Annotated in this window: 55 protein-coding genes (2 of these 55 cut by a window edge); 27 read left to right on the plus strand and 28 right to left on the minus strand. The window is 62.6% G+C overall.

Annotated features, from left to right (window positions below):
• Positions 1-181, minus strand: partial view of a hypothetical protein gene (locus tag AC1DUY_RS13775; RefSeq protein ID WP_231079936.1) — the beginning only. It extends 458 nt beyond the left edge of the window; only the first 181 of its 639 coding nucleotides appear in the window; its start codon is at positions 179-181; the stop codon falls past the left edge of the window.
• Positions 182-329: 148 nt separating this feature from the next.
• Between AC1DUY_RS13775 and AC1DUY_RS13780 the strand changes: the two genes are divergently transcribed.
• A complete protein-coding gene (locus tag AC1DUY_RS13780) occupies positions 330-1,031 on the plus strand; it encodes an SET domain-containing protein (protein ID WP_439059298.1) in 702 nt (233 codons plus the stop codon).
• On the opposite strand, the gene AC1DUY_RS13785 is transcribed toward AC1DUY_RS13780, so the two are convergent.
• A complete protein-coding gene (locus AC1DUY_RS13785) occupies positions 1,028-1,426 on the minus strand; it encodes a hypothetical protein (protein WP_439059296.1) in 399 nt (132 codons plus the stop codon). The genes AC1DUY_RS13780 and AC1DUY_RS13785 overlap by 4 nt on opposite strands.
• A gap of 116 nt (positions 1,427-1,542) precedes the next feature.
• On the opposite strand from AC1DUY_RS13785, the gene AC1DUY_RS13790 reads away from it, so the two are divergent.
• A complete protein-coding gene (locus AC1DUY_RS13790; protein WP_478114919.1) occupies positions 1,543-2,361 on the plus strand; it encodes a helix-turn-helix domain-containing protein in 819 nt (272 codons plus the stop codon).
• Positions 2,362-2,424: 63 nt separating this feature from the next.
• Positions 2,425-3,090, plus strand: coding sequence for a DsbA family oxidoreductase (locus tag AC1DUY_RS13795; protein ID WP_175366536.1), 666 nt, complete (start codon positions 2,425-2,427; stop codon positions 3,088-3,090).
• Between the two features lie 8 nt (positions 3,091-3,098).
• Here the strand turns inward: AC1DUY_RS13795 and AC1DUY_RS13800 are convergent, their stop codons facing one another.
• Complete coding sequence (locus AC1DUY_RS13800; RefSeq protein WP_478114922.1) at positions 3,099-4,043, minus strand: JmjC domain-containing protein; 945 nt, start codon at positions 4,041-4,043, stop codon at positions 3,099-3,101.
• A gap of 18 nt (positions 4,044-4,061) precedes the next feature.
• Complete coding sequence (locus AC1DUY_RS13805; protein ID WP_478115277.1) at positions 4,062-5,273, minus strand: GNAT family N-acetyltransferase; 1,212 nt, start codon at positions 5,271-5,273, stop codon at positions 4,062-4,064.
• Between the two features lie 314 nt (positions 5,274-5,587).
• Between AC1DUY_RS13805 and AC1DUY_RS13810 the strand changes: the two genes are divergently transcribed.
• Both AC1DUY_RS13810 and AC1DUY_RS13815 read left to right on the plus strand, forming a co-directional pair.
• Positions 5,588-5,827, plus strand: a complete 240-nt coding sequence (locus AC1DUY_RS13810; RefSeq protein ID WP_315844197.1) for a hypothetical protein — start codon at positions 5,588-5,590, stop codon at positions 5,825-5,827.
• Positions 5,828-6,000: 173 nt separating this feature from the next.
• Complete coding sequence (locus tag AC1DUY_RS13815) at positions 6,001-7,401, plus strand: caspase family protein (RefSeq protein WP_478114924.1); 1,401 nt, start codon at positions 6,001-6,003, stop codon at positions 7,399-7,401.
• A 7-nt stretch (positions 7,402-7,408) separates the two neighbouring features.
• Here the strand turns inward: AC1DUY_RS13815 and AC1DUY_RS13820 are convergent, their stop codons facing one another.
• Complete coding sequence (locus AC1DUY_RS13820) at positions 7,409-7,648, minus strand: PilZ domain-containing protein (protein WP_478114926.1); 240 nt, start codon at positions 7,646-7,648, stop codon at positions 7,409-7,411.
• Between the two features lie 229 nt (positions 7,649-7,877).
• On the opposite strand from AC1DUY_RS13820, the gene AC1DUY_RS13825 reads away from it, so the two are divergent.
• A complete protein-coding gene (locus tag AC1DUY_RS13825; protein WP_093757295.1) occupies positions 7,878-8,168 on the plus strand; it encodes an HdeA/HdeB family chaperone in 291 nt (96 codons plus the stop codon).
• Between the two features lie 146 nt (positions 8,169-8,314).
• Positions 8,315-8,596: a hypothetical protein gene (locus AC1DUY_RS13830; RefSeq protein WP_315843033.1), complete on the plus strand. Its 282-nt coding sequence runs from the start codon at positions 8,315-8,317 to the stop codon at positions 8,594-8,596.
• A gap of 90 nt (positions 8,597-8,686) precedes the next feature.
• Here AC1DUY_RS13830 and AC1DUY_RS13835 read toward each other — a convergent pair whose 3' ends face one another.
• Entirely contained in the window at positions 8,687-8,896 is a 210-nt protein-coding gene (locus AC1DUY_RS13835) for a DUF6894 family protein (protein WP_089265143.1), read from the minus strand.
• 294 nt (positions 8,897-9,190) lie between these two features.
• Between AC1DUY_RS13835 and AC1DUY_RS13840 the strand changes: the two genes are divergently transcribed.
• Both AC1DUY_RS13840 and AC1DUY_RS13845 read left to right on the plus strand, forming a co-directional pair.
• The gene (locus AC1DUY_RS13840; RefSeq protein ID WP_478114928.1) at positions 9,191-9,376 is read left to right on the plus strand and encodes a hypothetical protein; all 186 of its coding nucleotides are present in this window, start codon (positions 9,191-9,193) and stop codon (positions 9,374-9,376) included.
• Between the two features lie 230 nt (positions 9,377-9,606).
• Positions 9,607-10,044, plus strand: coding sequence for an acyl-CoA thioesterase (locus tag AC1DUY_RS13845; RefSeq protein WP_439066800.1), 438 nt, complete (start codon positions 9,607-9,609; stop codon positions 10,042-10,044).
• Between the two features lie 40 nt (positions 10,045-10,084).
• Here the strand turns inward: AC1DUY_RS13845 and AC1DUY_RS13850 are convergent, their stop codons facing one another.
• The 3 genes from AC1DUY_RS13850 to AC1DUY_RS13860 all read right to left on the minus strand — a co-directional run bounded on the left by AC1DUY_RS13850 (position 10,085) and on the right by AC1DUY_RS13860 (position 11,264).
• Positions 10,085-10,312, minus strand: coding sequence for a hypothetical protein (locus AC1DUY_RS13850; RefSeq protein ID WP_068735728.1), 228 nt, complete (start codon positions 10,310-10,312; stop codon positions 10,085-10,087).
• A 164-nt stretch (positions 10,313-10,476) separates the two neighbouring features.
• On the minus strand, positions 10,477-10,776 hold the full coding sequence (locus AC1DUY_RS13855) for a hypothetical protein (protein ID WP_478114931.1): 300 nt from the start codon (positions 10,774-10,776) through the stop codon (positions 10,477-10,479).
• 74 nt (positions 10,777-10,850) lie between these two features.
• Complete coding sequence (locus AC1DUY_RS13860) at positions 10,851-11,264, minus strand: hypothetical protein (protein WP_478114933.1); 414 nt, start codon at positions 11,262-11,264, stop codon at positions 10,851-10,853.
• 638 nt (positions 11,265-11,902) lie between these two features.
• On the opposite strand from AC1DUY_RS13860, the gene recA reads away from it, so the two are divergent.
• Positions 11,903-13,006, plus strand: a complete 1,104-nt coding sequence (gene recA, locus AC1DUY_RS13865; protein ID WP_093756585.1) for a recombinase RecA — start codon at positions 11,903-11,905, stop codon at positions 13,004-13,006.
• A gap of 188 nt (positions 13,007-13,194) precedes the next feature.
• Here recA and AC1DUY_RS13870 read toward each other — a convergent pair whose 3' ends face one another.
• From AC1DUY_RS13870 to AC1DUY_RS13890, 5 genes are all read right to left on the minus strand, one after another.
• Complete coding sequence (locus AC1DUY_RS13870) at positions 13,195-14,205, minus strand: ABC transporter ATP-binding protein (RefSeq protein WP_478114935.1); 1,011 nt, start codon at positions 14,203-14,205, stop codon at positions 13,195-13,197.
• Positions 14,202-15,209, minus strand: coding sequence for an ABC transporter ATP-binding protein (locus tag AC1DUY_RS13875; RefSeq protein WP_478114937.1), 1,008 nt, complete (start codon positions 15,207-15,209; stop codon positions 14,202-14,204). The genes AC1DUY_RS13870 and AC1DUY_RS13875 overlap by 4 nt, the downstream gene beginning before the upstream one ends.
• 25 nt (positions 15,210-15,234) lie before the next feature.
• Positions 15,235-16,173 (minus strand): ABC transporter permease, encoded by a 939-nt coding sequence (locus AC1DUY_RS13880; protein WP_439059272.1) that lies wholly within the window; start codon positions 16,171-16,173, stop codon positions 15,235-15,237.
• 9 nt (positions 16,174-16,182) lie between these two features.
• Positions 16,183-17,163 carry an ABC transporter permease gene (locus tag AC1DUY_RS13885; RefSeq protein ID WP_439064455.1) on the minus strand — a complete coding sequence of 327 codons (981 nt, stop codon included), beginning with the start codon at positions 17,161-17,163 and terminating at the stop codon, positions 16,183-16,185.
• 181 nt (positions 17,164-17,344) lie between these two features.
• On the minus strand, positions 17,345-18,952 hold the full coding sequence (locus AC1DUY_RS13890; RefSeq protein ID WP_175366523.1) for an ABC transporter substrate-binding protein: 1,608 nt from the start codon (positions 18,950-18,952) through the stop codon (positions 17,345-17,347).
• Between the two features lie 253 nt (positions 18,953-19,205).
• On the opposite strand from AC1DUY_RS13890, the gene AC1DUY_RS13895 reads away from it, so the two are divergent.
• Both AC1DUY_RS13895 and AC1DUY_RS13900 read left to right on the plus strand, forming a co-directional pair.
• Entirely contained in the window at positions 19,206-20,459 is a 1,254-nt protein-coding gene (locus tag AC1DUY_RS13895; protein WP_231079953.1) for an NAD(P)/FAD-dependent oxidoreductase, read from the plus strand.
• A 116-nt stretch (positions 20,460-20,575) separates the two neighbouring features.
• Complete coding sequence (locus tag AC1DUY_RS13900; protein ID WP_089265127.1) at positions 20,576-20,830, plus strand: DUF6489 family protein; 255 nt, start codon at positions 20,576-20,578, stop codon at positions 20,828-20,830.
• An 8-nt stretch (positions 20,831-20,838) separates the two neighbouring features.
• Here AC1DUY_RS13900 and AC1DUY_RS13905 read toward each other — a convergent pair whose 3' ends face one another.
• The 4 genes from AC1DUY_RS13905 to AC1DUY_RS13920 form a co-directional block, all read right to left on the minus strand.
• Complete coding sequence (locus tag AC1DUY_RS13905; RefSeq protein WP_478115280.1) at positions 20,839-21,816, minus strand: alpha/beta fold hydrolase; 978 nt, start codon at positions 21,814-21,816, stop codon at positions 20,839-20,841.
• A gap of 166 nt (positions 21,817-21,982) precedes the next feature.
• Positions 21,983-25,216: a bifunctional cytochrome P450/NADPH--P450 reductase gene (locus AC1DUY_RS13910; protein ID WP_478114941.1), complete on the minus strand. Its 3,234-nt coding sequence runs from the start codon at positions 25,214-25,216 to the stop codon at positions 21,983-21,985.
• A gap of 138 nt (positions 25,217-25,354) precedes the next feature.
• Positions 25,355-26,350 carry an alpha/beta fold hydrolase gene (locus tag AC1DUY_RS13915; protein WP_175366519.1) on the minus strand — a complete coding sequence of 332 codons (996 nt, stop codon included), beginning with the start codon at positions 26,348-26,350 and terminating at the stop codon, positions 25,355-25,357.
• Between the two features lie 9 nt (positions 26,351-26,359).
• The gene (locus tag AC1DUY_RS13920) at positions 26,360-27,901 is read right to left on the minus strand and encodes a WS/DGAT/MGAT family O-acyltransferase (protein WP_478114944.1); all 1,542 of its coding nucleotides are present in this window, start codon (positions 27,899-27,901) and stop codon (positions 26,360-26,362) included.
• Positions 27,902-28,392: 491 nt separating this feature from the next.
• Here AC1DUY_RS13920 and AC1DUY_RS13925 point away from each other — a divergent pair, with 491 nt between their 5' ends.
• Positions 28,393-28,881, plus strand: coding sequence for a phasin family protein (locus AC1DUY_RS13925; protein WP_231079957.1), 489 nt, complete (start codon positions 28,393-28,395; stop codon positions 28,879-28,881).
• A gap of 102 nt (positions 28,882-28,983) precedes the next feature.
• Here AC1DUY_RS13925 and AC1DUY_RS13930 read toward each other — a convergent pair whose 3' ends face one another.
• The 4 genes from AC1DUY_RS13930 to AC1DUY_RS13945 all read right to left on the minus strand — a co-directional run bounded on the left by AC1DUY_RS13930 (position 28,984) and on the right by AC1DUY_RS13945 (position 33,673).
• Positions 28,984-29,409: a DUF4399 domain-containing protein gene (locus tag AC1DUY_RS13930; RefSeq protein WP_089265122.1), complete on the minus strand. Its 426-nt coding sequence runs from the start codon at positions 29,407-29,409 to the stop codon at positions 28,984-28,986.
• A gap of 27 nt (positions 29,410-29,436) precedes the next feature.
• Positions 29,437-30,969: an SUMF1/EgtB/PvdO family nonheme iron enzyme gene (locus AC1DUY_RS13935; protein WP_478114947.1), complete on the minus strand. Its 1,533-nt coding sequence runs from the start codon at positions 30,967-30,969 to the stop codon at positions 29,437-29,439.
• Between the two features lie 213 nt (positions 30,970-31,182).
• Positions 31,183-32,760 carry a fatty acid--CoA ligase gene (locus AC1DUY_RS13940; RefSeq protein ID WP_478114949.1) on the minus strand — a complete coding sequence of 526 codons (1,578 nt, stop codon included), beginning with the start codon at positions 32,758-32,760 and terminating at the stop codon, positions 31,183-31,185.
• Between the two features lie 109 nt (positions 32,761-32,869).
• Positions 32,870-33,673 (minus strand): AraC family transcriptional regulator, encoded by an 804-nt coding sequence (locus AC1DUY_RS13945; protein WP_439083106.1) that lies wholly within the window; start codon positions 33,671-33,673, stop codon positions 32,870-32,872.
• 240 nt (positions 33,674-33,913) lie between these two features.
• On the opposite strand from AC1DUY_RS13945, the gene AC1DUY_RS13950 reads away from it, so the two are divergent.
• Entirely contained in the window at positions 33,914-34,207 is a 294-nt protein-coding gene (locus AC1DUY_RS13950) for a hypothetical protein (RefSeq protein ID WP_478114951.1), read from the plus strand.
• A 66-nt stretch (positions 34,208-34,273) separates the two neighbouring features.
• Here the strand turns inward: AC1DUY_RS13950 and AC1DUY_RS13955 are convergent, their stop codons facing one another.
• Complete coding sequence (locus tag AC1DUY_RS13955; RefSeq protein WP_089265117.1) at positions 34,274-35,146, minus strand: SDR family oxidoreductase; 873 nt, start codon at positions 35,144-35,146, stop codon at positions 34,274-34,276.
• Between the two features lie 112 nt (positions 35,147-35,258).
• On the opposite strand from AC1DUY_RS13955, the gene AC1DUY_RS13960 reads away from it, so the two are divergent.
• The 6 genes from AC1DUY_RS13960 to ppc all read left to right on the plus strand — a co-directional run bounded on the left by AC1DUY_RS13960 (position 35,259) and on the right by ppc (position 43,521).
• The gene (locus AC1DUY_RS13960; RefSeq protein WP_478114953.1) at positions 35,259-36,068 is read left to right on the plus strand and encodes a crotonase/enoyl-CoA hydratase family protein; all 810 of its coding nucleotides are present in this window, start codon (positions 35,259-35,261) and stop codon (positions 36,066-36,068) included.
• 238 nt (positions 36,069-36,306) lie between these two features.
• Complete coding sequence (locus tag AC1DUY_RS13965; protein ID WP_478114955.1) at positions 36,307-37,851, plus strand: acyl-CoA synthetase; 1,545 nt, start codon at positions 36,307-36,309, stop codon at positions 37,849-37,851.
• Positions 37,852-37,873: 22 nt separating this feature from the next.
• Positions 37,874-38,668, plus strand: a complete 795-nt coding sequence (locus tag AC1DUY_RS13970) for a transporter substrate-binding domain-containing protein (RefSeq protein WP_478114957.1) — start codon at positions 37,874-37,876, stop codon at positions 38,666-38,668.
• A 60-nt stretch (positions 38,669-38,728) separates the two neighbouring features.
• Positions 38,729-39,715 carry a tripartite tricarboxylate transporter substrate binding protein gene (locus AC1DUY_RS13975; RefSeq protein WP_478114959.1) on the plus strand — a complete coding sequence of 329 codons (987 nt, stop codon included), beginning with the start codon at positions 38,729-38,731 and terminating at the stop codon, positions 39,713-39,715.
• A gap of 5 nt (positions 39,716-39,720) precedes the next feature.
• Complete coding sequence (locus AC1DUY_RS13980) at positions 39,721-40,644, plus strand: DUF1932 domain-containing protein (protein WP_309948074.1); 924 nt, start codon at positions 39,721-39,723, stop codon at positions 40,642-40,644.
• Positions 40,645-40,743: 99 nt separating this feature from the next.
• Positions 40,744-43,521 carry a phosphoenolpyruvate carboxylase gene (gene ppc / locus AC1DUY_RS13985; protein ID WP_478115282.1) on the plus strand — a complete coding sequence of 926 codons (2,778 nt, stop codon included), beginning with the start codon at positions 40,744-40,746 and terminating at the stop codon, positions 43,519-43,521.
• 154 nt (positions 43,522-43,675) lie between these two features.
• Here the strand turns inward: ppc and AC1DUY_RS13990 are convergent, their stop codons facing one another.
• On the minus strand, positions 43,676-44,776 hold the full coding sequence (locus AC1DUY_RS13990; RefSeq protein ID WP_478114962.1) for an SMP-30/gluconolactonase/LRE family protein: 1,101 nt from the start codon (positions 44,774-44,776) through the stop codon (positions 43,676-43,678).
• 307 nt (positions 44,777-45,083) lie between these two features.
• Here AC1DUY_RS13990 and AC1DUY_RS13995 point away from each other — a divergent pair, with 307 nt between their 5' ends.
• Positions 45,084-46,316 carry a tetratricopeptide repeat protein gene (locus AC1DUY_RS13995; RefSeq protein ID WP_478114964.1) on the plus strand — a complete coding sequence of 411 codons (1,233 nt, stop codon included), beginning with the start codon at positions 45,084-45,086 and terminating at the stop codon, positions 46,314-46,316.
• Positions 46,317-46,375: 59 nt separating this feature from the next.
• On the opposite strand, the gene AC1DUY_RS14000 is transcribed toward AC1DUY_RS13995, so the two are convergent.
• From AC1DUY_RS14000 to AC1DUY_RS14015, 4 genes are all read right to left on the minus strand, one after another.
• Positions 46,376-47,677, minus strand: a complete 1,302-nt coding sequence (locus tag AC1DUY_RS14000; protein WP_309948070.1) for an MFS transporter — start codon at positions 47,675-47,677, stop codon at positions 46,376-46,378.
• A gap of 353 nt (positions 47,678-48,030) precedes the next feature.
• Complete coding sequence (locus tag AC1DUY_RS14005; protein WP_089265108.1) at positions 48,031-48,954, minus strand: SDR family NAD(P)-dependent oxidoreductase; 924 nt, start codon at positions 48,952-48,954, stop codon at positions 48,031-48,033.
• A gap of 148 nt (positions 48,955-49,102) precedes the next feature.
• Complete coding sequence (locus AC1DUY_RS14010; RefSeq protein WP_309948068.1) at positions 49,103-50,242, minus strand: thiolase C-terminal domain-containing protein; 1,140 nt, start codon at positions 50,240-50,242, stop codon at positions 49,103-49,105.
• A 4-nt stretch (positions 50,243-50,246) separates the two neighbouring features.
• Complete coding sequence (locus tag AC1DUY_RS14015) at positions 50,247-50,660, minus strand: Zn-ribbon domain-containing OB-fold protein (protein ID WP_120291263.1); 414 nt, start codon at positions 50,658-50,660, stop codon at positions 50,247-50,249.
• A 214-nt stretch (positions 50,661-50,874) separates the two neighbouring features.
• Between AC1DUY_RS14015 and AC1DUY_RS14020 the strand changes: the two genes are divergently transcribed.
• The 6 genes from AC1DUY_RS14020 to AC1DUY_RS14045 form a co-directional block, all read left to right on the plus strand.
• On the plus strand, positions 50,875-51,207 hold the full coding sequence (locus AC1DUY_RS14020; protein ID WP_068735784.1) for an AtuA-related protein: 333 nt from the start codon (positions 50,875-50,877) through the stop codon (positions 51,205-51,207).
• Between the two features lie 40 nt (positions 51,208-51,247).
• On the plus strand, positions 51,248-52,612 hold the full coding sequence (locus tag AC1DUY_RS14025) for an amidase (RefSeq protein WP_309948063.1): 1,365 nt from the start codon (positions 51,248-51,250) through the stop codon (positions 52,610-52,612).
• Positions 52,613-52,694: 82 nt separating this feature from the next.
• A complete protein-coding gene (locus tag AC1DUY_RS14030; protein WP_478114968.1) occupies positions 52,695-53,384 on the plus strand; it encodes a DUF2848 domain-containing protein in 690 nt (229 codons plus the stop codon).
• A gap of 318 nt (positions 53,385-53,702) precedes the next feature.
• Positions 53,703-54,449 (plus strand): 2OG-Fe(II) oxygenase, encoded by a 747-nt coding sequence (locus tag AC1DUY_RS14035; RefSeq protein WP_478114970.1) that lies wholly within the window; start codon positions 53,703-53,705, stop codon positions 54,447-54,449.
• A gap of 21 nt (positions 54,450-54,470) precedes the next feature.
• Positions 54,471-55,121: a DNA oxidative demethylase AlkB gene (alkB, locus tag AC1DUY_RS14040; RefSeq protein WP_478114972.1), complete on the plus strand. Its 651-nt coding sequence runs from the start codon at positions 54,471-54,473 to the stop codon at positions 55,119-55,121.
• Between the two features lie 81 nt (positions 55,122-55,202).
• On the plus strand, positions 55,203-56,240 hold the 5' portion of the coding sequence (locus AC1DUY_RS14045; RefSeq protein ID WP_478114974.1) for an MFS transporter. It continues 207 nt past the right edge of the window; only the first 1,038 of its 1,245 coding nucleotides appear in the window; the start codon lies at positions 55,203-55,205; its stop codon lies off the right edge, out of view.

Below are 56,240 nucleotides of genomic sequence, written 5' to 3' on the forward strand. Positions count from 1 at the left end.
GGCCGCGGCAAGTCCGTTCCGCGGCGTAGTCATCGCCATCGATTTTGAGGTTGGACGCTTTGCGGCAGTCGTTGTCGGTCGTCGACGTGTAGACGCTGCCGATAGTGTTGGCCGCGGCGAGCGAGGGCGCGCCGAGCAGGATCGTCAGTGTGGCGACAGCGAGGGCGGGCAGGCGGGGCATTTCAGGGCATCCAGCACGGGAAAGGTGCTGCTTTGACGTTCACAAGCTGGGGAAGGTTCAACCGAAGCGGCTGACAGGGCTGGTTGAATCGCGCTAGACAGCTTGGTCAGCCTTCATTTTGTCTCCAGCAGCGTCAGTTCCTCATCCCATGCCCGCCTCGACTTCCGCTAAGCCATATCGCATCGGCCGTTCCAAAACCGGTCTCGGTCTTTTCGCCACCCAGCCGATCAAGAAGGGCGTCAAGATCGTCCAATACTTCGGGCCCCTGCTGGATTCGAAGAACGAGAAGCACGACGCGATCGAGAACAAGTATCTGTTCCAGATCAGCAAGCGCTGGACCGTCGATGGTTCGATCCGCAAGAACATCGCGCGCTATATCAACCACGCCTGCAAGCCGAACGCTGAGTCCGACGTCAATGCGGCGAAGAAGAAGATCATCATCCGCTCGATCAAGAAGATCGAGCCGGGCGAAGAGATCAACTACGATTACGGCACGGAGTATTTCAAGGAATACCTGAAGCCGATCGGCTGCAAGTGCGATTCCTGCGAGAAGAAGCGCAAGAAGAAGCGCGCCGAGGCACGTGCCGAGAAGCTCAAGGCCAAGGAGAAGGCCGAGCGCAAGGCGCTGAAGAAGGAAGAAAAGGCGAAGGCCAAGAGGGCCAAAGATAAGGCCAAGAAGGCCAAGTCTTCGGGCAAAGCGGCTTCGGGCAAAGCCAAAACGACCAAGGCCGCCGCGGAGAAGACCTCCGCAGCGACCAAGGCCAAGTCTGTTAAGGCCAAGTCGGCTAAATCCAGGTCGGCCAAGGCTAGCAAGGCAAAGGCCGGCAAGGTCAGGAGCAAGGCGGCTTAAGCTGCCTGTACCGCTGCGCTCCGGCGCAGCCCGATATATTGCAGCTCCGCAAACACACCGACTGCGATCGCCTGCGCGGCCACGAAGATCTGGCCGAGCAGGTTCGGCGTCACCGCGCCCGAAAACAGCAGGCCGATGCTGCCCAGAGTCCACAGCGCATTGCCGATGATGATCACCAGCACCAGCAGCTTCGGCATGGTCGCGCGGGTGCCGAGCCAGCCGACCAGCGCCGCATAGGCGATCAGAAACAGGCCGGATTCCAGCAGCAGTGCTTCAGGCAGATGCAGTAGGGGCGCCAGCAGGCCCGTGGCAAAGGTCAGCAGCAGCGCCATGGCGCCGCTAACGATGGCGTCGATCTGGATGGCGCGGCGGAGCAGGAGAGAGGGATTGATCATGGTCGTTGTCCTTCGGTTGGTCGTTGTGGATGTCCCGACCATGACGGCGCGGCGGAGCCAAATCGATTACCTGTGAGGTCATGGAAGCTGCGAAATTCGCGTGTTAGCTTTTTGCCATGAACACACAGCTTGCAGCGTCCTCCGCAACATCCCGGCCCGCCGGGATCGGCCATCATTTGCGCGAATGGCGGCAGCGCCGCCGCCTGAGCCAGCTGGATCTGGCCGGCGATGCCGAGATTTCCACGCGTCATCTGAGTTTCCTGGAGACCGGCCGCGCCTCGCCCTCGCGCGAGATGGTGTTGCGGCTGGCCGAGCGGCTCGACGTGCCGCTGCGCGAGCGCAATGTCTTGCTGGTGGCTGCTGGCTTCGCACCGGCCTTTCCGGAGCGGGCGCTGGACGATCCCGCGCTGAATTCAGCGCGACAGGCCATTGACCTCGTGCTGAAGGCCCATGAGCCCAATCCGGCGCTGGCGGTCGATCGGCACTGGAATCTGGTCGCGGCCAACCGAATGGTGATGCCGCTGCTGGAAGGCATCGCGCCGCGCTTGCTCGGGCAGCCCTTCAACGTGCTGCGGCTGAGCTTTCATCCGGAGGCGTTGGCCTCGCGCACTGTCAATCTCGGCGAATGGTGCGCGCATCTGCTGGAACGTCTGCATCGACAATGCGAGGCGACCGCCGATCCGGAGTTATTGAAGCTGTATCAGGAGCTGAAGACCTATCCGATTCCGGCGCGCTCGGCGCCGATTGCGGCCGACAGCGTCGTGGTGCCATTCCGCATGAAGCTCGGCGACGACGTGCTGAGCTTCATGTCGACGACCATGACCTTCGGGACGCCGCTGGATATCACCCTGTCGGAAATCGCCATCGAGACGTTCTTTCCGGCAGATGACGTCACGGCGAACAGGCTCCGGGAGATCGCTTCAAAGGGGAACTGACGGCCTTGTCCGTGATGTCCATGACGCCTATTTGTGGGCGGAACAAATACAGGGAGCCCGCCCATGAGCACCATCAAGCCGCTTCAGATCGATATCGTCTCCGACGTCGTGTGCCCGTGGTGCTATATCGGCAAGCGCCGCATCGAGAATGCGCTGGCGTTGGTCCCCGACGTGCCGGTGCATGTCAATTGGCGGCCGTTCTTCCTTAATCCGTGGATCCCGCGCGAGGGCATCGATCGCTCGACCTATCTGGAGACCAAATTCGGTTCGGTCGAAGCCTACAAAGGCATTGCCGGCCGTGTCGTCGATGCGGCCGAGCAGGAGGGCCTGACCTACCGGCCGGACAGCGTGAAGCGCCAGCCGAACACCATCGATTGCCACCGGCTGATCCATTGGGCCGAAGCCTCCGGCAAGTCGGCCGAGGTCAAGCAGCGTCTGATGGAATTGTATTTCCGCGACGGCGGCGACCTCACCCAAAGCGAGACGCTGGTCCAGGCGGCGGCCGATGTCGGACTCGATGCGGACGATATCCGCAAGCGCCTTGCCACCGACGAGGATGTCGAACTGATTTCCGGCAACGCCAAGGAAGCCGCGGACAAAGGCATCTCCGGCGTGCCGACTTTCGTGTTCGCCGGAAAATATGCGGTGTCCGGTGCGCAGGATGCCGAAAAACTTGCGCGTGCGATCCGTCAGGTCTCGGCGGAAGTGAACGCCGAGGCGGCGGAGTAGGGCGCGCCTTACGCGCCCTTCAAATAATAATTCGCCTTCTTGCCGAGCGCGATGCGGCGCAGCAGTTTGCGCATGGCCAGTGAGCTACGCAGCGGTTTGATCGCCGTGGTCACCGTCCGGTAGAAGGCGAGCTTCAACGTGTCCAGCATCGGCTGCTGTCCCGGCGGCTTCTGCGGGAAGCCAAGGCCGCGCAGCATCGAGTTGAAGAAGTGCAGGTCGTTGACGCGGCGCACTTCCTTGGTCTTCCAGGTGATCGCTATCGAGATCGAGAACGAGCCGGCGGTGCGCACCCAGTGTGGCCACTGATAGGGCACGTAGCAGCCATCGCCATCGAACATGTGAAACTCGACGGCGCGCGGTGCGAAACTGTCGTCGAATTTGAGATTGCGATGCTTGGTCATCGAGCGTTCGATCTCGTCGTCGGAAACGATGGCGCGGTCGCTGTTGTCATAGATCGTGAAAAACTTCTCGCCATGGATCTGGACGAAGAAATTATCCTCGCTGTCGAGATGGAACGGCGTGGTCGAATTCGGCGACGACACGAACAGGAAGCCTTCGAGCTGTTCGAAACCGGCATCGAGCAGGCTGTTGAAGCCGCGGGCGCGCGCCACCGACAGCAACGTGTCTTCGAGCAGTTGGCGATACTCCGGCGAGTTCTCGATCCGCTTCAGCACCATCCACGCACCAGCGGTCTCGATGCGCTTGACCACTTCGACCGGGTCGAGATCCACCGACGGGATCGCGTCGGGGTCCTGGCTGATCGCGACCTTTCCCGAATTGTATTCGATGAGATCGCGCGGCAGTTCGGATGCGAGTTGCGCGATACGCTGCAGCGTCAGCAGCGGATGTCCGGCGAGCTTGTGCTTGATGGCGAACGGCTTCAGCGGAAAATCGTTCTTGAGCGATTGATTGGCGGCCGAGATCACCGGCGCGACGTCAGTTGCAGCGTTCATGGTTGAACCCCTGGATATCTATCGGAGGCGGTTGCGGATGGAGCGGGCGACGTGCCGCAGCGGCTCGCGGATCGAGCGACGCAAGGTGAGCGCGCCGTGGATCAGCGATACCAGCGGATCGTGCTTGCGCAGCGGAATCAGCACGTCGCCGATGGCAAGGCGGCCACGCCAGATCGGATCAATCATGGGATGACCGGCATTGGCCGTGGAGTCGGCGCTTGCAATCACGGGATCGGCGCAGAGATGCCGCGTCACGTCGAGCGTGAGCTGCACACCAGGGGATAGTTTGGCGAAGCGCTCGTCGACGCCGAGCTTGAAGTAGAAGGCGCGGTCGAGATGCCTGAGCAGCACACCGGAGGCGACCGGCGTGTCGCCGGCGCGCAATGTGACGATCTCGCATTGGCCGTGTTCGGCGAGCGCCTTGGTGGCACTACGGATGAAGGTGTTGTCGCCGGCATCCTGCATCAGGGCGGTGCCGCGTTTGCCCTTCCATCCACTCGCTTCCAGCGTCAGGAACGTGTCGATGGTCGCAGCGATTTCCGCCGGCGTGCGTGCGATGTGGAAGGTCACATCGCCATGTTCGGCGAGACGATTGCGCTGGCGGCGCAGTTCTTTCAGCTTCTTCGCACCGAGCGCGTCGCGCAGCAAGTCGTCGGCATCGCGTGTGGCGTCGAGGCAGGCGCGGGCGTGGGATTGCAGGATGCGCGGTGTGAGATCCTGCATGGCGAGTGACTTGCGGATCGCCTGCATTGAGGCGCCATCGAGCGAGACGTTTTCGAGGATCAGCGCATGCGCACCGGCCTTGCGAGCCTGTTCCAGCAGGTGTGTCACAGCATCAGCCGCCATGTCGCGATCGAGCAGTGGCGTGGACAGCGTGCCATAGGGATCGGCGCTGACCAAGGCGGGAAGCGGAAGGCGATAGGCGCGGCGTGCGGTGATCACCGGCAGCAATCCGATCAAGCGCGGCATTCCGGCGTCGGTCATCCAGGCACTGAGCGCGGCGACATCGGTGCGGCCGCGCGCGGATGCATTGACGGCCAGTTCCCAGTCGGCGAGGTAATAGCCGTTCGGCTCGACGGCCTGCTGCGCGAGAGCGCGCCATGGCTCGGGCGCGATTGCCGCGAGCGGCGCAAGCGCATCGGGCGCAGACGCTGGGCGGTTCGCCGCGGTCATCCCGGCGCCCGTCGGTCTGCTGCCATGCATGCCGGCTGAGTTCGCAATGTCGACCACGTCCCCGATCCCCGTCGCAAGGAAGGCGGCGCAGGCCGCTTCTCCATTGCTGTCTGCGGAGACTAGGAGAAACATTCCAAGATCCGGTTTTTCCGGACGCGAAATTTGACGGGAATGTGTAACCGATCGTTCACCAAACGGTCGCTGAAAAGCCTGTGTTTTCAGCGGATATGGGCCAGCCGGGGTGGCGGATGCTGGGGTATTCGCTCGTTTCCAAGGACGGGCGGACCTGCGGTCGATGGTCGCGGCCTCGCCATGTTGGGGCTGGAAAATGGCCTGCACGTCAGGCTATCAAGGCGCCGGAGGGACGCATGATGAGAGCATTGGTATTGGCGATCGCGGCAGTGGCGCTTCTGGCTGCGCCGGCGAACGCACAGATGGGCGGCGGCAAGCGCGGCGGCAGCGACCATGCGCCCGCGCCCGAAAAGCCGAAGATCGACGAGAAGGCCTACAAGGCCGCCTTGGAGCGCGTTCCGACTCCCAAGGAAAAATATGATCCGTGGGGCGGCGTCGCGCCTGCACCCGCGCCCACGACGGCGGCGAAGAAAAAGTAGTCTTCGACTGCATATGTCGCACGCGGTTCCCGTGAACCGTGCTTGCGTTTACAGCGACCAAATTGGGCAGCGGCAGGCCGTCGCATTGTTGGCGTGCGGCCATCCTGATTTCAGTTGAATCAGGCGGGGAATTATCCGTCGCGCGAGCTGGCCCAGGCCGGGGAGACTGTTCGATGGTTCGTCCTGTCATTCGCAGCGCGATCGTTGCAGCCACGGTAATGCTCGGCTCGCAAGCCGCATGGGCGGAGAGTCGTCTGGCGCTGGTGATCGGGCAGTCCTCCTATCGGTCCATCGCGCCGCTCCCCAATCCGGTCAATGACGCCAAGGCCATGGCGCAGATGCTCGGCGATGCCGGCTTCGAGGTGCAGTCGGCCACGGACCTGTCGCAGACCGATCTGCGCGCCAGGATCGCCGGCTTCGCCGCCAATGTGTCCGCCAAGGGGCCCGACACGGTGGCGCTGGTGTTCTATGCCGGCCACGGTTTGCAGATCGACGGCGAGAACTATCTGGTGCCGGTCGATATCGATCCGAAGCGCGAAGCCGATATTCCACTGCAGGCGGTGCGCCTCAATGACATCCTGAACACGCTGACATCCGTGCCGAGCAAGAGCCGCATCATCCTGCTCGATGCCTGCCGCAACAATCCGTTTCCGGCTATCAGCAAGACCACCGGCCGCGGGCTCGCCCAGGTCGACGTGAAATTCGGCACGCCCGGCACGTTGCTGTCCTTCTCGACGTCGCCCGGCGCCGAAGCCGAAGACGGCAAGGACGGCAACAGCCCCTATACGACGGCGCTGCTGAAGGCGGGGCGCGAGCCGGGCCTGCCGATCGAGGATGCGTTCAAGCGCGTGCGACTGTCGGTCAATCAGGCCACCGAAGGTCGTCAGACGCCGTGGGAGAGCTCATCGCTGGTCAATGACTTTCGCTTCTTTGGCACTGATGCCGGCGCCAAGCCCGCCGTGACCAAGAAGACCGTCGATCAATGGCGCAAGGAGCTGCAGGGCAAGCCGGTGCAGGACGCCAACAATCTGATCGTCTCGGATGGGTCGGTGGAAGCCTATGAGGCCTTTGTCGGCCTCTATGCCGAGCCGCCGCTCGGCCCGCAGGCGAAAGAATGGCTCGACCGTCACTACAAGATGGTGGCGTGGAACAACGCCGTCATCACCAACACCGCGCCGTCCTATCGCGACTTCCTGGCGAAATATCCCGACAGCGATCTGACATCGACCGCGCAGAAGCTTGAGGAGCGCACGCGCAACAAGCCGGTGCCGGATGCGGCGGCGAGCGCACCGACCAATGTCGCATTGGCCGGACCGGGCCCGACATGCCCGTGCGGCACGCCGCCCGCAGCAGCGCCTGCATCGAAGAAAGCGGAGAAAACCACCGAGCCCACGAAGAAGCGCGCCGACAAGCCATCGCCACCACCGCGGCGCGGCCGCGAGATCGTGGAGGAAGAGGTCATCATCCGCCGTGCGCCGCCGGTCTATTATGAGCCGGTACCGCGCGTCTATTACGGCGGTGGAGGCTATGGCGGTTACGGCGGCGGCAACTATGGCGGCCGCGGGCGCTACTGACGGGCGTCTACTCGAACGCCACGCCAAGCTGGCGGTCGTTATTCCAGACCGGCCGGCAGCGGCGGATGAAGTGATCCGCCTCGATCACCAGCATGAAATGCGACGGCAGGCCGAGCGGGCTCGCGATATCGACACGCGCGCCGGAGGCCGAGAGGTTGCGGACGGTGCAATCGATACCGCCGCCGCCAAAGGCCAGCGTGCCGCGCTTCAGAACCCGGTGTCGTTGAGCCGCTCGTTTCTCGATCATGGTCGTCGTCCGCATCGTCTGCATGCGCCACGTCTAGCACCGCGATCTTGCCGGCCGATAAAGCCGATCGCAGAAATCCGGACCCGCCTGTTCATCCTTCGTGAAGTTCTGGGGGATCAGAAGATTTCACAAAAATATCAAATAAAGGAAATGGGCTCCATGATACCGTCGGGCTGAGAACGCTCGGCCAGCCATCGGCCGGCGTCATTTTTCGGGGAAGGGGATCATGATGAAATTCGCCTGCGCGTTTCTGACTGCCGCTGCTATGTTCTCTGCCGCGCCGGCCCAGGCTGTCGTGCTCGATCTGTCCACCATGTCCTGCAAGCAATTCGTCGAATCCGGTCCCGACGAGATCAAGATGGTGCTGACCTGGATGGACGGCTGGTACAAGGGCGACTCGGACGATGCGATCATCGACACCGAGGTGTTCGTCGAGAACGCCAAGAAGTTCGGCACCTATTGCGCGGCGCACCCGACCATCAGCATCGTGACGGCCGCGGAGAAAGTGCTGGGCGACTAGGCTCCAGTCCGGGCCAGCGCCCGGGTTTCCCGGTTTCCGAAGGTTTCAACCTGCGTGAGGCACGACGGGGTGCCTTGCGTCAGGCGCTTGGCGTGCCCGAATGGCCAGTGGTATAACCCCTCCGAAATTCACGGAGCTTTGGTGCCATGAAACGATCCAGCAAACTATTCAGCGTCGTCGCAGCGCTCGCGCTTCTGACCGGACCGGCCGCCGCGCAGATGATGAACCTGATGCCGGAGGTGAAGACCAAGTCGGCGGAAGAGAAGGAGCAGGACGCGATCACCGAGAAGGCGTATCGCGAGTCGCTGCGCAAGATTCCCGACACCAAGGCCGCGGCCGATCCATGGGGCAATGTGCGCAGCGATGCGCCGAAGGCGGCTGCGCCCGCGAAACAGCCGCGCACCAAGACCGGCAGCGCTGCGAATTGACCAGGCGATGACCGTCGCATCGGCGGGCTCGTGCCGCCGGGCGCGCAAATTGACTGAAGCCCGCGCGCAGCGCTGACATATGCGCCTGTGTCAGTTGCTCCAGGACAGCGGCACTTCGAACAATCCGCCGCTGTCTTCATTCTCGACGACGATCGCGCCCCTCACGACGCCGAGGCTGCGCACCATCTCCGATGCGAGCTGACGTGCGTGCAGCATCGCTTCCTGATCGTCCTTGAAGCTCGTCCCTTCTTCGTCGAGGAACGTGTTTTCGGCGATAATATGAAAGAAATATCGAGGCACGGGAAACGACCACAGCTGGCGCGCGTGTAAATGGCTTGCAGCACCTGAGGTTGCTGTAAGACAATGATACCGCTAAACTAACTTGTTCCGTGCGTCGATAGAAATGTGCAAAATTTGCGGCGAATAAACGGTTTTTTTGCGCGGCCAGTCGCGTGCAGGGATCCGCTTTCGGAACCGTGATGCATCTCTGGGTTGTCATCGAAGGCGGCCATTGTATCGGGCGCCATGATCGTTGCGGTATGATGGGATGAGATACGGGCGTCATCCGGCCGCGGTTTCACATATGGGGCAATCATGTCGTCGGCCGATATCGTCTTTGCATGTGCTCTGGTCGTGATGATCGGGTGCAGCCTCTATGGCGAGCCGCGGATTGCAGGTGAGCGCGTTGCGATGCAGTGGGGCTTCGACGGCAAGCCGACATGGGATGCGCCGAAACGGATCGCGCTGTGGGGCATGGTCGTCTTCATGCTCTGCGCCTGATCATCTGGACGGCGACGACCTTCGCACCGGAGAAGGTTCACGGCGCCAATCTCGGTCTCATGTTGGCGTCGGTGATCATCGCAGCGTCGCACATTTTCATTGTGCTGAAGGCAATCAGGCGGACCTGAGTTGCGGCATGACGTCTCCCTGCGGCGGCTGGCTTCGCTGCACAAGAGAGGCTAGGGAGCATCAGGGCGGAGAACGAAGCCGCCGTCTTAGGCGAGGGGCATATGTCACGCGACCGGTTCTGGTTCTTCCACCCGTTTCGGGTGCGCTATTCCGAGATCGACGGCCAGGGCGTCGTGTTCAACGCGCACTATCTCACTTACTTCGATACGACCATCACCGAATATTTTCGTGCGCTCGGCTATGACCAGTTTGCCGATGCCAAAGTGAGCGGCGTCGACTTTCACGTCGTCAAATCGGTGATCGAATACAAGGCGCCGATCCTGTTCGATCAGGAGCTGGATGTCGCCGCGCGCGTGGCGCGGATCGGCAATTCCAGTCTGGTGTTCGAGCTCGGCATCTTCGCGCGCGCTGCCGACGATCTGTTTGCGACGGGTGAGATCGTCTGGGTCAATACCGATCAGAAGACCCATCGTCCGGTACCGATCGCGCAGCCGATCCGCGACCTGATCGCCACGCGCGAAACGCATCGCGCGGGATAAGGCACAGGTGCCATGGGCGGTGCGCGGACGCCGGGCGACTCTAGGCTGGCTCGTCCAGATCGTAGAAATGGGCGAGGCCCCGGCAGATCTCCATCAACCTGTCGCGAAAAGGCGTCTGTGCCGGATCCGAGTAACTGACGATAACGCGCCAGCTGTCATCCAGCGAATAGATGATCACGCTCATGTTCTTGGGCCATGGCCCGGCGATTGCGGCGGCTTCTCGAATGATCTTCTGAAGTTCGGCGGCGGTTTTCTTTGGCTTGGGCATCCACGCTCCCTGGCTAGAAGCGTTCTAAAGTGGTGGCAGGGAACTGTCCAGAGTGTGCCGGGCTCGCAGTTTGTGTGACCCGACTTGCCTGTCTTGGGGTGACCCGGGCGTCCGGCCGGTTCAACCGCTGCACTGACCAAAAGAGGCCGCGCCCCGAGGCGGCCTTACCTTGGCAACGTTCCCAGATCGCCCGATGAAGGCCTGCCCAGGGCAACGAATGCTGCGACCGCCAGAAGGCAGATAGGCGCAATCAGACCGAGCAGGTATCCGGCAAGACCGTGCCGAATGTAGATGCCCCAATAGTTCACGAGGCCGGGGTAACTGGGGTCGGTGTTCGTATAGAAGACGACAAATTTTGCGGCGTTGGATATGTGCCCGTGTGACCACACGAGAAATGTAAATGCCAGCACGGTTGCGATCACGCAGAGTGCTGTTACCACGACCATGCGCTGATTTCTGTTCATCGGATATCACTCGCTGACTTCACACCCTGTTGTGCAGGAAAGCTGCAAGAAGGTTCAAAGAAGGGTGATCCGCCTCATGCACCGCTACGGGGTGCTTCGCTGCGCGTCACGAACCAGCGTGGGATCTGCAGCGTGATCCATGATCCGAGCACCGTGAGGATCGCCATGCCCGCGAGCGAGATATAGAGCAGAGGATGTTGCGAGGATACGAGCGACCCGTTGAGGTGCAGGTGCGGGCGGATCATGTCCATGACTAGGCTGACCAGGCTCGCCGCCACGAAGCCGCCGATGACCGAAGCGACAATACTCGCGATCCATCCAAGCGGGCCGCGCTTCTTTGTCCAGGCCTCGTGAATTCCCACGGCCAGCATGGCGATCAACATGATCAGCATGATGGTCAGCGGGCCACCCACGCTCGACCTCGGCATCGCGCCGCTGAGTTCCACGAGCAACAGGGCAGCGACGGAGAGCAGTGCGATCGTCTTCACGGCGTGTGACCTTCCCATGTCGGATTGAACGCATGAGCGATGCGGACATCCTGTTGTGCGGGAAACGTGCAGGAAGGTTCAAAAGTGGCTCGATGAGTCCAAATCGGGTGGCTGTCGTTTTTGAACGATATCGACGAAGATGACGAAGAATGAAAGAGGCCGCCCACTGAGGCGGCCTTAGTCCCATTCAACCGGCCCCCATGGTTGTTGGTCGGCCCAATCCTTCGCCTCGTCGAGGGTGTGGTGGCTCCCTCCCGTGAGGTCGCACGTATAAACGAGTCCATCTGGCGTTTCTGGAATCGGACGGCTTTCGTCCAATTGGTCATCGTTGTCATATCGAGACGACGCAAACCGCGCGGGCTGGGCGTAGATAGCAATCCGCCTAGGGGCGGTTCGGTCGTAAAGCCAAATCCCAGTTGCAACGATTTTTTTCTCTGCGGTCATTTTTTCATAATAGGCCACAGCCGAAATCAAACTAGGCCACTGAGGGTCAAAACAGGCAGTACCCAAAATTCCCAAAAGAACATATTGCGAACATAGAACAGATAGGGTACATTGTTTTCAACCCGAACAGCGCCGCCATCCTTTGGCGCTTGCCGTTTGTCCTGTCGCGAATCCCTTCATAAGGAGCTAGATCAATGGCTACCACTCCGACTGCCCTGCGTATCGTTGAAGGATCCTCCATGGACAAGACCAAGGCCCTGTCGGCCGCGCTCTCCCAGATCGAGCGCCAGTTCGGCAAGGGCTCGGTGATGAAGCTCGGCAAGAACGACCGGTCGATGGACATCGAGGTGATTTCGTCGGGCTCGCTCGGCCTCGATATCGCGCTCGGCGTCGGCGGTCTGCCCAAGGGCCGTGTGATCGAGATCTACGGACCGGAATCCTCGGGCAAGACCACTTTGGCGCTGCATTGCGCCGCCGAGGCCCAGAAGAAGGGCGGCATCTGCGCCTTCATCGACGCCGAACACGCGCTCGACCCGGTCTATGCCCGCAAGCTGGGGGTCAATGTCGATGAACTCCTGATCTCGCAGCCGGACCACGGCGAACAGGCGCTGGAAATCGCCGACACGCTGGTGCGCTCCGGCGCGGTGGACGTGCTGATCATCGACTCCGTGGCAGCGCTGGTGCCGCGCGCCGAACTCGAAGGCGAAATGGGCGACGCGCTGCCCGGCCTGCAGGCTCGTCTGATGAGCCAGGCGCTGCGCAAGCTAACCGCCTCGATCAACAAATCCAATACGATGGTGATCTTCATCAACCAGATCCGCATGAAGATCGGTGTGATGTATGGCTCGCCGGAGACCACCACCGGCGGCAATGCGCTGAAATTCTACGCCTCGGTCCGTCTCGACATCCGCCGCATCGGCGCGATCAAGGAGCGCGACGAAGTGGTCGGCAATTCGACCCGCGTCAAGGTCGTGAAGAACAAGCTGGCGCCGCCCTTCAAGCAGGTCGAATTCGACATCATGTATGGCGAAGGCGTCTCCAAGATGGGCGAGATCCTCGATCTCGGCGTCAAGGCCGGCATCGTCGAGAAGTCCGGCGCCTGGTTCTCCTATGACAGCCAGCGTCTCGGTCAGGGCCGCGAAAATTCCAAGGCCTTCCTGAAAGCCAATCCGGACATGACCGCCAAGATCGAAGCCTCGATCCGGCAGAATTCCGGCCTGATCGCCGAGCAGATTCTCGCCGGTCCCGTCGAGCGCGACGAAGACGGCGGTGACGGCGAGGAGCCGGCAGAAGATTGATCGGATCGGGTCCGGAGACTCACTGACGTTCATGCGTTAGTGATCTTGCCGGGCCGGTCCTGCAGCCGATAGTGTCGGCTGAATGATTTCGCGGTGGGTGCTGTGGGGGTCTGTTGCCGATACCCTGCGGTGCCTGCCGCGTTGTCGTTTCAGGACACCCTGATCTGAGTGCGCGCTGATCGTAACTATCACCGTGCGGCGGGAGTAGCTGTGTTTGGTGGTGCGATCAGTTTGTTGACCGCATGACAGGCAACGCCGTCGACCAGATCCGGCACCACCTTGCGACAGAGATCGAACACTTCCGGGCAGCGCGGATGAAACGTGCAGCCGGAGGGCGGATCGATCGGATTGGGAATCTCGCCGGAGACCGCGATGCGCGCGCGGCCTGACATGGCCAGATCCGGCACTGCGCCCAGCAGCATGCGCGTATAGGGCATGCGCGGCGCGCGGAAGAGTTCGCGCCCTTCCGCAATCTCCACGATTCGCCCGAGATACATCACGCCGATCCGGTCAGCCATGTGCCGGACCACAGCAAGGTTGTGGCTGATGAACAGATAGGTCAGGCCGAATTTGTCCTGCAGTTCGCGCATCAGGTTGAGAATCTGCGCCTGCACCGAGACATCCAGCGCTGAGGTCGGCTCGTCGCAGACGATGAACTCCGCCTCTGAGGCGAGTGCGCGGGCAATCGCGATACGCTGGCGCTGGCCGCCGGAGAACTGATGCGGGTATTTCTGCCCGTCGTCGGGATGCAGGCCCACCAGCGTCAATAATTCGCCGACGCGCCCGCGAATGTCGCGCTCGCCCTGAATGAGATCGAAGGCGCGGATCGGTTCGGCGATGATCGCATCGACGCGCAGCCGCGGATTGAGGCTCGCATAGGGATCCTGGAAGATCATCTGGATGCGCTTGCGCAGCAGCTTGCGCGCGCCGGCCTGCCCGGGATCGCTCATCGAGACGCCGTCGATGATGACGTCGCCGGATGTCGGCGGCAGCAGCCCGACCACCATCCGCGCCACCGTGCTCTTGCCCGAACCGGATTCGCCGACCAGCGCAAAGGTCTCGCCGCGCCTGATCTCGAACGACACGCCGTCGACCGCTTTCAGAAACTCCATCGGGCTGCGCTCGATGACGCGGTTGAGCCAGGGCTTCGAGACATCGAAGGCGCGTTTGAGATTGCGTGCCTGCACCAGCGCCGTCATGCCGCGCTCTCCGCATGGGCATGATCATGGAGATGATCGGGATCATAGAGATGACAGGCGACCTGCTGGGCGCCAACAGCGATCGGCTCCGGCCGCTCGATACGACAGCGGTCGAACGCAAAACTGCAGCGCGGATTGAACGCACAGCCCTGCGGAATGGCCGACAGCCGCGGCATGCTTCCCGGAATCTGCACCAGCCGCTGCGACGCGTCGCCCGTCAGCGTCGGAATCGCGCCCATCAATCCCTTGGCATAGGGATGCAGCGGGTTTTGCACCACGTCGCGCACCGGTCCGATCTCGGCGATGCGCCCGGAATACATCACGGCGACGCGGTCGGACGTCTCGGCGATCACACCCATGTCGTGGGTGACCAGCATCACCGCCGTGCCGTGGTCGCGGCCGAGCCGCTTGATCAGCGCGATGATCTGCGCCTGCACGGAGACGTCGAGCGCGGTGGTCGGCTCGTCGGCGATGATCAGTTCGGGCTCGGCCGCGATCGCCAGCGCGATCACCACGCGCTGCCGCATGCCGCCTGAAAATTCATGCGGATAGGCATCGACGCGCTTGTCAGGCGCGGGAATGCCGACCTCGGCCAGCAGATCCACCGCGCGCTTGCGTGCCTGCGTCTCGTTCATGTTGAGATGGGTGCGGATGGTCTCCACCAGCTGGTCGCCAATGCGATACAGCGGATTGAGACTGGTCAGCGGATCCTGAAAGATCATGGCGATGCGCTTGCCGCGAATCCGGCGCATCGCCTCCGCCGGCAGGTTGTCGATGCGCAGGCCCGACAGCAGGATCTCGCCGCCTGCGATGCGCCCGGGCGGATCGATCAGGCCGATCGCTGCAAGTCCCGTCACCGATTTCCCGGCGCCGGATTCGCCGACCACGCCCAGCACCTCGCCCTTGGCGATATCGAAGGACACACCGTCGATGGCACGCAGCGCGCCGCGCCGGCTGGCGAATTCGACGCGCAGGTTGCGCACGGAGAGGACGGGCACGCTCATGTCGGGCACTGTGTGATGTGAGGCATCATTGCAGCTTCGGGTTCAGCGCATCGCGCAGCCAGTCGCCGAGCAGGTTGATCGAGAGGATCAGCGAGGCCAGCGCGAGGCCGGGAAAGGCGATGACCCACCATTCGCCGGAGAACAGATAGTTATTACCGATGCGGATCAGCGTGCCCAGCGACGGCATCGTGTCCGGCATGCCGGAGCCGAGAAACGACAGCGTCGCCTCGGTGATGATGGCGAGCGCGAGATTGATGGTGGCGATCACCAGGATCGGCCCCATGGTGTTGGGCAGTACATGGCGGATCATGATCACCCGCGCGGGCAGGCCGATCAGCTGCGCCGCCGCGACGTAGTCCTTGTTCTTCTCGACCATCACCGAGCCGCGCACGGTGCGGGCATATTGCACCCAGAAACTCAGCCCGATGGCCACCACCAGCACGATCAACGTGGTCGAGGCATCGAGATGATTGCCGAGCGCCGACTTCACGACGCCGTCGATCAAGAGCGCGATCAGGATCGCTGGAAAGGTGAGCTGCACATCGGCAATGCGCATGATCAGGCTGTCCACGGCGCCGCCGACATAGCCGGCGATCAGGCCGAGCCCGATGCCGAGCACCGCCGCGAAACTGACGCCTAGTACGCCGACCACCAGCGAGATCCGCATGCCGTAGAGGATCGCCGAATAGATATCGCGACCCTGTTCGTCGGTGCCGAGCAGGAACGGCCTCTGGCCCTCCGCCGTCCAGAGCGGCGAGATGCGGGAATTGATCAGTTCGAGCTGCGCCGGATCGAACGGATTCTGCACCACTAGCACAGGCGCAAACAGCGCCATCATCAGCAGTACGAACACGATCGCCGCGGCGACCATTGTGAGCCTGGAGCGGCGGAACGAATAGAAGATGTCGCTGTCGATGGCGCGGGCGAGGAGCGACGGTGTGCGGGGGAAGGGCGCGTCGGTCATGTCACCCTCTTATGCCGGACGGTTGATTGTCGCGCGCAAGCGCGGATCGACGATGGTGTAGAGGATGTCCACAATCAGGTTGATGGTGACGAAGATCAGCGACACCACCAGGAGATAGGCCGCCATGATCGGGATATCGACATTCTGCACGGCCTGCACGAACAGCAGTCCCATGCCCGGCCACTGGAACACCGTCTCGGTGATGATCGCAAAGGCGATGACCGAGCCGAACTGCAGTCCGGCCACGGTGATGACCGGCACCAGCGTATTCTTCAGCGCATGGCCGAAATGGATCGCCCGCGTGGTCAGCCCGCGGGCGCGCGCAAAGCGGATATAGTCGGTGCGCAGCACCTCCAGCATCTCGGCGCGGACGAGGCGCATGATCAGCGTCATCTGGAACAGGCCGAGCGTCACCGATGGCATGATCAGCGCCTTCAGGCCGGAGATCGTCAGCAGGCCGGTGGTCCACCAGCCGAATTTCACGACATCGCCGCGCCCGAAGGAGGGCAGCCAGCCGAGTGTCACCGCGAAGAGATAGATCAAGAGAATGCCGATCAGGAAGGTCGGCAGCGAGATGCCGATCAGCGACACCGCCTGCAGCACCTTGGCGAAGAACGAATCCTTCCGCAGCGCCGAATAGATGCCCATCAGGATGCCGAACACCATGGCGATCACGGTGGCGCAGGTGGCGAGCTCCAGCGTCGCCGGCATGCGCTCCTTCAGCAGCGCGGAGACCGGCTGACGAAACTGGTAGGAGACGCCGAACTTGAACTGCACGGCATTGATGAAGTAGCGGGCGAATTGCACCGGGACGGCATCGTCGAGGCCGAGTGACGCGCGCACCTCGGCGCGCTGCGCCGGCGTGGTGTCGATGGCCACCATCTGGTTCACCGGATCGCCGGCAAAGCGGAACATGGTGAAGGCGATGATGCCGACGGCGATCATCACACCAATGGACTGCAAAGCGCGGCGCAGGATGAAAGCGAGCATGGGCTATTTCGCTTTCTGTTATTGAAACATCTGGGACCTCATGGTGAGGAGGCGCTTCTTCAGCGCCGTCTCGAACCATGAGATAATGCAGGCCACCATCCTTCGAGACGCGGCGAAGGCGCCGCTCCTCAGGATGAGGACTGAGATCGGGGCGACCTGGCCTTCCACGCGGATGCCAAACCTATTCCGACTTCACCGCCCAGTATGGCAGCACCTGGTTGTCCGGGCGCTGCACGATCTTCACCTTCTTGGAGACGCCCCAGGCCAGTGCCTGCTGATGCAGCGGGATATAGGCCCAGTCCTTGGCGGCAATCTCATAGGCCTGTTTGATGAGCTGGTCGCGCTTCGCAGTGTCGGTCTCCTGCAGCACCTGATCCGTGAGGGCGTCGAACTGCTTGTTGCAATAGCCGCCGAGATTGGTGGCGCCGCGCGGGCTCGCGGGATCGTCGCGGCAGCCCATGATGTCATGCATCACATTGTGCGAATCCTGCGTGCCCGGTGTCCAGCCGAGCAGATAGAATGAGGTGTTGAAGCCGCCGGTCTTGAACACTTTGGCGAAATACAGCGCCTTGGGCTGCGCGTTCAGGATCACCTTCACCCCGATGCGTGCGAGCATGCCGACCACGGCCTGGCAGATCGCGGCGTCGTTGACATAGCGATCATTCGGGCAATCCATGCCGACTTCGAATCCGTCGGGATAACCGGCATCGGCCAGCAACTTCTTGGCGCCGTCGGCGTCGTATTTCGGCCGCGTGAAGTCGCCGGAGAGCTTGAACAGCGGCGGCGCGATCATCAAGGCGGATGGTGTCGACAGTCCGCGCATGACGCGGCTCTTGATCAGCTCGATGTCGATGGCCTTGTAGAAGGCCTCGCGGACGCGAATGTCCTTGAACGGGTTCTTGCCCTTGATGTTCGAGAACAGCAGCTCGTCGCGGATCTGGTCCATGCCGAGGAAGATGGTGCGCAGCTCCGGCCCGGCCATCACGGCGGCGTTGGCTGAGCCATTGACGCGGGCGATGTCCTGCACCGGCACCGGCTCGATGATGTCGACTTCGCCGGACAGCAGCGCCGCGACGCGGGTGGCGTCGGAGGCGATCGGCGTAAAGATGATCTCCTTGAGATTATGCTCGGGCTTGCCCCACCAGTTCGGGTTGACCTTGAAGACGGTCTTCACGCCCGGCTGATGGCTCTCGATGGTGAAAGGGCCCGTGCCGTTCGCATTCAACGACGCGAAGCTTGGCGACGTCGCCGCGGCAGGCGTCGGCGCGTTGGCATTGTTCGCCTCCGCCCATTTCTTGTCCATGATGTACCAGACGTCCCATTGCGACGTCAGGATAGGATTGGGCTTGGTCAGCACGAAATCGACGGTGTAGTCGTCGATCTTGAGCACCTTGGCATCGGCCGGAATGACCGTCGTGAAGTCGGAGCCCTTGGCGCGCACGCGGTCGGCGGAGAACACGACATCATCGGCCGTGAAGGGATCGCCATTGTGGAATTTGACACCCTTGCGCAGATGGAAGCGCCAGCGCGTCGGCTCCGGTGTTTCCCAGCTCTCGGCAAGCGCCGGGATGATCTGCAGATCCTTGCCGCGCCCGACAAGGCCTTCATAGACCTGGCCGTGATGGGCGATCGTCGTGGTCTCGCGCAGCGTATAGGGATCGAGCGATTTCAGGTCGCCCTGATTGGCATAGCGCAGCGTTTGTGCGGAGGCGGGCAGTACGGAGGCAGAAACTGTGGCAAAGGCGATCAGCGATGCAGCGGCGGCAATGAACGTCTGACGGATCGACATACTGAGCTTCTCCATTGCATTGCCGCGATTGCATCACCGCGCGGCCGCCCGACAGTTGAGCGAGTGTCACATTGTTGGCGGAGATTGCACGCTGCGCAAGCAGCATTTGTCAGCTATGCGCTGCACAATGAAGTGGCTGGCGCAATCCTTGCTAGGGTTAGGTATAAGCAATTCTACGCATTGCGCGCGTGCATCATTCGGTCACGACACAGCGCTAACAGGACCGCCAGAACGGCAAGATTTCGGAGCAGGAATGGCGGAACTCAAGGCTGATGTGCTTGTGCTTGGCGCAGGTATGGTCGGTGTGTCGGCGGCGCTGCATCTGCAGGCGCGCGGCCGCAACGTGGTGCTGGTCGACCGGCATGAGAAGGCCGGTGAGGAAACCAGCTATGGCAATGCCGGGCTGATCCAGTGCTGTTCGGTTTTTCCCTATATGCTACCGCGCGACCTCAGCAAGCTGTTTAAATATGCGCTGAACCGCGCGCCGGAGGTGCACTATCATCTCAACGCGCTACCCGGCATGCTGCCGTGGATCGTCAGATATTTCCTGAACTCGTCGCCTGAGGGAGCGCTCCGCAGTGCGATGGCAGCGCTGCCGCTCATCCAGCGCAGCCTGATCGAGCACGAGGCCCTGATCGCGGAGGCCGGCGTGCCGGAGTTGCTGCGCCGGATGGGTTGGATCAACGCGTTTCGCTCCGAGGCTACGCTGGCGAAAGGCATCGCGGATCTCGAACGCCATCGCGCCTATGGCGTACCGGGCGACGTTCTGGACGCCGCCGCCATTGCGGAGCAGGAGCCGAACCTGTCTACCGATTTTGCGGGTGCCATCCACTGGACGTCGCCGGGCTTCGTGCCCGATCCGGGCGGCCTCGCTAAAGCCTATGCCGCACTGTTCATCCGCAAGGGAGGTCGCTTCATCGCCGCCGATGCGCGTACGCTGGAGCAGAGCGACGGCAAATGGCGCGTGGCGGGGCCGAACGGGGCGCTGGTCGCGCGCGATGTCGTGGTCGCGCTCGGGCCATGGTCGGATCAGGTGTTTCGGCCGCTCGGCTACAACATCCCGCTCAAGAGCAAGCGCGGCTATCACATCCATCTGGCGCCATCCGGCAATGCGGTGCTGCGCCATCCGGTTCTCGATGCCGATCGCGGCTATCTGCTGGCGCCGATGAATCGCGGCATCCGGCTGACCACCGGCGCCGAATTCGCGCTCCGCGATGCGCCGCCGACGCCGGCGCAGATCGAACGGGCGCTGCCGATCGCACGGCAGACCTTCCCGCTCGGCAATCCCGTCGAGGCGAAGCCCTGGATGGGCGCGCGGCCCTGCCTGCCGGACATGCTGCCGGTGATCGGCAAGGCGCCGCGCCACAAAGGCCTGTGGTTCGATTTCGGCCACCAGCATCACGGCTTCACGCTGGGGCCGGTGACCGGCCGTCTGATCGCGGACATGGTGACGGGCGTCACGCCCTTCACCGATCCCAAGGCCTTCGCGGCCGAACGCTTCGGCTGACATCTCGCAACTGCAATGTAAATGTCACATCGCTTGCATCGGGCAGGCGTCAGCGGCGATACTGCCGCTGCGCCGCCATGTTCGCGTGAGCGGCCGGTTTGCCTCAGGAGCTGATAATGAAAGTGATCGTCACCGTGGACTGCACGCCGCTTGAGGCGCGCGAATTCCTGGGGCTGCCTGATGTGCAGCCGATGCAGTCGGCGATGATGGATCAAATGCAGAAGAAGATGATGGACAACATCGACAAGTTCTCGCCGGAGTCGATCATGCAGAGCTGGTTCTCGTTCGATCCGAAGATGGGCGAGCGCTTCCAGGAGATGTTCGCCAACATGGCCGGCCTCGGCGCTGCACGGCCGAAGGACAAGAAGTAGGCGCGCGCTCAGCCCGCGCGGCGCGCGTTGGCCTGCAGCGGCTGCTGCAGCTTCGCGCCATGCGCATGCCGCGAGATGGCGTCGATCACCAGGGACCACATCGAGATCGGCAGAGCGTGGCCCATCCGGTCGACCATCATCAGCTTTGCGCCGGGAATCGACGCCGCCGTGTCGCGGCCGGCGGCCGGATGCACCAGAGGATCGATCTTGCCGTGGATCACCAGCGTCGGCGCGGTGACCGTGGCAAGCCTCTCTTTACGGCTGCCCGACGCGAGGATGGCGCGGAGTTGACGGCCGACGCCGGCCGGGCTCAGGCCGCGGGCATAGGTCCGCTCGGCGCGGTCGAGATCCCTGGCTTCGTCGTCGGGGAAGCTGCCGACCCGCAGGAACAGCCAGGTCTGCTTGAAGCGTTCGAGGAACGCCTCATAGCCGGTCGGCTGCGGCTTGAGCAGCAGCAGTGACACGGCGCGGCTCGGCTGCGGCAGGCGCGGATTGCCGGTGGTCGACATGATCGAGGTCAGCGAGCGCAGGCGCTCGGGATAGGTGATCGCCATTTCCTGCGCGATCATGCCGCCCATCGATGCGCCGACCACATGTGCGGAGCGGATGCGCAGCACGTCGAGCAGGGCCACCACATCGGTCGCCATGTCGCTCAGCTTGTAGGGGGCGGAGACGGGCGTACCGAGAAAACGCAGCTTGGCCAGTTCGTACAGAGTGAACGGCTTGCCGCCAGCCATCTTGGAGGACAGGCCGATGTCGCGGTTGTCGAAGCGGATCACGCGAAAGCCATTGCTGGCTAATTCGCGGCAGAAGTCGTCGTCCCAGTGAATCATCTGGGCGCCGAGGCCCATGATCATCACCATCGGTTCCGCGTCCGAATAGCCGAAGATGTCGAAACATATATCGATGCCGTTCGCGCGCGCCAGCTGTGGCGGCTCGTACGGGACATCAATCGGTTCGGGGGATCGGGCGGAACGTGGGCTCATGTCAAACATATGACACGGAAAGTCCCTGCGAAAAAGTGACAACCGCGTCATGCGCAAAACAAATCGTCGCAGCGATTAATGAGAGATTGCGCGTATGGCAATTGTGACAGTGCGCGCGGGCTTTTGTGACAGCGATTGTGACAATGGAACTGGTATCAGCCTCTCGCTAGCTCCCGGCCCAGACGTCGAGCACGTAGCGATTACGGGTGCCGAGGTCGTCGATCCAGGTCAGCGCCGCAGCGTCATCACCGCCGCTGCGCTCGCGCTGGATCGCCATCAGCGCCGCCTTGACGTCCGGCTCCATCTTGCCGCCGTCGCCACAGACATAAGTAATGGCGCCCTGTTGGATTAGATCCCAGACGCGGTCCTTCTGCTGGGTGATGAGGTGCTGCACATAGGTCTTCGGTGCATCGCCGCGCGAGAAAGCGGTGTGTAGTTCACAGATACCATCGGCGGCGAAACCCTTCAGCTCCTCGGCATAGAGAAAGTCCTGATCGGGATGGCGGCAGCCGAAGAACAACAGCGCAGGGCCAAGCGTAGCACCTTGCGCTTTCAATGCCGCGCGCTCCTGCAGGAAGCCGCGGAACGGCGCGAGGCCAGTGCCGGGTCCGATCATGATCAATGGTGCCGCGGGATCGGCGGGCAGGCGGAAGCCGGCCTTGGTCTCGCGCACGATCGCATGCACGGTATCGCCGGCGCGGCGGCCGCTCAGATAGTTGGAGCAGACGCCGCGATAGATGCCGCGGCCGGAATGCGCTGGGCCTTGAACGACGGCTGTGGTGACGCTGCAGCGTGACGTCTCGCCTTGCGGTGACGACGAGATCGAGTAATAGCGCGGCGCCAGCAGCGACAGCATTTCCAGATAGGTGTGGAACGGCAATTCGCAGGCCGGATGTTCTTCGAGGAGATCGAACACCGATTTGCGTTTGGCAAGGATGTCACTGCGATAGCGCTCGCTTGCGGCTGGATCGTCGCCGACATAACCGAGCAGTTTCGGCTTGGTCATCGGGCAGCGCGTGTTCTCCGCCATGATCTGGATCTGCTTGCGGGTGGCGACCTGCTGCAGCTCGACGAACTCTGTCAGCAATCGGCCGACTGAGACGACATCGCCGACCGGCAATTGCGCGCGGCGGCCTTCCGCGACCTGCAGCCGGATCTGATCGTCCGGCAGGAAGCCGAAACGGCGCGCGACGGCGTCGACCAAAGCGGGATCGTTACGCGGCACCACGCTGAGATGATCGCCGACCCGGTAGCTGGTCCCGGCAGGCAGCTCGATCTCAATATGCCGCGTCGAGCGATCGGATGCGCCGTTCTGCAGTTCGCGATTGCCCAGCACCTTCATCGGGACCACGCCGCCGAGGGCGACGACGGTGTTCACCGCGCTCGGCGCGACAGGTTCGATCTGATAGAGCGGCGCGTCGTCGGCACTGCGCTCGAAACCGGTATCGAGGCCGAATTCCTTCACCGCGAGCGGACGCAGTTTCGCAAACCAGTCTTCAAACTGACCGTCGAGATCGTCGCGCGCATCGCCTTCACCGCGCACATAGGCATTGGTCGCGCCATGTTCACGCAGCTTGTCGTCGATATATCTAGGGATTGATTGATAGGTCGCCAGCCAGTCGCTGTTGCCGCAGCCGAACACCGCGTAGCGCACCTTGGCGAAGGCGTCCTTCGGCAGATCAGTGCCGAGCCAGTTGACGAATTGCGTGGCATTGTCCGGTGCCGCGCCATTGTAGGACGCGCAGAAGATCAGCACGCCACCCTCGGTCGGCAGCTTGCCTACGAACTCGTCGAGCGGCGCGAGTTTCGTCGCAAAGCCGTTGACCTCGGCGAGATCGGCGACGCGTGTCGCCAGTTCCTCGGCGGTGCCGAGATTGGAGCCATACAGCACCAGCAGCGGTGTGTTGTGGCTGGGCCGCGCGCGACCCGTGGCAACTGGCGCGAGTGGCGCGGCAGCCGAGGTGGCCACGTTTGTGCGGCCGGCATAGGCGCCGCGCTCGTGATCGTGGCGCGGGCGCACCTTGATCTTGAAGCCGTCGGGTTTGATGGTCAGCGTTTCCTTCAGCATCATCTGGTAGCGTTTGTGGTCGGTCATCTTGAACCGCTGCAGGATCATGCCGAGCGCCAGCGCCGCTTCATGCATGGCGAAGCCGCGGCCGATACAGGCGCGCTGGCCGTTGCCGAACGGTTTCCAGGCGTTGATCGGCCGTGCCGCTTCGGCCTCCTTCGAGAAATTCTCGGGATCGAACGCGTCGGGATTGGGTCCCCAGACCGAGGGATCGCGATGTAGCGCCAGCACCAGGATGGTAACGAAGGTGCCCTTGCGCAGCTTGTATTTGCCGCCACCGATGGTCTCGTCCTGTACCGGCGCGATGCCATAGGCCGGTGCCGGCGGCCACAGCCGCAGCGACTCCTTGAGGATCTGCGTGATGTAATGAAGCTGCGTGACCTGCTGATAGGTCGGCTTGGCGTTGACGTCGGGGCCGAAGACGCGGTCGACTTCCTCATAGGCCTTCTTCAGCACCTCCGGATGTTTCAGCATCGCGTAGATCGCACATGACAGCAGGCCCGACGTGGTCTCGTGGCCGGCGATCAGGAAGGTGTTGATCTGGTAGCGGATGTTGACGTCGTCGAGCTGTTCGCCGGTGGCGCGGTCGACGCCGGTCATCATGGCGCCGAGCATGTCCTTCTTGGCCTCGGTCGCCTCGGCATTCTTGCGGCGCTCGGCGATGATCTCGTCGACCATGGAGTTCATGAAGGCGACGTCGCCGGCGAGATCGCGGCGGCGCTTCTGCATCCACAGACTTTCCAGCGGCAGGCCGCGGGTCATCATGATGGTCTCGAGCGAGCGCACCAGCGATTCCACGAAGGGGTGGTAGTCGCTCCGGTAGAACGAGTTGAAGCGATAGTCGAAACCGCACAGGCCGATGGTGTCCAGCGTCAGCGCCGTCATGTCATGGACGACGTCGATTTCCTCGTCGGTGTTGAGACGTTCCCATTTCTTCACCAGCTGCTCGGCGATATCCACCATGCTCGGGTGATAGGATTGCATCGCGCGGTTGCCGAACGGCTGCAGCAGGATGTTGTGGGCCTTGGTCCAGTTCGGCTCCTTGGTATCCGCCGTAAACAGACCGTCGCCGCCGACCGCGCGGACCCGGCGCAGCGCGCCGCGCACCGCCTTGTCGAAGCGCTTCTCGTCGCTGAGCTCGTCCACCAGATCGTGGCCGCCGACGATCACGATGGGCGAGCCCATCATGTCCAGCCAGAAGATCGGCCCGAGCTCCTTAGCTAGCCGCGCCAGATCCTGCACCGGTGCATTGGCGTCCAGCGACAGCATGTTGCCCACCACCGGCTTCTTCGGCGGATGCGGGATCGGGGCGAGTTTGTTGGTGGATGGCATGTGGTCGTCTTCTCCCCGCTGTCGCTTCGTCTCTTTCGTCATTGCGAGGAGCCTCTTGGCGACGAAGCAATCCAGTTTTTCTTTGTTGCTTTCTGGATTGCTTCGCTGCGCTCGCAATGACGTTGAAAGGTTTCATTCTTACCCAAACCGTCTTCGCCGCCAGTCGATCAGCACCTGGCTGACCTCGTCGGGCTTTTCCTGCTGGGTCCAGTGACCGCTGTCCTTCACCAGATATTTCTCCAGATCGGGAATGATGTTTTCCATGCCATCTGCGGAGGAGGGCGGCAGCACCGCGTCGTTCTCCGCCATGATCATCAGCGAGGGCACGCGCACGGTGTGATCGAGCCCTTCGGCGCGCGCCCAGTTGGCGCTCATGTTGCGATACCAGTTGATGCCGCCGGTGAAGCCGGATTCCTTGAAGGCATCGACGAAGATCTTCTTTTCCTCGTCGGAGAGAATCTTCTGGCGCGGGTCCTTCCCGGGATCGTAAGCAGCGACCATCTGCGGAAACGCCAGATTGGTCTTTGACGACGCGCCGATGCCGCCGACCGGCGCTTCGCCAACATTGGCGTGCTTGCGCGGCATCGGCTTGCGCATGAAGAAGTCGAAGGCCTTGTCGACATTCTCGCCGAAGATGCGGTCCGGCTCGTGTGCGGGATCCTGAAACTGGACGATATACATCGTCTCGCCGAAGCGCTTCTTGTAGATCAGCAAGGGATCCACCGGTGCGCGATCGGTATGCGGCGTATTCACGCCGACCACGCCGGCGACGCGATCGCGATGCCGCAGCGGCATCTGCCAGACGATGAAGCCGCCCCAGTCGTGGCCGACGAAGATCGCCTTGTCGATCTTGAGATGATCGAGCAATGCGACGAGATCGCCGGTGAGATGTTCGATGCTGTAGTCCTCGACCGCGTCAGGCCGCGACGTCGCGCCATAGCCGCGCTGGTCCGGCGCGATCACGCGGATGCCGGCGGCAGCCAGTGCCTTGATCTGATGCCGCCAGGAGAACGCCATTTCCGGCCAGCCATGGCACAGCACCACAGGCGGTGTGTCGCTCATGGGGCCGGCGTCGTAATATCCCATGCGAATGCCGTTCAGCTTGGCGAACTGCAAGGGAGGCATTTCAATCATGATAAGTCCTTAGCTGGCGGTCTTGAGAGCATCGGGTGACGCGAAGGCCGCCTGCAGCAGCGCGAATTCATCTGGCATCATGTCGGCGAGCACTTGCACATGCGGGATGATGTTGGCGCCGGCGATGAAGCCGAAATCGAGTTGGTCGCGATAACTCTGCACGGTGATGTTCAGCGCCAGCCCATGGGTGGCGATGGACACCGGGAAGATGTGCAGCAGCTCGGCGCCGGCCGCATAGAGTGTCTGCCGCGGACCGGGCACGTTGGACACCGTGATGTTGGCCGCCGGCGGCAACACGTCGGAGAGGTTGGTGCGGCTGTAGAGCAGCGCCAGGATCTGCACCATGATCGGTGCGCCCAGCATGGAGATGTTGGAGACCTGCGGCATCAATGCGCGTAGCGGATGCGACATCTCCTTGGACTTGGTCGATTGCGCGATGATCGCTTCCAGCCGCTCCTTTGGGTCCTCGATATTAGTGGCGATCGAGCAGATCATGCCGAACACCTGATTGTTGGAATCGGTGTTGCCTTCCTCGCGCAGCGAGATCGGCACCGCGGCAGTCAGGGACTTGGCGGGCAGGGCGCCTTTTTCCTTGAGGTAGCGCCGGACAACGCCTGATGAGAGCGCCAGCACAACGTCGTTCAGTTTGCCGCCGGCTTGTTTGGCAACGGCCTTCGCGGCTGACAGCGGCACCGACACGCCGGCAAAGCTGCGCTCCGAGGAGATGGTTTTGTTGAGCAGCGTCGGCGGCGACAGCATGCTGTTGAGACTGTCGCGCGATTTCGGATCGGCAATCTTCGCCATCACGTCGGACGCGCTCTTCACCATGGTCGGGATCGAGCCGGCGAATTTCACCGCGCTCTCGATCTGGAACATGACGTTGTCGAACAGGATCGAGCCGATATCGCTCTTGCCCGAGCGCGGTAGTTCGATGCCTTTTCCGGAATTCTCGAGCGGCTGACGCCAGAGCTGCTGGTAGGAGTCGATGAAGCTCGCTGCGATATCGCGCGGCTCCTGACGCTGCTTCGCGCGCACTTCCGGCTTTTCGATCTCGCGCGGGATCGGTGTCACGTCATAGATCATGCTGGTGAGTGCGGCGCCTGCGCCGCCATCGATGCAGGCATGGTGCATCTTCGAATACAGGCCGATCTCGTTGTCCTTCATGCCCTCGAAAACATAGAACTCCCACAGCGGCCGGGCGCGGTTCAGCAGCTTGGCATGCATCCAGCCGACGATGCGCTCCAGCGTGGGACGGTCATGGGGCGCGGGCAGGCTGCCGCGAAAAATATGACGGTCGATGTCGAACTGGTCGTCCTCGACCCAGGAGGGGTGATCGATATCCAGCGGGGCCTTTTCCAGCCGGGCCTTGAGGATCGGCGCCACATGCAGGCGCGAGGCGATCATCGCCTTGAAGTCCTCGAAGAAGTCGCCCTTGTAATCCTCGGGCAGGCGAAAGATCGCCATGCTGCCGACATGCATCGGCATCTCCGGCGTTTCCAGATACAGAAACGACGCGTCCATTGAGGACAGCTTCCTGCTGGCTTCCGCCATGATACGTCCCTCCCTCGCATGGTCACCGACGCCTTTGCGGCGCTCTACCGATGAGTGTGCCTGCGCGCGGGGCGAATATGCAATGGCAAAGGCGAGGCGGGAGACCGGCCCGGCCCACGACTTAAGGCTGGGGTCGTCGAGGCGTTGGGAAGTCGGTTTGCCGACTTAAAGGGCAGGTGCCATTTGCCTTGCCCAGTTGGATATCCGAAGAATCGGCGGCTCGAAATGCTAAATTATAAAGCTAAATCAACACGTCGGTTACTCTCCTGTTTCAGATCTCTAGCGGTAGCCCGTTAATGCATCAGGCGCCGCCTGATTACCGGGCATATCACGGGTTTGTGATGCTGCGATGCACCATCGATGTTGCAGCGCATTATTTACTATGTCATAGAAGTTGCACCCCGGGCCCACAACGGCGGGACGGGGTGAGCCGAGCCTGAGTGCAAGCATGAGCTTTGCAGAGGCGGCCCAACCCGAGGATGGAGACGAACATGACGATCGAAACCGAAACCAATTCCGTGCTGAACAACGTCAAGCAGGCTTTCGCGCCCGTCACCGAGGCGTTCACCAAGCTGCAGAATCTGGAAGTGCCCGAAGCGACCCGTGACTTCGTCAAGCGCGCTGCCGGCACTGCCAAGGACAAGGCCGCCGACTTTCAGGCCAATTCCGAGAAGGTGACCTCCGCCATCGAAACCGCTGTGTCGAACTCGGTCTCTGAGGCGACCAAGATCAGCCGTAACGTTCAGGACGCGTTCTATGCGGACGTCCAGTCGTTCTTCGCTGGTATCGACAAGCTCGCTTCGGCGAAATCGCTGACCGAAGCCTTCCAGGTGCAGACCGATCTCGTGCGCGCCCATGGCGAAGTGCTGAGCTCGCGCGCCAAGGCGTCGACCGAATATCTCGGCAAGCTGGTGTCGGAAGGCGCCAAGAGCGCGCAGGACAACTTCTCGAAGGCGACGTCGTTCGCCAAGACCGCCTGATCCACACGCGATCAAGCGCATGAATTCGAAAGGCCCGCGCAAGCGGGCCTTTTTTCGTCGTTCCGCCAGAGCAGGCCGTGCGTCCCGGCATCGGAAGCACGCTCACTTGATTGTCACGGTGATCTTGTTCGAGACGATGGGCGGGTTGAAGGGATAATGAGCGCCGTCTCCCAGCACGAGCTGGAGCGTATGTTTGCCGGGGGGCAATTCGATGCGTGCTTCGGTCTGGCCGGCTCCGAAATGGAGATGCGACTTGTCCTGCGGGATCGGCTCCTTCGGATCGAGCGGGTCATTCACATCGATCAGCAAATGATGATGGCCGCTGTTCTGGAAATTATCGCCTGCATGAGTGACGCCCATGTTGCGCAAACCGAAACGACACCAGAACCCGCCCTTGATCACCGCTTTGTCCTGTGGCCACACGAAATAGAGGACCGCGTCCTTCGGTGCGGACTTTCCTTGCGCATGGACTGCAAGGGGCGCCGTTGACAGCATGGCGGACAACACGATGAGCCCGGTGATCCTCATGACGCAGCCTTTCCTTCGGGGGCGGTCTCAGGACGAAATGGCAATCCGGAAGCCGTGGGTCGGATATCGCACATTGGTGTCGTAGCCATCGCGGCTTGCGGGTCGGACGTAACGCGCATCGTTTTTCCAGGAGCCCGATCGAATGACGTGCGAGACGCAGTCGTTCTCGACCCATGGCGCGCCGTTTTGCGGGGCACCCTGATAGTTCTTGTGCCAGCAATCCTCTGTCCATTGATTGACGCCGCCACCCATATCGTAGAGTCCGAATGGATTTGGTTTCAGGCTGCCGGGCTTGGGCGGCTGTTCGGTGACGGCGTCCGTGCAGTTCTTGCAATTGGCCATGCCGGGCTGCAGCTGATCGCCCCACCAGTATTTCGTTTGCGTGCCGCCACGCGCGGCATACTCCCATTCAGCTTCGCTCGGGAGCCGGAAGGCTTTCTGCGTTTCCTTCGCGAGCCATGCGACAAACTGCTTGGCATCGGTCCAGCTCACATCCGTGACCGGAATGTCGTCCCGCCCAGTCACCAGAAACGGGCATGCATTCGCAGCAGCGCACGCGTTCCATTCCCGAACCGAGACCGGATACTTGCTGATCGCGAAGGGCTTGATCGTGACCTGGTGTATCGGCTTTTCCGATATGTCGTCATTGCTGCCCATCGCGAAGGTCCCGCCGGGGAGCGGGACCATGACGGGCTCTATGACCGGCTTTGGTGGTGCTGGCGGTGGGGGCGGGGCAGGCGTCACCACCGGAGCAGGTTCAGGCCGGGCTTGCTTGGCGGCGGGCACGGGCGCTGATCGGGTGCCTGCATTCCCTGTCTCTTGCGGAGGCGCCGCGGGAGCTGAAGCCTGATTGCCGATTTCACCGCGCGGGTAAGCCCTCATGTACCAGACGCCGGCGCCTGCGAGAGCCAGCAGGATTGCGCAAAACGAAATGATCAGAACATGTTCACGCCGCTTCCGCGCCTTGTTGAATGCCGCGGGATCAGGAAGCACCCGGTAAACGCGCACAGGATCGGTAATGTTCTTGATCTTGCGGTCTCCAAGCGACTCGTAACCGCAGACGAGCTTGTGCTTGATCTGCTCGTAGATGCCACCCGAGATGTACACTTGGCCGGGGTCGGCGATCCCCTCGAGGCGCGCGGCGATATTGACGCCATCGCCGAAGACATCATTGGGCTCGATGATCACGTCTCCCAGATTGACCCCAATGCGATATTCGATCCAGGAGCTCTTTGGCAGCGCAGCGTTGCGCCCGATCATGCTTTGCTGGATGACGATGCCGCACCGAACGGCTTCGACCGGACTGTCGAATATCGCAATGAACCCATCGCCAGTCCTTTTGACGAGTTTGCCGTCGTGCTCGGTAATGCTCGGCTCGATGAGGTCACGCTCGATGCGTTTGACGCGCGCATGCGTTTCTTCCTCATCGAGTTCCATGAGGCGGCTATATCCGCAGATGTCCCCCACAACGATCGCCGCAAGGCGACGCGGCGTTCCGACGCGCGGGGCGGCGGGGTCCTTACCCCTGCCTGAACTGATGTCACGAATCTCGCCGCGCATGACTTCGCGCCTCTACAACGGACACACGAGGTTCACTAGCCGTTCGGCCGACCGTCATGACGCTACGCTCAACGTCTCCGTCAGACAATTAGCTGAAAACGCAAATTGGCTGATCCCGGAGGAGCCGCGCGGTAGCGAGATGACGACGTTCCTCGCATTCGCTGTATCGATATACCCGGCGCCGATAGAATGCGGCGGTAGCTATACAAGTTCTCAGTTCACCTGCCGCTCTTTCCCCACCCAATAGGGATCGCGCAACTGCCGTCGCAGGATCTTGCCCGATGCATTGCGTGGCAATGCTGCGATGAAGTCGATCGTCTTCGGCGCCTTGAATCCCGCGATGCGCTCGCGCGTGAACTTCATCAGGTCGGTTGCGCCGAGCTCCTTGCCGGGCTTCAGCACCACCACGGCCTTCACCGCTTCGCCCCATGTATCGTCGGGAATACCGATGACGGCGACTTCGGCGACATCCGGATGATCGCAGATCGCGCTCTCGACTTCGGCGGGATAAATGTTCTCGCCGCCGGAGATGATCATGTCCTTGATACGGTCGTGGATGTAGAGGAAGCCGTCTTTGTCGAGATAGCCGGCGTCGCCGGTGCGCAGCCAGTTGTCGCGGCCGAGCGTGCGCGCGGTGGCGTCCGGCAGATTCCAGTAGCCGACCATGTTGGACGCCGAGCGCGTCGCGATCTCGCCGACCTCGCCCATAGGCAGCTGTTTGCCGTCGACATCGAGGATGGCGATTTCGATTCCCGGTAGCGCCTTGCCGGCGGAACGCATGCAGTCGCGGCCCTCGACGTGATCTTCCGGGGCGAGCACCACGATGGTACCGGTGGTCTCGGTCATCCCGTACATCTGTACGAAGCCGCAGCCGAATACGCTGATGCATTCCTTGAGCAGGGCGGCAGGGATCGGCGATGCGCCATACATGATGTAGCGCAACTTGCTGAAATCCATCTCCCGCGCACGCGGCTGCCGCACGATGAACTGCATCGCTGCCGGCACCAGGAACAGTTTGCTGATGCCGTAGTCCCGGAAGAAATCGAGCACCTTGTTGGGATCGAACTCCCGCGCGATCACGCTCTTGGCGCCGTGATAGAGGCCGAACACCGCCCAGCCGACTCCGCCGATATGAAATACCGGCATCGCCACCAGCGAGACGTCGTCGGCGGTCCAGACGTTCCAGTCGGGGTTCTCGTCGGTGCCGCCGATGCGCAGCAGTGACAGGAAATTCTGATGCGACAGCATCGCGCCTTTTGGTTTTCCTGTGGTGCCCGACGTGTAGAGCTGGATCGCGACATCGTCCTTGGTCATTGTGAGGTTAGGATCGCGCTCGCTCTGCGCGTCACGCCAGACCGTAAAGTCCTGCCACTCGGTTGCGCCGCCTTCCATGGTCATGACGATGCGCACGCCCGGCATTTGTGGCTTGAGGCTGCGTACGAGATCGACGAATTCCGGTCCGACGAACAGCACCTGTGCCTTCGCGTCGTCAACGATGAAGGCGATCTCCGGTCCGGCGAGCCGCCAGTTCACCGGCGCCGTCACCACCTCGGCCTTCACGGCGCCGATCAGCAGTTCGATGAAGAGGTCGCTGTTCTTGCCGAGATAGGCGATGCGCTCATTGGGCTTGACGCCGAGCGCGATCAGCCCGTTGGCGACGCGGTTGGCATTGCGATCGAGTGATCTGTAGCTGGTCTCGCGGCCCTCGAACACCAGCGCAATTGAATCGCCGCGCGTCTGTGCTTGCACGCGAATGACATCGGCCAGCGTGGCCGCTTCCGCAACGGACATGTGTCTCCCTCCCGCAGTTTATTAGTTGCGGCGAGTGTGAGGGCGTCCGGTTGTGCTGACAAGATGGGAAAGGTGCTGCGGTGCGGTGAGACAGGTGCCGGGAGGTCGTTCAGCCGACGTTGCGCGTCCTACGCTGTTTTGCAAAATAGCGCGCCGGCGGCTCGCCAAACGCCCGTCGAAACATCGCGATGAAGTTGCTGGACGTGGCATAGCCGAGCGCTTCGGCGACATCCGCGACGGGTTCATTGGCGGCCAGCCGTTCCAACGCCAGCGTGAGACGCGCCTGCTGCCGCCACTGCGCGAAGCCCATGCCGGTCTCCGTCATGAAGATGCGACGTGCCGTTCGTTCCGACAGGCCAGCCCATTCGCCAAGCTCATGCAGCGTGCGCGCGTCATGCGGCCGCCGGATCAGCGCATTGGCGATACGCAAAGCGCGGATATCCGTCGGCATCGGCAGATGCAGCGGCTCCTGCGGCGCACCGCGGATTTCGTCGAGCAGCACGGCCACGACGCGCGTCTGCGCCGGCGTGAGCCGATCCGCATTCGTCCAACCCGCAGCGCGCCTGACGAGCGCGCGCAGCAGATCGCTGACACCCATGACGCAGGGCTGCGATGGCAATGTCCGGCTCGCGGCCGGCGTCAGGAGCACGCCCCATCCGCTCAGTACACCGCTCAGGGTCACCTTGTGATGGAGCCCGGGCGGCAGCCAGCCGATGCGCTGCGGCGGCAGTAGCCACGAGCCCTGTTTCGTGTGCAGGCGGATCAATCCGCTTTCGATACAGAACAACTGGCCGCGGCGGTGATGATGCCAGTCGAGTTCGCGGGTGCCGAGCCGAAATGCATCACCGGGCTCATCGCTGCCCCAGATAGCGATTGCGGATGGTCCGTCGAGGCGCTCGGTGAGCGAGGTCATGACACCATGCCTTTTCAGAACCGCTCCAGCATGGCCGGTTCTCATTATTTTGCGTCCGAATGTCGTTAACGGGTTTGAGCGACCGGGTCTATCTCCGCATGCAGATCAACGAACAGTCAGGAGACGACGATGAGCCTCGATAACGGTGCCTTTCTCATTCACGATGTTGCGGCGTTCCCGATCGTGTGGGTCCGGCATGATGAGCTTCAGCCGGGAAGTGCGGCGCAGTGGGAGGTCGAGATGGACGATCTCATCGGCCGCAAGCAGCCTTTCGTCATGATCATGGTCAGTCATCATCATGATGAGGCGCATGAAGATCGCAAGGCGAGGGGGCTTTGGCTCAAGCGCAACAAAGCGACGCTCGCGCTGCTTTGCCGTGCCATTATTGCCGTCGAGCCGAATGCCGTCACACGCGTTCTCGTGGAGGCCCAGTCGGCACTTGCGACGAAGGCGTTCGGCATCAGTTCCGCGGTGGTCGCATCCGAAGACGAGGCCATGAGGGTTGCGCGCGAGCGGTTGCAGGTTGCGCGTTGATCAAAAAACAAAGCGAGGCCTCCCGCATGGGAGAGCCTCGCTGCCGGTCGAATTATTTTGCGGCCCTTACCCCCGCTGCGCCTTGTCCTTTTCGTTCTGCGCTTTGATGCTGTCGCGTGCCTGGATCCATTCGGCATCGGACCAGTCGCGCAGCTGATAGAAGTTGCCACCCATGGCGAGCGCTTGTGCGCCGTCCATGGCGATGGTCTCGCCTGATATCCAGTCGCAGCCGCCGGAGATCAGGAACACGGCAAGGTTCTGCAGTTCTTCCATCTTGCCGACGCGGCCCATCGGGTTCTGCGCGCGGGTGCGCGCGCCGGCCTCGTCGCCGGGCTTGATGCGCTTGCTCATGCCTTCAGTGGGAATTTCACCGGGCGCGATGGTGTTGAGGCGGATGCCGTAGCGCCCCCATTCGGTGGCCAGCGACATGGTCATGGCATGGATCGCCGATTTGCTCATGGCGGAGGGCACCACATAGGGGCTGCCGTTGCGTACCCAGGTCACGGTGATCGAGACCACGTTGCCCGGTACCTTGTCGGCGATCCAGCGCCGGCCGACTGCATGGGTCATGTAGAACGTGCCGTGCATCACGGTATTGGCGACCGCGTCGAAGCCGCGCGCCGACAGGTCCTGCGTCCGCGAGATGAAATTTCCGGCGGCGTTGTTGATCAGGTCGGTGAGGGGGCCGTCGGCCCAGATGCCTTCGATCATCGCATCGACCGCCGCGGCGTCGCGGATGTCGACGCCGTGGCTGGAGACCTTGCCGCCAAATTCCGCCATCAGCTCGGTTGCGGTCTCGTCGCATACAGCCTTGCGGCGACCGCAGATATGCACTTCGGCGCCGAGTTCGAGGAATTTCGCCGCCATCGATTTGCCGAGACCGGTGCCACCGCCGGTGACGAGGATTTTTCGGCCTGCGAGGAGCTGCTGATTGAACATGGGAGGGTCCTGCTTTAAGAGGATGCGGACGGGTTAATTAGTTGATTGACTAAACCCGATACCGCTTGCGTGTAAAGCGGGAAGAAAAACAAGTCTAGGAAGGAAACCTCCCATGGAAGACCGCATCTCTGTGTCCATGACGGACGGCGTTGCCGATGTTCGGCTGGTCCGCGCGGACAAGATGAATGCGCTGGATGCGGCGATGTTTGCGGCATTGGTCGATACCGCCGAGCGCCTGAGCCACGAGAAGGGCCTGCGCGCGGTGGTGCTGTCCGGCGAGGGCCGGGCGTTCTGCGCCGGCCTCGACATGGGACGATTCGCCGCGATGAATGAGGGCGGCGGCGACGGTATTGGCGGCGCGCAGAAGCGCGACCTGTCACTGCGCACACACGGTCTTTGCAATCACTCCCAGCAGGCGGTGTGGGGCTGGCGTCAATTGCCGGTGCCGGTGATCGCGGCGGTTCATGGCGTCGCCTTTGGCGGCGGTTTCCAGGTCGCACTCGGTGCCGACATGCGGTTTCTCGCGCCGGACACGCGCATGTCGGTGATGGAAATCAAATGGGGCCTGGTGCCCGACATGGCGGGCACGCCGATCCTCGCCAGCCTCGTGCGCGACGATATCCTGCGCGACCTCACTTACACCGGCCGCATCTTCTCGGCACAGGAAGCCCTGAGCTACGGTCTCGCCACGCGCATCTGTGACGATCCGCGCGCCGAAGCGCTCGAGACGGCGCGCGAGATCGCTGGCAAGAGCCCCGATGCGATCCGCGCCGCCAAGCGCATGCTCAACAATCTTGCGGTCGATCCCGGTCCGGCGCTGCTCGCCGAATCCGTCGAGCAGATGAAGCTGATGGGCGGGCCGAACCAGACCGAAGCCGTGCGCGCGAATATCGAGAAGCGTGCGCCGAAATTTGTGGACTGAAAAACTTTGTCCTCATCCTGAGAGTCTGACCGAAAATGCGGTTCGTAGAGTCAGCCACGCAGTACATCGTCATGCCCGGCGAATGCCGGGTATCCACGTCTTGGCCAAGTTCTAAGACGTGGATGGCCGGGACAAGCCCGGCCATGACGGAGCTTTGAATTGCTTCGTCGCAAGGGCTCCTCGCAATGACGGCGAAGAGTTCATCAAAAATCAAAAACAAAAATCCGGAAACGTATCCATGTCGACAAATTCCCTGTTTCAAGGTGTCATCTCAGGCGATCGTCGCCGCGGCTTTGCCGAACTGACCGAGCGCGCGAGCCGCATCGCCGGCGGGTTGTCGCGGCTTGGCGTCAAGCAGGGCGACAGCGTCAGCATCCTGATGCGCAACGACATCGCGTTTCTTGAAGCGGCCTATGCAGTGGCGCAGCTCGGCGCTTACGGCGTACCGGTGAACTGGCACTTCAAGCCGGAAGAGATCACTTATGTGATCAAGGATTCCGGCAGCAATATCCTGATCGCTCATGCCGATATGCTGCATCAGCTGCACGAGGCAATTCCGCAGGGCATCGTGTCGCTGAGCGTGCCGACGCCGCCGGAGATCATTGCCAATTACAAGGTCGATCCCGCACGGCTCGGTACGCCGGACGGCGCCATCGATCTGGAGAGCTGGCTGACCGAACAGGCGCCCTATGACGGCCCCGCGCTGCCGCAGCCGCACAACATGATCTACACGTCGGGCACCACCGGCCATCCAAAGGGCGTGCGCCGTTTCGCGCCAACGCCGGAGCAGGCGGCGTCCGCCGACCAGATGCGTGCACGCGTCTATGGCCTCAAGCCCGGTGCACGCGCTTTGCTGCCCGGACCGCTCTATCACTCGGCCCCCAATGCCTTCGCGCTGCGCGCTGGGCGCCTCGGTGGCGCGCTGGTGATGATGCCGCGCTTCGATCCCGAAGAATTCCTGCGCGTGGTGCAGGACGAGAAGATCGACACCATCTTCATGGTGCCGACCATGTTCATCCGCCTGATGAAACTGCCGGAGGATATCCGCAAGAAATACGACATGTCGTCGCTGCGCCACATCATCCATGCCGCCGCGCCGTGCCCGGCCGACGTCAAGACCGCGATGATCGACTGGTGGGGCCCGGTGATCTACGAATTCTACGGCTCGACCGAATCCGGTGCGGTGACCTTCGCCAATTCCGAGGACGCGCTGAAGAAGCCCGGCACCGTCGGCAAGATCGCGCCCGGCGCTGAATTGCGTTTCCTAGGTGACGACGGCCAGATCCTGCCGCAAGGCGAGATCGGCGAGATCTATTCGCGCATATCAGGCAATCCGGATTTCACCTATCACAACAAGCCGGAGAAGCGCGCCGAGATCGACCGCGACGGTTTCATCACCTCGGGCGATGTCGGCTATCTCGATGCCGACGGCTACGTCTTCATCTGCGATCGCAAGCGCGACATGGTGATCTCCGGCGGCGTCAATATCTATCCCGCCGAAATCGAATCCGCGCTGCATGCGCTGCCCGGCGTCCATGACTGTGCCGTGTTCGGTATTCCCGACGAGGAGTTCGGCGAGTCCCTGATGGCGGTGATCGAGCCGCAGCCCGGCGTGCTGCTCGACCTGGCGACAGTGCGCGCGGACCTCAAGAAGGCGCTGGCCGACTACAAGGTGCCGAAGCAGATGGAGATCCAGAGCAATCTGCCGCGCGAAGACTCCGGCAAGATCTTCAAGCGCCGGCTGCGCGATCCTTATTGGGCCAAGGCTGGGCGGACGATCTAGGAGGTCGATGATGCGCGTGGCAATGATTGGAAACAAACTTGCCGCGCAGATCGCGGCGATCGCTCTCCTGGTGGCAGCGTTTGCCGGTCCTGCAGTTGCCGTCGATCTCGAGCTGAAGCAGATCCTCGCCCCAAGCGGGAAGCTGCGTGTCGGGCTCTATCCGGGAACACCGACGTCTATTCTCGTATCGCAAACCGAAGGCCCGCGTGGTGTCGGTTACGATCTCGGCAAGGAGCTCGCGCGGCAATTGGGCGTGCCCTATGAGCCGGTGGTGTTCTCCAGGAATGCCGAGGTTCTCGAAGCGGTGAAGACAGGCGCCGTCGATGCCGCCTTCACCAATGCGTCGGCCGCGCGTGCGAACGACATGGATTTCGGCCCGTCTTATCTGGAAAGCGATCTTGGCTATCTCGTCGCGAAAGAGTCCAGGGTTGCGGGGGCTGATGATGTCGATGTCAAAGGCGTCCATGTCGGCGTCACCGCCGGAAGTTCATCCTATGCCGTTCTGTCGCGCGATTTGAAGAATGCCGAGGTCGTTCGCGTGCCGGCCATCAGGCTTGCGCCCGGCCTGCTGATGGCCGGCAGCATTGATGTGTTCGCCACCAACAAGGCGACGCTGTTCGAACTCGCCGAACAGGCACCGGGGGCGAAGGTGCTGGAGGGACGCTGGGGCGTCGAGCGGCATGCCATCGCGATCCCCAAGGGTCGCGACGAGGGGATGGTATTTGTCCGCAAATTCACCGAGGATGTGAAGGCGCAGGGACTGGTCGATGCGGCCATCGCACGGTCCGGACTGCGCGCCGCGACCACAGCCAAGTAGCTATATCAAGTAGCAACGACACGAGATTGTTGCGCGATATTACAAGAGGGACGACAACCCATGCCCGTGTCTTTGCCTGCGCCCATGAAACTGGCCATCGCCACGGCGGCTGCGCTGCTGTCTTTCACCAGCCCGTCGCTGCACGCCCAGACGTTTCCGAGCAAGCAGGTGACGATCCTCGTACCCTATGCGGCCGGCGGCGCGGTCGACGTGCTGGCGCGGACCTTTGCGCAGTCGCTGTCAAAGACTTGGGGGCAGCAGCCGGTGGTGGACAACCGTCCGGGCGCCGGTGGCATCATCGCCTCGCAGGCCCTCGCGAAGTCGCCGCCCGATGGCTATACGCTGATCCTCGTCGCATCGGGCCATCCGCTCAATCAGTTCTTCTATCCGAAGCTGCCTTACGACACGTTCAAGGATTTCACGGCGATCAGCGAAGTCGCCTATTCGCCACTGGCCATCGTGGTGTCGAAGGACAATCCGGCGAAGAACCTGCAAGAGTTGCTGGCGCAGGCGAAAGCCAAGCCGGACTCGCTGTCCTACGGCATGTCCGGCAATGGCACCTCGGCGCATCTCGCCGGCGAATTGCTGAACCATATGGCCGGCACCAAGATCGTCTCGATCCCCTATAAGGGCGGTGCGCCGGCGCTCACCGCGGTGATTGCTGGCGATATTCCCATGAGCATCAATCCGCTGCCCGAGATCGTCGGCCAGCTCGAAGGCGGCGCGGTGCGCGCCATGGCCGTGACGACGGCTACGCGCTCGGCGGCACTGCCCAATGTGCCGACGGTCGCCGAATCCGGTGTCGCCGGTTATGATACGGCGGTGTGGTGGGGATTCCTCGGACCTGCCGGCATGCCGGCCGATGTCGTGGCGAAGATTCATGCGGATCTGGTGACGGCGCTGAAGGATCCGGTGGTGCTGGCGGCGCTGAAGAAAATCGATGCCACACCGGTCGGCTCCTCGCCCGCCGACTTCGACAAGTTCATGCATGACGAAGCGGACAAATGGGGGCCGGTGCTGAAGGCGGCAAACATCAAGGTCCAGTAAGCAATATGACTGAACGTTCGAACCAGTGGCACGTCGGCCTGATCGGCTATGGCGAAGTCGGGCGCATTCTCGCTGAAGACCTGCGCAAGCAGGATGTCCGCGTCAGCGCCTATGATCTCAAGCTCGACGGCAAAGATGCCGGGGCGCTCCGCGACCATGCCGAGACCCATGGTGTCACGCTCGCATCTTCGCATGCCGATCTCGCGTCAGGCGCAGATTTCATCGTCTGTGCGGTGACCGCAAGCCAGACGGTGCCGGCGGCGCAGGCCTGCGTGCCCGGTCTGAAGCCGCAGGCATGGTTTCTCGATTTCAACTCGGCATCTCCCGGCGCGAAGCAACGTGCGGCGGCGCTGATCGATGGCGCCGGCGGGCGCTATATCGAGGGCGCGGTCATGACCTCCATCCCGCCATACCGCATCAGGGTGCCGCTGCTGCTCGGCGGCACCGGCGCGCGCGATCTCGCGCCGCTGCTCAACGCCATCGGCTTCGATGCGCAAGTCGCCAGTGACAGGCTTGGCGTCGCCTCGGCGACCAAGATGTGCCGCAGCATCATGATCAAGGGCCTCGAGGCCATGGTGATCGAGAGCTTTACGACCGCACGCGCCTATGGCGTCGAGGACGCGGTGATCGCCTCGCTGGTCGAGACGTTTCCGAGCATCGACTGGGAGAAGCAGGGCGCCTATTTCTTTCAGCGCGTCATCGAACACGGTCGCCGCCGCAGCGAGGAAGTCCGCGAGGTCGCCGAGACCGTCCGCGAGATCGGGCTCACGCCGTGGTCGGCCGAAGGCACGGCCGAGCGTCAGGGCTGGATCGCGGATCTCGCTGAAGACGGGCTGTTCGGCACCAAGGGCGAGGCGGGTTTCGCGCGCAGCGCCGACTGGCGCACCGAGGCGGATCGGATCTTAGGTAAGGTAAAGCCACGAAGCTGAGTTCCGGGACACTGCTGGGCGCTGCAACTTCGTCTTGCGTCGCAGCATGACTTGCGACCAAATGGGGCGCCGGCAACTTCCTGGAGCGTCCTTGTGTCCCTGACCCTGTCCACCGAAGAACCCGCATCCCAGCGCGGTGACGATCCCGCTCACCAGGAGGCCGATGCCCGGCTGCGCGAGGATATCCGGCTGCTCGGCCGCATCCTTGGCGATACCGTGCGCGATCAGGAAGGCGAGGCAGTGTTCGCCCTGGTCGAGAATATCCGCCAGACCTCGGTCCGCTTCCACCGCGGCGACGACAAGCTGGCGCGGCGTGAACTCGAAGCCATCCTCGACGGCATGTCGATCGCTGAGACCGTGCGCATCGTTCGCGCCTACAGCTATTTCTCCCATCTCGCCAATATCGCCGAGGACCAGAACAACATCCGCCGGATGCGGGCGCAGCGCGCGAATGCGGCTAACGCATCGGGCACGCTGGCCCATGCGGTGAAGCGCGCGCGCGAGGCCGGCATCGATGCCGCGCTGCTCAGCAAGTTCTTCGGACAGGCGCTGATCAGTCCGGTGCTGACCGCGCATCCCACGGAAGTGCGCCGCAAGAGCACCATCGACCGCGAAATGGAAATCGCGGCATTGCTGGACCGGCGCGAGCGCATGCAGCTCACCGCGGAAGAGATTGAGGCCTCCGAGGAACAGTTGCGCCGCGCCGTCGTCACCCTGTGGCAGACCAATCTGCTGCGCCGGAGCAAGTTGACGGTGCTCGACGAAGTCGCCAACGGATTGTCGTTCTACGACTACACGTTCCTGCGCGAGGTGCCGCGGCTGCATTGCGTGCTGGAAGACAGCCTGCGCGCGCAGGGCGGCGCGGCCGAACTCGGCTCGTTCCTGCGCATGGGCAGCTGGATCGGCGGCGACCGCGACGGCAATCCGTTCGTCACGGCGGATGTGATGCGCGGCACCATGATGCTGCAGAGCAGGCGCGCCTTCAGCTTCTATCTCGACGAACTTCACGCGCTGGGCGCAGAACTGTCGATGGCGGCGCATCTCGCCGATGTTTCCGATGAACTCCGCGCATTGGCCGAACGCTCTCCTGATCCATCGCCGCACCGCGCCGGCGAGCCCTATCGTCTGGCGATCTCCGGCGTCTATGCCCGCATGGCGGCAACGGCCCATGCGCTAGAATTGCCGAATCGCCGTGCGGCCGTGGGTGATGCGCCGGCCTATGCATCGGCGCAGGAGTTCAAGGCCGATCTCGATGTGCTCGATCGTTCGCTGATCGCTGATAATTCCGCAGTCATCGCCCGCGGCCGGCTGCGGCAATTGCGCCGCGCGGTGGATTGTTTCGGCTTCTATCTCGCCAGTCTCGACATCCGGCAGAATTCCGCTGTGCACGAGCGCACCGTCGCCGAACTGATCGATGCGGCGATGCCCGGCACGTCCTATCTCGCGCTCGGCGAGGAAGCGCGCATCGCGCTGCTGACGAATGAATTGAAGAACGCGCGGCCGCTCGGCTCGCTGTTCGTCAAATACAGCGACGAGACGCTAGGCGAACTTGCGCTGTTTCGCATGGCCGCGCAGGTTCATGCGAAATTCGGCGCGGCCGCGATCCCTCAATGCATCATCTCCATGTGCAAGGGCGTCTCCGACATGCTCGAAGTCGCGGTGCTGCTGAAGGAAGTCGGGCTCGTCGATTGCTCCGGCCGCAGCGCCATCAACATCGTGCCGTTGTTCGAAACCATCGAGGATCTGCAGGCCTCGGCAGCGATCATGGACCGCATGTTCTCGCTGCACGACTATCGCAAGCTGGTCGACAGCCGCGGCGCGGTGCAGGAAGTCATGCTCGGCTATTCGGACAGCAACAAGGATGGCGGCTTCGTCACTTCCGGCTGGGAACTGTACAAGGCCGAGATCGAGCTCATCGAAGTGTTCGAGCGGCATCACATCCGGCTCAGGCTGTTCCACGGTCGCGGCGGCTCGGTCGGCCGCGGCGGTGGCCCGAGCCACGATGCGATTCTGGCGCAGCCCGGCGGCGCGGTGGATGGGCAGATCCGCATTACCGAACAGGGTGAAATCATCTCCAGCAAATATTCCAACGCCGAGGTCGGCCGCAACAATCTGGAAATCCTCGCCGCTGCAACGCTGGAAGCAAGCCTGCTGGCGCCAAAGCACAGCGCGCCGCGCCGCGAATATCTCGAAGCCATGGAGGAGATTTCCGAACTGGCCTTCAAGGCTTATCGCGGCCTCGTCTACGAGACCGAAGGCTTCGTCGATTACTTCTGGGAATCCACCGTCATCAATGAGATCTCGACGCTGAACATCGGCAGCCGTCCGGCCTCGCGCAAGAAGACCCGTGCTATCGAGGATTTGCGCGCGATCCCGTGGGTGTTCTCCTGGGCGCAGTGCCGCTTGATGCTGCCAGGCTGGTACGGTTTCGGCAGCGCCATCGAGGCGTGGCTCGCCAATCATCCCGACAAGGGCATGGCCTTCCTGCAGGAGATGCACCGCGAATGGCCGTTCTTCCGCACGCTACTGTCCAACATGGACATGGTGTTGGCCAAGAGCTCCATCGCCATCGCCTCGCGCTATGCGGAGCTTGTCGCCGACCAAAAGCTGCGCGAGACCATCTTTGGCCGCATCCGCGGCGAATGGCATCTGTGCATCGAGACGCTGCTGGATATCATGGAGCAGGAGCGCCTGCTGCAAAACAACCCGCTGCTCGACCGCTCGATTCGCAACCGCTTCCCGTATCTCGATCCGCTCAACCACGTGCAGGTCGAGTTGCTGAAAGAGCACCGTGCAAATAATCCGGACGAGCAGGTGCTGCGCGGGATTCAGCTGACGATCAATGGGATCTCGGCGGGGCTGCGGAATAGCGGGTAGTCGTCGAGACGCTACGTCCTATCCCTATGTCATGGCCGGGCTTGACCCGGCCATCCATCTTCTCCGTTGCTTGCCGCAAAGCTGGATGCCCGGGTCAAGCCCGGGCATGACGTGGAGAGAGTTGCGCGAAGCCGCTGGCTGCGACGTGGGCCCCTCAACAGTAATGCGCGCCCTGCGTTTCCACATAGACCGCATAGAGTGACTGGCTCGCCGTCATGAACAGCCGGTTGCGCTTCTTGCCGCCGAAACACACGTTCGCGCAGGTCTCCGGAAGCTTGATCTGGCCGATGCGCTGGCCGTCCGGCGCGAAGATCTGCACGCCGTCATAGCCCTCGCCGACCCAGATGTTGCCTTCGGTGTCGACGCGCAGCCCGTCAGGGAAGCCGGACTTGCCATCCAGCGTCATGTCGATCAGCGGCTTGCCATTCGAGAGCTTGCCGCCGTCGACGTCGTACTGCCAGACGACATTCTTGGCATTGGGATAATGCGTGATGCCGGTGTCGCAGACATAGAGCTTCTTGTAGTCCGGGCTGAAGGCCAGACCATTCGGTTTGAACGGATCGTCTGCGACCTTGGCGATCTGGCCGCTGGTCGGATCGATGCGATATACCGCTTCCTTCTGGTGCGGCTGCGTGACGCCCGGCGCCGCGCGTTGTCCTTCATAGAGATTGATGGCGCCGTAGCCGGGATCGGTGAACCAGATCGCCTTGTCGATCGGATTGACCACCATATCGTTCGGCCCGTTCAGCGGCTTGCCGTTTGCCTGTTCAGCCAGCGTCGTGACGCTGCCATTGTGCTCGAAGCGGACAAGGCGCGTGCGCTGCGCGGAAAGCTGGCGGCCCTCTGTGTCGAACGAATTCCCGTTGCTCTCCTCGGATGGATAGCGGAAGCGCTCGGAGATGTGGCCGTCATCGTCGAGATAACGCAACTGGCGATTGGCAGGGATATCGCTCCAGATCAGATACTGACCCTGTGCATTCCACGCCGGTCCCTCCGCCCACAGGCAGCCCGTATAGAGCCGCTTGATGACGGTGTTGCCGACTCTCGCCTTGAAGCGATTGGCGTCGATGACGACGATATCGGGATCGGGATAGCGCTGCGGTTCCGCGCCGCGACCGAAGTTGCGCGCGAGTGCATCAGGTGCGATCAGCGTCGTCGCTGCCAATGCAGCGGCGCTGCCCAGGATATTTCTGCGACTGAGTGAGTGGGATGGTGCGGCGGGGTGAGCAGAGTCTTGCGTGAGCTGAGTTGGCATCGTCGTCCTCCCGGCTTTTCTGGTTTTCTCCAGCCGTTGCCAGCAGTCTAAATACCGTTGCGACGTCGATGCTACACGATTCGATGCTGCCGCGCGGTCATGGCGGTGCACAAGCGCGCATCGCAGCGCAGTGAACGTTTTGATAGTTCCACGCGACCAATGGCCAAATCTCTCATACTGATGTGTGGTTCCCATGTCGTCGTTTTGCTGTCACATGCGCGTTGCAGTCGCTTCTGCAGCATTGCTGTTCGCCACATCATTGTCAGCGCACGCGGATAATGGATGTCGCCCGCCGATGGATCAGCGGATGATCGCAGGCTGTAGCGATATCATCGATCGTCCCGGCGCAACGGATGCCGAGCGCTCCGAAGCGCTTCGCCTTCGCGCCATCGGGAACTTCGAACTCGGCCATATGGAGGCGGCGCGCGCGGATTTTACTGCGTTCATCGCACTCAATCCTGATTCTGCGAAAGGCTATGGCGCGCGCGCCATGGTCCACAACCGCCTCGACGAATTCGATCTGGCTATCGCGGATGCTAACAAGGCGATCGCCCTCGATCCCACTTACGCCTCGGGCTTCGGCTCGCGGGCGAGCGCCTATGAATCCAAGGGCGATTTCGTGCGGGCGCGCGCCGACTATGACAAGGCGATTCGCCTGCAGCCGGGCAATTCATCCTACCACCGCGGACGCGGAATGTTGCGGAAGAGATTGGCCGACATCGATGGCGCGATCGCGGATTTCTCGGAAGCCATCCGCCTCGATCCGAAAGACTATGCGGCGTTTGCATTGCGCGGCAACAGCCGTGCCGCCAAGAAAGACTACGAGAGGGCGTTGGCCGACTATGACGCTGCGCTACAGATCGAGCCCGGCGACAGCTATGCCCACCGTGGTCGCGCCGACATCAGGATTCGACGCGGCGACAATGACGGCGCGATCGCGGATTTCGATGTCGTTCTGGCCGGCAATCCGAACGACGTCGGCGCCCATGTTGACCGCGGCATCGCCTTCGCGCGCAAGGGCGATTTCGCCGGCGCGATCCCGGACCTGGATGCGGCGCTGAAGCTGAGGCCGGATGATCCCGACACCCGCAACCGGCGGTCGCATATGAACTTCATCGAGGGACATTTCGCCGAGGCTGCCGCCGATTTCGGCGACGTGGTCGAGAAGACGCCGGAATACGAGCTGGGCAAGCTGCTACGCTACATCGCGCGGGCGCGCAGCGGCGACAACGACATCGGCGAGCTGAAACGCAATACCGACAAGCTCGATCGCAAGGGCTGGCCATGGCCGATGGTCGCGGTCTATCTCGGCCAGATGAGTCGGGAGGAGATGCTCGCCAAAATGAAGAACATGCGGCTGGAGGACGACTTCGGCGATTGCGGCGTGTCGTTCTATCTCGGCCAGTATCTGATGGTGAAGCACAAGCCGCAGGAGGCGCTGCCCTATCTGAAACAGGCAGCTGAAGTGTGCCGGGGCGATGGCGAATTCGAGCGTGACGCGGCTCGCGCCGAGCTCAGGCGGCAGCAGGCGGCGCGCTGATCAATAAAAAAGGGGCAGCGTTGGCACTGCCCCTTTTTGACGTTTGCCGGCAAGCGCGCTCAGACCTCGTGCTTGTCCGAAGCGAAGATCGCGATGAGCGTGATCGTCGCGGCGGCGAGCACGTAATAGCCGATGTAAGCGAGACCGTAATTTGCCTGCAGCCAAGTGGCGATATAGGGCGCCAGTGAGGCGCCGAAGATGCTCGCCAGATTGAACGTCATCGACGCGCCCGTATAGCGCACGGTGGTCGGGAACGGTGCCGCGAGTGCGGCGCCGATCAGGCCGTAATTGATGCCGAAGATCGCCAGACCGATCAGCGCGAAGGCATAGATGCCCGCCACGCCGCCTGACAGCAGCGGCGCCAGGAAGAACGAGAACACGATCACCATCAGGCAATTGGCGATCAGCAGCGTGCGGCGACCGATCTTGTCGGCGAGCAGGCCGGCCAGGATGTTGGTGGTGCCGAAGGCGACGGCGCCGGCGATCTGCACCTTGAGCGCATCGAGCAGCGACATCTTCGCGATACCGACATTGTAGGACAGCAGATAGGCCGTGCAGACATAGAAGAACACGAAGGTCATCAGACCGACCAGCGTGCCGAGCACGAGGCTGCGCTTGTGCTTGCGCAGCAGCTCCATGCTGGGGACGGCAACGCGCTCGGCCTTCTCGATTGCCTTCTGGAATTCCGGCGTCTCGGTGATCGACAGGCGCACCCACAATCCGATGGCGATCAGCACGATGGAGGCGAGGAACGGCACGCGCCACGCCCAGCTCAGGAACGTTTCCGGCGAGACGAAATGCAGCAGGATGAAGAATGTGCCGGACGAGAGGAACAGGCCGAGCGGCGCACCGAGTTGCGGGAACATGGCGTACCAGTTGCGCTTGCCTTCCGGCGCGTTCTCGGTGGCGAGCAGCACTGCGCCGCCCCATTCACCGCCGAGTCCAAAGCCCTGACCGAAACGGCACAGCACCAGCAGCAGCGGCGCAGCGAGGCCGATCTGCGCATGCGTCGGCAGCAGGCCTATCAGCACGGTCGAGATTCCCATGGTGAGCAATGCTGCGACCAGCGTGGTCTTGCGGCCGACGCGATCGCCGAAATGACCGAACACGACAGCGCCGAACGGACGCGCAAAGAACGCGATCGAGAACACCGCGAAGGACGCGAGCAGCGCGGCGGTGTCGTTGCCGGCCGGGAAGAACAGTTTTGGAAACACCAGCACCGCGGCGGTGGCGTAGACGTAGAAGTCGAAGAATTCGATGGTGGTGCCGATCAGGCTCGCCAGCAAAACGCGGGCGGGGGAATTCAGCGGCTTGGAATGCGGCATGGCCGCGGAGGGCATCGCGCCCGCGTGATCTGTCATGATGTTCGTCCAGCAAATACGGTTTCGTCCGCACATGCGTGACGTCAAACCCGTTGATTGCTGGTGACATAGCCGGTCTTGGCCGGCGTTTGAATTCTTTATGACGAAATTAGCGTAATCTCGGGTCAGATAAGACCGCTATGCATAGCTATTTGAGTAATATTGTTTCGTTTTCGATTTTGGGTTGTGGAGATGGTCGGTGTGTCGGCGGCGAGAGGGCGCCAACCTCTCCACGTCATGCCCGGGCAAAGCGCGAAGCGCGGCTTCGCTAGATATCCCGGGCATCCACGCCTTTTGTTTGGTCGCCAAGACGTGGATGGCCGGGACAAGCCCGGCCATGACGCAGAGTGCGGTTAGACTGGATCCCAGCTGAAAATGTCTGCCGAACGGTCGAGCTTGTAGAAGGACGACTTCAGCGCCGGCATGCCGTGCTCGGCGAGGGACTGCGGGGTCCAGCCTTCGGCGCGGTGGATCGAGCGCAGCGGGCGCGACTGGCCCATCAGGAAGATCTCGTTCATGCGCGCGGCAAAGATCTGCCCGGAGATTTCCTTGGCGTCGTCGGAGAGCAGATGCGCCACCAGCGGTGCGATCTTTTCCGGACCCATGCGCTGCATGCGTTCGACGCGGGCCTTCTCGGCTTCGGTCTCGGTCGGGATGCTGCCGATCATGCGGCTCCAGGCAAAGGGCGAGACGCAGTTCGAATTGACGCCAAAGCGGCCCATGTCGAGCGCGATCGACTTCGACAGGCCGACGATGCCGAGCTTGGCCGCCGAGTAATTGGCCTGGCCGAAATTGCCGATCAGACCCGAGGTCGAGGTGAAGTGCACGAACGAGCCGGAATTCTGCTCGCGGAAATATCGCGCGGCAGCATGGGATGTATAGAACGAGCCCATCAGATGGACCTTGATCACCATCTCGAAGGCATCGATGGACATCTTGTGGAAGATCGCGTCGCGCAGGATGCCGGCATTGTTCACCACACCGTCGATCTTGCCGTAGGTGTCCACGGCCTGCTTGATGATCTTGCTGGCCGGGATCGCTTCGGCCACCGACTCGAAGTTCGCGACGGCGGTGCCGCCGGCCTTGGTGATTTCCTCGACGACCTGTTCGGCCGGAGCCGCGCCATCGCCGCCCGAACCGTCGGTGCCGACGCCGGGATCGTTGACGACGACCTTGGCGCCTTCAGCGGCGCAGAGCAGCGCAATGCCACGGCCGATGCCGCGACCCGCGCCGGTGACGACAATGACCTTGCCGTCGAGTGATTTGGTAGATGCCATGTGGTTTTCCTTTTGGTGGTGAATTCTGGCGAAATACTCTCAGTCGTCATACGCGGGCTTGACCCGCGTATCCATCTGTCTTCGCAAGATGCCTTTTCCGAAGAAGATGGATTGCCGGGTCAAGCCCGGCAATGACACCGAGGGTGAGTTACTTCTCGTTGGTAAAAATCACCGTCCCCGACGCAGCGAACATGCCGCCGACGCCGTGACATACGGAAATCTTCGCACCCGGCACCTGCGCCGGTGCGATGCCGCGCATCTGGCGCACGCTCTCCTGCAGTGCATACATGCCGTACATTCCGGAATGCATATAGCTGAGGCCGCCGCCATTGGTGTTCATCGGCAGCTTGCCGCCGGGGCGGGTGTTGCCGTCGGCAATGAACTTGCCGGTCTCCTCATGCGGCATGAAGCCGAGATCGCCGAGACCATACAGCGGCAGATGCGCGAAGGCATCGTAGATCATCAGGTGATCGACGTCCTTATGCGCGATCCCCGCCTCGCGGAATGCGGTCGGTCCGGCCACGGTGAAGGCGCGCGATGAATCGAAGGTCTTCATCTGGCTGACCATCGGCGTTTCCACGCTCTCGCCGGTGCCGAGAATATAGACCGGCTTGTTCGGGAAATCCTTCGCGCGATCCGCCGAGGTCAGGATCAGCGCGCCGCCGCCATCGGTGACGAGGCAGCATTGCAGGATGCGGAACGGATAGGCGATCATCTTCGAGTTCAGCACGTCCTCGACCGTGATCGGCGCCTTCATCATTGCACGCGGATTCTTCGCGGCCCATTCGCGCTGGAACACCGCCACTGAAGCAATCTGCTCATGGGTGATGCCGTGCGTCTTCATGTAGCGCAGCACGGGAATCGGGAACATGCTCGGYGGGCCGTAGACACCGTAAGGCGCCTCAAACTGGCCTTGCAGGCTGTCGGCCGGAATCGAGCGCGGCAGTTTGCCGATCATCGACTTGCCGGACTCCGCGTGCGTGATCAGAACCGTCTTGCACAGGCCGGCCTCGATCGCCGCGGCCGCGTGGCGAACATGCAGCATGAACGAGCAACCGCCGACGGACGTACCGTCGACCCAGGTCGGGGTGATGCCGAGATAATGCGCGATCTGCTGCGGCGTCTCGACGGCCGTGGCGATGCCATCGATGTCGGACAGTTTTAGCCCGGCATCCTTGATGGCATTGAGGGCCGCATCCGCGTGAAGCTGGATCTGCGACATGTTGGGGATGACGCCGAGCTCGGTGGTCTCGGCTGCGCCGACAACGGCGACTGCGTTTCTGCGCATGATCTCAGCCCTTCGCCGGACGGAATACGGGGAGGGTGATGGCGTCGTCGAGCTTCTCGAAGGCGACCTCGAGCTTCATGTCGAGTTCGAGCGCTTCGGGCGTCTGCGGGCAATCGATGATGTTGCTCATCAGCCGCGGACCTTCCTCAAGCTCAACCACGGCAATCGCGTAAGGCGGCGTGAAGCCCGGCGCGGCGGGCCGATGATTGATGACGTAGCTGTAGAGGAAACCCTTGCCCGAGGCCTTGAACACCGACACCTTGCGCGAGGCGCAGCCGGGACAAAACGGCCGCGGTGGAAAATACACATTGCTGCAATCGTCGCAGCGCTGCAGGCGGAGTTCGCCGGCTTTGGCGCCGTCCCAATAATGCTGGGTTTCCGGTGTCGGTTTCGGCCGCGCGCGGGCTGGTTCAGCCATGTGTGGTGTTCTCTCCCTTGGACGGGGATTTGGCCCCGTTCGTTGTCCTCTGGATGGACATTCCACATTCCACCGGGGGCGGTCCAGCGCGCGTGCTGCATGGCCGTATCTGCTCACTGCGGGACGACGTGGAATTCAGGTTGAAATACGTGCGCGGCTTGTCCCGCTGCAACCTGGCAGGGTAGGTTGGTACGGATGGTTCAGGGAGCATGACGTGAAGCTGCGCGAGATCGCCCATTCCCGCACAGGTGACAAAGGCAACATTTCCAACATCTCGGTAATTGCCTTTGACGCAAAGCTATATCCGTTGATAGTATCCCAGGTAACCGCCGCGCGCGTGAAGGCCCTGTTTGCGGGCATCGTCGCGGGCGAGGTGGTCCGCTACGAGCTGCCCAATCTCGCAGCGTTGAACTTCGTGATGGATCAGGCGCTTGGCGGCGGGGTGACGCGATCGCTGGCGCTCGATGCGCATGGCAAATCGCTCAGCTCCGCGCTGCTCGATCTGGAAATCGAGGACACTTTCGGCGATACCGACCGGGCGCCGTGACCACCTGCGGGTCCGGCAAGACACACAGGATGCCGCGACCATGAGCAACGACTTCCACCAGACCGCACCGACCCTCGCCAGCCTGGCCGCCGACCTTGCCGCCGGTCGCACCACCTCCCGCAAACTGGTCGAAGCCTGTCTGGCCAAAATCGCCGATCCGAACGGCGAGGGCGAGCGTACTTTCATCCATGTCGACAAGGATGCGGCACTGGCCGCCGCCGATGCCATGGATGCGCTGCGCAAGGCCAATGCCGCGCCGTCGCGCTTTGCCGGCATTCCGATCTCCATCAAGGACCTGTTCGACATCAAGGGTCAGGTGACCCGCGCAGGCTCCCGCGCGCTGGACGATTCCGCGCCGGCCGATGCCGATGCCCCCACCGTCGCACGCCTGCGCCGTGCCGGCTTCGTGGTGATCGGCCGCACCAACATGGTCGAATTCGCCTATTCGGGCATCGGCACAAATCCGCATTACGGTACGCCCAAAGGCGCGTGGAAGCGCGAGGTCGGCCATGTGCCGGGTGGCTCGTCCTCCGGCGCCGCCGTTTCCGTGCTCGATGGCATGGCGCATGCGGCATTGGGTACCGACACCGGCGGTTCCTGCCGCATTCCGGCGGCCTTCAACGGCATCGTCGGCTACAAGCCGACCCAGCGCCGCGTGCCGCTCGATGGCGCCGTGCCGCTCTCCTTCACGCTCGACAGCATCGGCCCGCTCGCCCGCTCGGTCGCCTGCTGCGCGGCCATGGATGCTGTGCTGGCCGGCGAACCGGAATTTGAGCTCACGCCGCGCCCGATCAAGGGCATGCGCCTTGCTGTACCGACCACCATGGCGATGGACGATCTCGATCCCGTCGTGGCCACCGCTTTCGAACGCGCGCTGAAGAAGCTCGCCGAGAAGGGCGCGATCATCGAGCGCATCGAAGTGCCTGAGTTCAACGATATCGCGCCGATGAGCACCAAGGGCGGCTTCACCGCGGCTGAATCCTATGCCTGGCATCGCTATCTCCTCGCCAGCAAGGGCGACGTCTATGATCCCAGAGTCGCGCTGCGCATCCAGCGCGGCGAGACTCAGAACGCCGCCGACTATCTCGACCTGCTGCCGATGCGCCGTTCGCTGATCGCGCGCACCGAAAAGCGCATCGCGCCTTACGATGCGCTGGTGCTGCCGACCTGCGCGATCACGCCGCCGTCGATTGCCGACATGGAAGACGACAAGGTGTTCTCCAAGCAGAACCTGATGGCGCTGCGCAACTGCACGCTGATCAACATGATCGACGGCTGCGCCATCTCGCTGCCGATCCACGCAAAGGACGAAGCGCCCGTCGGGTTGATGCTGGCCGCCGCCGGCGGCTCCGACCGCCGCATCTTCGAACTTGCCGCGGGGATGGAGACGCTCGTTCGTGGCTGATGTTTACTAACCTCTCCCCGCTTGCGGGGAGAGGGAGCGCGACGCCGGAGCTCACTTTCAATTGCAAGCAAGGAAGAACCATATGACCACCGAGATCGCGTTCACGCTGGACGCAAAAGGCACCAAGACGCCGCTGACGCTCAAGATCACGCAGGGCGTCATCGCCGGCTGGACCGGCCGCGATCCCGTCGCGCGCGATCATCACATCAAGGAACTCGAGGCGCTCGGCATCGCGCCGCCGGCCTCGACGCCGATCTATTACCGCTGCTCGGCGCGCCGCTTCACCACCGACGGCATGATCGAATGCACCGACGAGAATTCCTCGGGCGAAGTCGAGTTCTGCCTGATCGCGTCGGGTGGCAAGACCTATGTCGGCGTCGGCTCCGACCATACCGACCGCAAGGTCGAGACCTACAACATCACCGTGTCGAAGCAGATGTGCGACAAGCCGATCGCACCTGTCGTGTGGGAGCTCTCCGAACTGCTTCCGCACTGGGACCAGATCATCCTGCGCTCCTGGGCGACCATCAAGGGCGAGAAGGTGCTGTATCAGGAAGGCCTGCTGAGCGGCATGCTGCCGGTGRCCGAACTGATCAAGAAGGGCTTTGACAGCGACAAGCTGCCCGACGGCACCGCCATGTTCGGCGGCACCTTCGCCGCCAAGGGCGGCATCCGACCGGCGGAGCGTTTTGATTACGAGATCGAAGATCCCGTGCTGAAGCGCAAGATTAGCCATGGCTATGATGTGAAGACATTGCCGGTGGTGGGCTGAGGTTCTTAACCTCTCCCCGCATTGCGGGGAGAGGTCGATCCGGCGAAGCGCAGCGCAGCCGGAGCGGGTGAGGGGCGGTCACCGTCGTCACCACGCGCGCGCGCTCTCGGGTCTCCCGTCCTTCGATCCGATGGTTCTGCGCCTGTCTTTTCTCTCCTGCCTCGCCCCTCACCCGGCCGGCTTCGCCGTCCGACCTCTCCCGCAAAGAGCGGGGAGAGGTTAGTTGCCCGGAAATCGGGTGGCTTCACCCGCCCATCTCCCCAAAATGGCCAACAGGCCATGACACCCTGATCGCGGCCGGATGACGGAGGCGATGACATGGTTTCACTCGCGAAGAAGCGCCCAGAAAACAGTGACGCCGCGCCGCAGGCGCGCATCGACGCCATCGACTGGCAGCGCATCTCTGCCGAACTCGACGTCCAGGGCTGCGCCGTGTTCGAGAAACTGCTCACGCCCGATGAGTGTCGTCACCTGGCATCGCTCTATCCCGACGATTCCCGTTTCCGCAGCCGCATCGTCATGGGCCGCCATGGCTTCGGCCGCGGCGAATACAAGTATTTCAATTATCCGCTGCCAGATCCGATCGCCGGTCTGCGCCCCGCGCTCTACGGACCATTGAGCGCGATTGCCAATCGCTGGAACGAGGCGATGGGGATCGACGTGCGCTTTCCCGCCGATCACGCTGCGTTCCTCAAGCGCTGCCACGATGCTGGCCAGACCCGGCCCACGCCGCTGCTGCTGCAATATGAAGCCGGTGACTATAATTGCCTGCATCAGGACCTCTATGGCGAGCATGTGTTTCCGTTGCAGGTCGCGATCCTGCTGTCGGAGCCGTCGGAGGATTTCACCGGCGGCGAATTCGTGTTGACGGAGCAGCGGCCGCGCATGCAGTCGCGCGCCGAAGTGGTAGACTTGCGGCAGGGCGATGCCGTGGTGTTCGCCGTGCATCACCGGCCGGTTGCCGGCACGCGCGGCAGCTATCGCGTCAATCTGCGCCACGGCGTCAGCCGGGTGAAGTCCGGCCGGCGCCATACGCTCGGGGTGATCTTTCACGATGCGAAGTGACAGGACGACTGAACAACCGAGATGACCGACCTGTTCGCCGATATCAGGGACGACCAGCCCGCGTGTGAGGAGCTCGCTGAGGGAGCCGTTCTGCTGCGCAACTTCTTCGCCGCCGAACAGCCGGATGTGATCGCGGCGCTGCGTATGATCGTAAAGGCGGCGCCGTTCCGCCATCTGGTCACGCCCGGCGGTCACACCATGTCGGTCGCCATGACCAATTGCGGCCGTGTCGGATGGGTCTCTGACGCACGCGGTTATCGGTACGACCCTGTCGATCCCGACAGCGGCAAGCCGTGGCCCGAAATGCCGGCGCCGTTTCGCGATCTCGCCGCACGCGCGGCGATTCGTGCCGGCTTCGAAGCCTTCGTGCCCGATGCCTGCCTGATCAATCGCTATAAGCCCGGTGCCAAACTTTCGCTGCACCAGGACAAGGACGAGCTCGATCTGCGCGCGCCCATCGTCTCGGTGTCGCTCGGCCTGCCGGCGACCTTTCTGTTCGGTGGTCTCACACGGAGCGCGCCCACGAGGCGCTATCGTCTGACCCATGGCGACGTCGTGGTCTGGGGCGGCCCGTCGCGGCTGGCCTATCACGGCGTCGCGCCGCTCCCCGACGGCGAGCATCCGGTCATGGGCGGCCAGCGCATCAATCTGACCTTCCGCAAGACCTGTTGAACGAGACCTGTTGAACGCCACGCGTTGAACGCTTTCCTTGGCTGCCGCGACCATTCTATGGTCGGGTGGGGCGAGGGGACCATGAGCGAGCAGGAACGAACTGGCACACAGGCCGCCGCCAGCAACGCTGCAGGCGTCTGGCTCGCCGTCCTGCAACTGGTCTTCACGCTCGGCTGGGTCACCTATGTGATCTATCTGCCGAAGCTTGCGGCCGATGTCGGCATTGCCCCCACCGTCGTGATTGTCATCCTGATGCTCGATCAGGCGATCTTCACCGTCACCGATACGGCGATGGGCCTGGTCGCCGACAGGATCGCGCGCGTGGTCGGGCGGCTCGGTCTCGTTGTCGGCGTGCTGACCGCGGTGTCCTGCGCAGCTTTCGTCGCGCTGCCTTTCGTTGCCGGGCAGGGACCGAAGGCGCAAGTCGCGCTCATTGTATTGATCGTGATCTGGTCGGCGACATCCTCCGCCTTGCGCGCGCCGCCGCTGACATTGCTCGGCAAATATGCCGCGCGCCCATCGCGGCCGTTTCTCGCGGCATTGGCCATGCTCGGCTATGGCGTCGCCGGTGCGCTGGCGCCCTATCTCGGCGCGACATTGCGCGGCGTCGATCCGCGGCTACCTTTCGTTGTTGCCGGCGTGGTTTTACTGATCGTGACGCTGGCGCTGTCGCGCGTCGAGCGCGGCCTTGTGCAGGTCAGCGCCCGTGAGGCAAAGGCTTTGCCGGCGCAAGGCAAGGCGCTCGGCCGCATGCCGCAACTCTTTATCGCCGCCATGGTCATTCTCGCGCTTGGTTTCCAACTGCATTTCAGCATCAACAGCGCGCCGATGTTCCTGCGCTTCGCCAAGCCGGCCGATCTGGAATGGCTGATGCCGATATTCTGGATCGGCTTCAACATTGCGATGTTTCCGGCCAGCGCGGTGGTGAAGCGTCAGGGCGGCATCGTCGTCATTGGCGCCGCCGGATTGCTCGGCGCGCTTGCGGTGATCGGCGCGGAGTTCGCTGTGAATCTCAACATGCTGATCGCGGCGCAATTCATCGCCGGCGCGGCATGGGGCTGCATGATGATGAGCGCGGTGTCGGCGGCGATGGCGATCGGTGAGACCGGCGCCGAGGGC

Source organism: Tardiphaga sp. P4_G1 (assembly GCF_056401215.1).

Excerpts from the sequence above, each read along its gene's own strand:
- AC1DUY_RS13875 (WP_478114937.1), bottom strand. The coding sequence starts at position 15,209 with ATGAGCGTGCCCGTCCTCTCCGTGCGCAACCTGCGCGTCGAATTCGCC.
- AC1DUY_RS13840 (WP_478114928.1), top strand. The coding sequence starts at position 9,191 with ATGTCGTCGGCCGATATCGTCTTTGCATGTGCTCTGGTCGTGATGATC.
- AC1DUY_RS13975 (WP_478114959.1), top strand. The coding sequence starts at position 38,729 with ATGCCCGTGTCTTTGCCTGCGCCCATGAAACTGGCCATCGCCACGGCG.
- AC1DUY_RS13845 (WP_439066800.1), top strand. The coding sequence starts at position 9,607 with ATGTCACGCGACCGGTTCTGGTTCTTCCACCCGTTTCGGGTGCGCTAT.
- AC1DUY_RS13965 (WP_478114955.1), top strand. The coding sequence starts at position 36,307 with ATGTCGACAAATTCCCTGTTTCAAGGTGTCATCTCAGGCGATCGTCGC.
- AC1DUY_RS13950 (WP_478114951.1), top strand. The coding sequence starts at position 33,914 with ATGGACGATCTCATCGGCCGCAAGCAGCCTTTCGTCATGATCATGGTC.
- AC1DUY_RS13815 (WP_478114924.1), top strand. The coding sequence starts at position 6,001 with ATGGTTCGTCCTGTCATTCGCAGCGCGATCGTTGCAGCCACGGTAATG.
- AC1DUY_RS13900 (WP_089265127.1), top strand. The coding sequence starts at position 20,576 with ATGAAAGTGATCGTCACCGTGGACTGCACGCCGCTTGAGGCGCGCGAA.
- AC1DUY_RS13855 (WP_478114931.1), bottom strand. The coding sequence starts at position 10,776 with ATGAACAGAAATCAGCGCATGGTCGTGGTAACAGCACTCTGCGTGATC.
- AC1DUY_RS13870 (WP_478114935.1), bottom strand. The coding sequence starts at position 14,205 with ATGACGGCGCTGGTGCAGGCACGCAATCTCAAACGCGCCTTCGATGTC.
- AC1DUY_RS14015 (WP_120291263.1), bottom strand. The coding sequence starts at position 50,660 with ATGGCTGAACCAGCCCGCGCGCGGCCGAAACCGACACCGGAAACCCAG.
- AC1DUY_RS13890 (WP_175366523.1), bottom strand. The coding sequence starts at position 18,952 with ATGTCGATCCGTCAGACGTTCATTGCCGCCGCTGCATCGCTGATCGCC.
- AC1DUY_RS13790 (WP_478114919.1), top strand. The coding sequence starts at position 1,543 with ATGAACACACAGCTTGCAGCGTCCTCCGCAACATCCCGGCCCGCCGGG.
- AC1DUY_RS13945 (WP_439083106.1), bottom strand. The coding sequence starts at position 33,673 with ATGACCTCGCTCACCGAGCGCCTCGACGGACCATCCGCAATCGCTATC.
- AC1DUY_RS13810 (WP_315844197.1), top strand. The coding sequence starts at position 5,588 with ATGAGAGCATTGGTATTGGCGATCGCGGCAGTGGCGCTTCTGGCTGCG.
- AC1DUY_RS13915 (WP_175366519.1), bottom strand. The coding sequence starts at position 26,350 with ATGATTGAAATGCCTCCCTTGCAGTTCGCCAAGCTGAACGGCATTCGC.
- AC1DUY_RS14005 (WP_089265108.1), bottom strand. The coding sequence starts at position 48,954 with ATGGCATCTACCAAATCACTCGACGGCAAGGTCATTGTCGTCACCGGC.
- AC1DUY_RS13825 (WP_093757295.1), top strand. The coding sequence starts at position 7,878 with ATGAAATTCGCCTGCGCGTTTCTGACTGCCGCTGCTATGTTCTCTGCC.
- AC1DUY_RS13850 (WP_068735728.1), bottom strand. The coding sequence starts at position 10,312 with ATGCCCAAGCCAAAGAAAACCGCCGCCGAACTTCAGAAGATCATTCGA.
- AC1DUY_RS13830 (WP_315843033.1), top strand. The coding sequence starts at position 8,315 with ATGAAACGATCCAGCAAACTATTCAGCGTCGTCGCAGCGCTCGCGCTT.
- AC1DUY_RS13910 (WP_478114941.1), bottom strand. The coding sequence starts at position 25,216 with ATGCCATCCACCAACAAACTCGCCCCGATCCCGCATCCGCCGAAGAAG.
- AC1DUY_RS13940 (WP_478114949.1), bottom strand. The coding sequence starts at position 32,760 with ATGTCCGTTGCGGAAGCGGCCACGCTGGCCGATGTCATTCGCGTGCAA.
- AC1DUY_RS14025 (WP_309948063.1), top strand. The coding sequence starts at position 51,248 with ATGAGCAACGACTTCCACCAGACCGCACCGACCCTCGCCAGCCTGGCC.
- AC1DUY_RS13880 (WP_439059272.1), bottom strand. The coding sequence starts at position 16,173 with ATGACCGACGCGCCCTTCCCCCGCACACCGTCGCTCCTCGCCCGCGCC.
- AC1DUY_RS13895 (WP_231079953.1), top strand. The coding sequence starts at position 19,206 with ATGGCGGAACTCAAGGCTGATGTGCTTGTGCTTGGCGCAGGTATGGTC.
- AC1DUY_RS13905 (WP_478115280.1), bottom strand. The coding sequence starts at position 21,816 with ATGAGCCCACGTTCCGCCCGATCCCCCGAACCGATTGATGTCCCGTAC.
- AC1DUY_RS13925 (WP_231079957.1), top strand. The coding sequence starts at position 28,393 with ATGACGATCGAAACCGAAACCAATTCCGTGCTGAACAACGTCAAGCAG.
- AC1DUY_RS13800 (WP_478114922.1), bottom strand. The coding sequence starts at position 4,043 with ATGAACGCTGCAACTGACGTCGCGCCGGTGATCTCGGCCGCCAATCAA.
- AC1DUY_RS13780 (WP_439059298.1), top strand. The coding sequence starts at position 330 with ATGCCCGCCTCGACTTCCGCTAAGCCATATCGCATCGGCCGTTCCAAA.
- alkB (WP_478114972.1), top strand. The coding sequence starts at position 54,471 with ATGACCGACCTGTTCGCCGATATCAGGGACGACCAGCCCGCGTGTGAG.
- AC1DUY_RS13920 (WP_478114944.1), bottom strand. The coding sequence starts at position 27,901 with ATGGCGGAAGCCAGCAGGAAGCTGTCCTCAATGGACGCGTCGTTTCTG.
- AC1DUY_RS13795 (WP_175366536.1), top strand. The coding sequence starts at position 2,425 with ATGAGCACCATCAAGCCGCTTCAGATCGATATCGTCTCCGACGTCGTG.
- AC1DUY_RS14000 (WP_309948070.1), bottom strand. The coding sequence starts at position 47,677 with ATGACAGATCACGCGGGCGCGATGCCCTCCGCGGCCATGCCGCATTCC.
- AC1DUY_RS13995 (WP_478114964.1), top strand. The coding sequence starts at position 45,084 with ATGATCGCAGGCTGTAGCGATATCATCGATCGTCCCGGCGCAACGGAT.
- AC1DUY_RS13930 (WP_089265122.1), bottom strand. The coding sequence starts at position 29,409 with ATGAGGATCACCGGGCTCATCGTGTTGTCCGCCATGCTGTCAACGGCG.
- AC1DUY_RS13935 (WP_478114947.1), bottom strand. The coding sequence starts at position 30,969 with ATGCGCGGCGAGATTCGTGACATCAGTTCAGGCAGGGGTAAGGACCCC.
- AC1DUY_RS13970 (WP_478114957.1), top strand. The coding sequence starts at position 37,874 with ATGATTGGAAACAAACTTGCCGCGCAGATCGCGGCGATCGCTCTCCTG.
- AC1DUY_RS13785 (WP_439059296.1), bottom strand. The coding sequence starts at position 1,426 with ATGATCAATCCCTCTCTCCTGCTCCGCCGCGCCATCCAGATCGACGCC.
- recA (WP_093756585.1), top strand. The coding sequence starts at position 11,903 with ATGGCTACCACTCCGACTGCCCTGCGTATCGTTGAAGGATCCTCCATG.
- AC1DUY_RS14035 (WP_478114970.1), top strand. The coding sequence starts at position 53,703 with ATGGTTTCACTCGCGAAGAAGCGCCCAGAAAACAGTGACGCCGCGCCG.
- AC1DUY_RS13885 (WP_439064455.1), bottom strand. The coding sequence starts at position 17,163 with ATGCTCGCTTTCATCCTGCGCCGCGCTTTGCAGTCCATTGGTGTGATG.
- AC1DUY_RS13820 (WP_478114926.1), bottom strand. The coding sequence starts at position 7,648 with ATGATCGAGAAACGAGCGGCTCAACGACACCGGGTTCTGAAGCGCGGC.
- AC1DUY_RS13960 (WP_478114953.1), top strand. The coding sequence starts at position 35,259 with ATGGAAGACCGCATCTCTGTGTCCATGACGGACGGCGTTGCCGATGTT.
- AC1DUY_RS13990 (WP_478114962.1), bottom strand. The coding sequence starts at position 44,776 with ATGCCAACTCAGCTCACGCAAGACTCTGCTCACCCCGCCGCACCATCC.
- AC1DUY_RS13955 (WP_089265117.1), bottom strand. The coding sequence starts at position 35,146 with ATGTTCAATCAGCAGCTCCTCGCAGGCCGAAAAATCCTCGTCACCGGC.
- AC1DUY_RS13980 (WP_309948074.1), top strand. The coding sequence starts at position 39,721 with ATGACTGAACGTTCGAACCAGTGGCACGTCGGCCTGATCGGCTATGGC.